This window comes from Oculatella sp. LEGE 06141 (assembly GCF_015207605.1).
Classification (GTDB): domain Bacteria; phylum Cyanobacteriota; class Cyanobacteriia; order Elainellales; family Elainellaceae; genus Oculatella.
On the sequence record NZ_JADEWO010000005.1, the window covers coordinates 115,343 to 172,708 of the forward strand.

Sequence of the window (57,366 nt, forward strand, 5' to 3'; positions counted from 1 at the left end):
AGCGTTGCAATCTACGGTGGCTGCAACCCCTTTAACGCTGGCTGTGGCCGTTGTGCCGTTCTCGGTTTCTTGGGGACGTAATCGAATCACTGCGGCATCTGCACCCCCCGGCAGCACAACGGTGTTGTTCTGCACTTGCTGGTCGTATTGGCGATAAACCCACTGCTTAGAGGCGATCGACGGTGTATCCAACAGCCGCAGCAGTACCTCCGTCCACGATAATGCGTCGCCTGCTACTGTAATACCGTCTGTTGTGCAGGGCGGCAACGATTCTTCCATCCAGGCCCAGGCATGTTGCGCGTATGCGGGCGGTTCGGCCAACAATTCTCGATGATAAATTGGCGTGTTGTCTGATAATGCGGTTGCCGGAATTTCAGCCGCTACGTCTCCCTGGAACAAGATCCGCACGATCGATTCTTCAATTACCGTTCCGGCGACGACAGCGTGCAAGCCCCACCGTTCAAAAATATCGATGAGTTCCTGCTCACGTCCTTTATGAGCCACAAACAGCATTCGTTCTTGCGATTCAGACAGCAGGTATTCGTAGGGCACCATTCCCGTTTCGCGGACTGGAATGCGATCGAGATCTAGCTCAATGCCCACGCCACCTTTTGCCGCCATTTCCGAGGTGGAGCAAGTGAGGCCAGCAGCCCCCATGTCCTGGGCAGCGGCAACGGCTCCAGTTTTGAAGGCTTCCAAACACGCCTCAATCAATGACTTTTCTAGAAACGGGTCGCCCACTTGCACCGCTGGACGGTCTGCCTCCGATTCATCGCTCAATTCCGCACTGGCAAAGCTGGCACCGCCCATGCCGTCTCGTCCGGTGGTGGAGCCAACGTACAGCACCGGATTCCCAATCCCGATCGCCCCCGATTTGACAATTTCTGGTGTTTCCATCAGCCCTAGCGCCATTGCATTCACTAAGGGATTACCCGAATAGGCTGGATCAAAGTACACCTCACCGCCTACGGTTGGCACACCCACACAGTTGCCGTAGTGGGCAATGCCTGCCACCACGCCACCAAACAGCCGTCGGGTGCGAGCGTCTTCTAGGGAACCAAACCGCAGAGAATTGAGTACGGCGATCGGACGAGCGCCCATGGTAAAAATGTCCCGTAGAATACCCCCCACCCCTGTGGCGGCACCTTGAAACGGCTCGACGGCTGAGGGATGGTTGTGGGATTCAATTTTGAAGGCAAGCTGGAGGCCATCGCCCATGTCTACCACGCCCGCGTTTTCGCCGGGGCCAACCAGAATGCGCGTTCCGGTGGTGGGAAACTGTTTGAGCAAGGGTCTTGAGTTTTTATAGCAGCAGTGTTCTGACCACATCACCCCAAACATGCCTAGTTCAGCTTTGTTGGGATGCCGCCCCAGCCGATGGACAATTTCTTCGTACTCGTTGGGCTTTAACCCTTCGGCGGCAATTTCTTCGGCAGAAAAAGGAGCAGATGAGGCGGACATAAACTTGTGTAGCGATCGATGGAACAGGTATCAATTGTATCGAGATTTTTACAATTATCTTTGGAAGATTTGTAGGATAGCAGGGAGGAACGATCGCCCCTTGCCCAGAGTCTCCACACCCGAAAGGATAGTTCGTTGGTGTGAACTGATCCGAAAGATGATTGAGCTGTGCTGAACTGGAGTTGCAGTGTGCAGCAGGAAACCAGAATGATGAGGCGATCTCGTCGCAGAAACCGATGGTCGGACTATTCCAACGGTCGCGTTCTAATGCTCGCGATCCTGGGTGTGCTACTTTTGGGGATTGCGCTTACTGGCTTAAATTGGGCGATCCAAGCCGTTGGCGGATCGGCATCGACGCTATTGACCGATCCATTTTTGCAGTTGCCAACGGCAAACTCGGTTCGTGTGGTCTGGTTTACGGAGTTTGAGGGCGATCGCCACACCGTTCGCTATGGCGACCTGGGGCAAACGGCAGCCGCCAATACAACGAAGCTCAGTCGCGTACGGGAAGACGAAAAATCACGCGTCGGAGCGCAAACGGAAGATGGTCAAGTGTACCAGGCTCCCGTGATGCGCGATGTTTGGCGGCATGAGGCAGAGGTGACCGGGTTGGAGCCGGGGGTACGGGTGCCCTATCAGGTGATGAGTGAGGTAAATGGGCAGCAGGTGCGGAGCGATCGCTTTACCCTGGCGGCGTTGCCAAACCCAGGACAGCCGTTGAAAATTTTGCTGACCTCAGACCACCAACAAATGCCGATGACGGCTGCCAACCTGCAAAAGGTGGTGGAGACGGTGGGACAGCCAGATGCGGTGTTTTTGGCTGGAGATTTAGTGAACATACCCGATCGCGCCTCTGAATGGTTTGATGACAACCGGGGCGCTGCTTTCTTTCCCAGTTTGCAGGGGCACGCCGAGCGAGAGCTAGACCGGGATGGTGTGGTGTCACGCTATAGCGGTGGAGCCATCATTCAATCGGCACCGTTGTTTCCGGCGATCGGCAACCATGAAGTAATGGGTCGCTTTTCGATGGACGTTGGTTTGGGGGAGCAGTTTGATGATCCGTACCCTCGGCAGGCGGCAGCCGAATATGCCGAGATGTCACAGCTTGACGCTAACACCAATTCCACCCAGACAGACTGGCTACAGGACCATTCATTCAACAGCGACACCTATGAAGAGGTGTTTACGCTACCAGAAAGCAGTTCAGGAGGTGAAAAATACTATGCGGTGAGCCTGGGTGATGTTCGGCTGGTGGTGCTGTATGCCGCAAATATCTGGCGCAAATCTAGTCTGGGGCCGGAGGTCAAAGGTAAGTATCGAGAGCGGGATGATGACCTGAAAAATCCCGAAAAATGGGGATATGGGCAGCACATCTTTGAATCGATTCAGCCGGGTAGTCTCCAATATGACTGGCTGCAAGCTGAACTCAATGGGGCAGATTTTCAGCGGGCTACCTATAAGGTGGTGATGTTTCATCATCCGCCCCACTCGCTAGGGGATAATGTGATGCCTGCTTACACTGATCCGGTGCAGGTGGTCGATCGCCTTCCAGATGGTCGCCTGAATGCGGTTCGCTACGAGTATCCGCTGGAGGCAGATTACCTGATTCGGGATGTGGTGCCGTTGTTGGAAGAGGCGGGTGTGCAGTTGGTATATTATGGGCACTCGCACATCTGGAACCGCTTTGTCAGCGATGCTGGAATGCACTTTTTAGAATCCTCGAATGTGGGAAATACCTATGGGGCATATGTCGAGAACAAGCGGCGATCGATTCCACTAGGGTTTGATGAAACCTATGTGGCAATGGGCGACCCGAATGGGCTGGAGCCAGTGATGCCGTCGATCGCACCGCTGTTGGATGAAGCTGGACAGCCGCAGCCTTATGTTTCCAGTGATCAGATGACGGCGTTCAGTATTTTGGATACGGGAACGGGAACGGTAAGCAGTTATCGGTTTGATACTAGAGATCCGGGGTCAGAGGTGATTCAGTTTGACCAGTTTCAGTTGCAGTGAAGTGGGTGGTGCGGGTAGTTAAGTGGGGCCATTCGAGACCTTAGGGGCTTACCTCAACCCCCACTGGGGGACGACCCGCTTCCCCCAGACCCCCTCCGATTGGGTTGATGAGAGGAGAGGTCGCATCGCTTCGCATCGGTTTGCAGTTCGGGCATTGTCTGAAAATGGACTTGAGGGGCTAGCTTTTTGTTACCGCTGTTGCCTATCGGTTGCTAGAGGAAGGGTGCATTGGATGCGAGTAATCTCAGCGTCGGCAGTGGCGATCGCGCTTGAGCTGGCTTTGGCGGCGGGTTGTTTGCAGGGTGTGGCTAACAGTTCCAGGCGACCCTGCATCATCTCCATAACCATTTGATTGAGCAACAGCCCTAATCCAGGGTTGAGTGAGGTGGAGTCTTCTGGCAATTCCGAGTAGGTGGCATCTGGCAAACGCTCCTTTTCTAGTAGCAGTGCCTCAATGGAGCGATCGCTCTGGTTGGGGGTGGAAGTCATTAAATCAATGGCCTCATGCCATGCGGTAGATGGTCGCTCATCTTCGATCCAAATGTGAATCTGGTTGGTGGCGGGTTCCGGGTGAAGGGTGAGTCGAATTGTACCTTCGTACATCAAGGCAATAGGGGTATCCAGCAAACTCACCAGTACTTGCCGCAGCCAACGCGGATCGGCCATCACGTGCAGGTCGGGTTCAGGAAACTCAATCTCAAGCCGCAAGCTGCGATTTTTGGCCTGAAGGTGGATGAGGCGATGGACATCTGCCAATAGCGCTTTAAGCTGTACGGGTTGAATTTCTAACCGACGGCTACCGTGAGCAGTTTTGGAAACGCTGATCAGTTCGTCTAGCAACGACAGCATTTTGAGGGCGGCGGCGTGAGCTTTTGCCACAAAGTCTCGCTCTTCGGCTGGGTTGTCACACAAATCGGACAAGATCAACTGGTGCAGGCTGATAACGCTGTTCAGGGGCGATCGCAGTTCATGGGAGGTACGGGCTAAAAAACCGGCCTTAAATTGCCCCATCTCGTCTGCCAGTTGACGTGTGACCTGAGCGTGTTGAAGCTGCGATCGCAGTGCTAGCATCTCTGAATCATCAGATAGCACGGTTGTAGCGCTGGCGGTGGCGGAACCATGAGGTTGAGGCGTTAATCCCAGGCGGAAGCGCCACAACCACCAACCGATGCTTAAACCAACCAGTAGCCCAATCCCTAAAAACGCGAAATTAGTCCAGCTCATAGTGATTAAAACGGTATTAGGCAAATTATAAAAAGACGCGAAATCCAGAGACTGGCACTCCTAGTCTGTCATTTTCTTAACCTCGAAAAACACTCGTTCATCCGGACAGTTATTCAACTCAACGGCTAAATTAAGCTGGCAACAGATCGATTCAAAGCGGACAGTTAAAGTCCTGCAAAACAGACATCGGTATGCAAATGGACAGGAGCCGATAGGCCGATATATTCGGTTGATCTTGAACGTTCACTGCACCTTCAAAGTTCAGCGAAATGCTTTTGCCACGCTAACTTTGCTGCACCCACAATGCCCGCCTGGTTGCCCAACTCGGCTGGTAGTAGCTGTAGACCTGCCCGCGAACTGAGCAACACCCGTCGTTCGATTTCTTCCCGCACGGCTGGAAAGAAGAATTCTGCACTGGCGCTGACCCCACCGCCAATGATGATGGCTTCTGGAGTCAAGATGTAAACTAAGCTGGCTAACCCTGCACCCAAATCTCGCCCATAATCGTGCCAGAAGGCGATCGCATCCGCATCACCTGCTCTGGCTCTGGTTCCCAACTCTTTGGGGTCTAGCCCCGTTCGTCGCTGAATGGCCTGCACCGACACATATTGCTCCAACGACCCCCGGTTGCCGCTCTTACAGCCCGGTCCCTCTGGGTTAAGGGTAATCAATCCCAATTCGCCACCGGCTCCCTGATGCCCCACAAACAGCTTTCCTTCTAGAATAACCGCGCCCCCTACTCCGGTTCCCAGGGTAAGCATCAGCAGGTGCCGAAACGATCGCCCAGCCCCTAGCCAGTATTCGCCAACGCCAGCGCAGTTGGCATCGTTTGCCAGAGTGGTTGGTTTGCCCGACTTGGCTTCTAACCAGTCGGCCAGTGGAATGTCGTACCAGCCTTCTAAATTAATCGCTACCCTGGCAATCCGCCCTGCCGCGTCTGTTGGGCCAGGTGTGCCAACACCAATAGCAACACACCGCTGCTGTGGATCGAGTTCTGCGATCGCTGCTAGCATTTCGGCCAACACCGCCTCAGGATAAGCGGGTTGCGGTGTTGGAACGGTTACAGCCTGCAAACACTGGCCTTGCCAGTTAAATCGTCCCAGTTTAATGGCGGTGCCGCCCAAATCAATGCCAATGACTTCTTCAGAATTCGGCGCATCGGCTTCTATACCCATATCAAACGGATCGCTAAAGGGCGTTGGTCAAATCTGCCGTTAATTATACGGGTGTCCGGACACCGATACGTAGAGCAGCCTGATTCAGGCCAACCAGGATTCCTGAGAAGATGGTTGAACAGTGCTGACTGTAATTCAATAGGCTCATGCTCCAGTAACACTTCATCTTTAATGAAGTTCATGCACGTCTTTACCGTTCTGCCCGAATCAAACCATGTGCTACAACTATTCCTCATAGGGCTGTAGACCGGAATCTCTGAATTCCGTTTTTACTAGAATGACAGTAAAATCCGCAATGGCGATCGCGTTTCTTTAAAATTTCAATGAAACTTGAAGAACAGCTAGCAGGTTATTAAGCGCGTGCATAGCAATTGGCACGTAAATGCATTTCGTTTTGAGCTGGGCATATCCCAGAACCACGCCAAACACAAAAATTCCGGCAATGTCGTACCAGGCGTATTGCAGGTGGATGATCGCCCAAACGATCGCAGGCAGGCCAATTGCGCCAAGGTTACCCAAGGCAGAATGCTTGATCCCCTGAAACATAAAGCCCCTAAAAAAGACCTCCTCAAAGACAGGAGCCATTACAATCAGCGCCAGGTACAGAGCAGGCAAAAACAAGGCTGATTCGTAAATTTCGGAGACATAGTTGGGCACCAACGGGCGATCGACCAATGACTTGAGCAGGTCAACAATGGTAATTACAAAGATGGTAATGAGGCACCAGGTAATTAGCTCTCGTCGGCTGGGAGGCCGTATCCCCAGGTAAGACTTTACCGATAGCCGCTTGCGAAGCTTAATAAACAGCACGATCAATGCTACGCAGAGCGGAGCCGATGCGATCGTCGAAATAGATAGCACAAACCCGTTGGTAGACAAATCTCTGATCAGCAGCATCAGGTCAGCAGACGGGTTTTGAGCCATTTGGTAGCTCAGAAAGGCCGTCAATACCAGCGTTTGAATTAATATAAACGCCACAAAAACAAGGACAGAAAATCCTAGAGTTGCCCAAAGACCCCAGGGCTTTGGTTTCGCTTCAGGTTTAGCGGGTAACGAATCATGCATGGTAATCGCTCCTGACTGCCGGATCGGCTAAAACCAGTGTGGTCATCTACTCGTTGTCGTTGGATTGCGATCGCCGAATCCGATCAATCTCTTGCTGCAACGCTTCTAGCTCTTGCTGCAACCGTTCAACCTCGTTGGACTGGGCCTCTGCATCCACATCGACGGCTCCTTCACCGGTGCGGCGGTAGTTGCCTGTTCGTATTTGATGATACTCGGATGACCCTGCCCATTCCTGCAAAAAGTGAACCCGCTCGACAGTAAAGGGGTGGGTCAGAAATACGCCCTGGGTCACGTTGTTGTATAACAAAAACTTGTATACCTGGTTAATTCCGTCTTGATCGAGCGCATGGTAGCGTTCCGACTGGCGAATAAATTCCGGTAGGCTCAGCTCGTTAATATGGCGGGCGCTTCCTCCGGCCATCAGCATCATATTTTTTAGTACGGGTGTGAGGCTGTCGGTTACCAGCAGCGCGGCACGGTCGGCAGACAGCTCTGCTTTTCGCAACCACTCGTAAAATGCCAAAATTAGCCCTGTACTGACCAGGCTGCTCAGGCCGAAGGTCATGCCCGATAGCCCAAACACCAGACCGATCGCCCAGGTTGCCATCTGCGTCAGCGTTGTGTGGCCGCATTTGATATGCCCTAGTTCGTGGGCAATCACCGATCGCAGTTCTGCCTCCTCCACCAGATCCAACAGCCCCGTATTTAGCACAATGCAGGGGCGATCTTGCCCCAAGGCGTAGGCGTTCACCGTGGGCGCTTGCGACACAAACATGACGGGTTCAGGGTGAATGTCTAAATCACGCACGCAGTCCCGAAACAGGTGATAAATCGAAGCATATTGGCGCGGCCCCACCTCAATGCTGTTTCCCATCAAATACACATGGCGTGGGCGTTCGTAGATAAACTCAACAAACTTCCGAGCCATTAAATCAAAGCCGGGAACGCTCCGTAGGGCTTGTTCCGCTTGATAATCCAACGGATGCCGAAAGGCTTCGCTGGAGATTCCCGTATATGTTGGCATAACCCATTCCTTAGACAACATCGGGCTGTGAAGCAAGCCTGACTTCTGAGAGGATGCTTTAAAAGTAGCAAATGTGCCACATTCGCTCCCTGAGTTCCTCAACCTGAGAGACTTCCGAGCCAGTTCTGTTTCAAATCCATCAGAACTGATAGATTTGCGCCTGCGGCAAGCCAGAAAAGGGGGCGGTTCGAGTAGACAATCAATCCTTTTTAACCATCCTCTAAGGCACACCCCACCGCAACCATAGATAGTAGAGACAGTAACTATAGATGGACGTTAACTGAGAAAAACGTTAGCCGCGATAGACCAATCGGGTGATTTGTCGCTCATAACAACCCACCAAGCGCGGGTAGCACGAGTTAACGCACAACTTCGGCTTTGGCCAACGGTGCAATTCCAGCTAACTCCAAAATATTGGGAATCAAATCTTCTCGTTTGACGGCCATCATGTGAACACCCTGGCAAAGCTGGCGAGCCAACTGAACCTGCTCTGCGGCGATTTGTATCCCCTCTTGCAGCGGATCGGTGGCGCGATCGAGCCGATCAATGATGTGCTGGGGAATCGTGACACCGGGCACATTGCGGTTAATGAACTGAGCATTTTTAGCTGACTTTAACAAAAAAATGCCGGCCAGGATGGGTTTTTGGCAATCTAATGCAATCTGGTTCATGAATTTTTCGAGCTGGTCAAAGTCTGAAATCAGTTGACTTTGGAAAAACTGCGCTCCCGCTTCTAGCTTACGTTCAAAGCGGCTTTGTAACCCCGACCAACTGGCGCACTGCGGATCGATCGCTGCTCCGACAAACAGATCGGTAGGGCCATCGCTCAGCGGTTGATGGTTCAGGTCAATTCCCCGGTTAAGAGAACCGATGAGCTTAAGCAACCGCACCGACTCCAGGTCAAACACGCCTTTGGCAGAGGGATGATCGCCAGCCTTCACCGGATCGCCCGTCAATGCCAAAATATTGCGAATGCCCAGCGCTTGTGCCCCCATCAAATCGGCCTGGAGAGCGATCGAGTTGCGATCGCGGCAGGCCACCTGACAAATTGGCTCAATGCCATGCTGCAACAAAACCACTGAAGCGGCAACGGACGACATCCGCAGAACCGCACGGCTGCCATCGGTAATATTAACGCCATGTACCCAGTCTTTGAGCTGCCGTGCCATTTGCACCATGCGCGACGGATCGCCTCCCTTCGGTGGCATCACTTCTGCTGTAATCAAAAACTCTCCCGACTGAGCGGCGACGCGAAAACGGCTAGACGGTGCCGGAAGCCAGGTATTAGAAGCGTGATGGTTGGTATCGAACATTGATGGTTAGAAAGCGTTATAGAGGTGAGGATGAATAAGCGGTTTAAGTAGAGGTCGCGTTCTGCATCGGGCAACGAAGCCCTCAGCATTCAAAATGGCATTTTTTAACACCCTACACCCTATCTCCATCCTCATAAAGGCATTGAATATCCTAACGCTGCTTTCACTTTGTGCAACGTTGGGTTGGCGATCGCTTCTGCCTGTTCGCGACCTTGACGCAGCACCGACTCCAGATAATCTTTGTTAGCCATAATTTCGTGATATCGGTCTTGAATGGGGCCGAGTGCAGCGATCGTTGCTTCGGTAAACAGCGGCTTAAACTGTCCCCAACCCATCTCCCGACACTCTTCAGCAACCGCATCTTTTGTCTTGTTGGCCAAAATGCTGTACAACGTCAACAAGTTGTTGCATTCGGGTCGCTCTGGGTTGTCAAACTCCAGCCCCCGCATCGGGTCGGTTTTACAGCGCTTGATCTTCTTAGCAATCACATCGGGCGGATCGAGTAAATTAATTCGGCTCAGGTCGGACGGGTCAGACTTCGACATCTTCTTGGTGCCATCGGTCAGGCTCATGACCCGCGCCCCTTCTTTGCGAATCATCGGTTCGGGCACCTTGAGGACAGGATTTCCTTCAGAACCAAACTGAAAATTGAGCCGATCGGCAATGTCACGGGTTAGTTCAAGATGCTGTTTTTGATCCTCACCCACGGGCACCTTATCCGGCTCGTATAGCAAAATGTCTGCCGCTTGTAGCACCGGATAGTTAAGCAAACCCGCCCCTACGTTTTCACCCTGACGAATGGCCTTTTCTTTGAACTGCACCATTGCCTCTAACCAGTTGAGCGGCGTTAGGCACATAAACAGCCACGTCAATTCAGAATGCGCCGACACATGGGATTGAACAAAAATCGTAGCGCAATTTAAGTCAATGCCGCAGGCCAGATATAAGGCTGCCACTTTGTACGTGTTGGCTGCTAGTGTTTTAGGGTCATGGGGTACTGTAATGGCATGTAAGTCTGCCATAAACAAAAAGCTGTCATACGCTTGCTGGATTTCGACCCAATTGCGAATGGCTCCTAGATAATTTCCTAAGTGAAGTTCGCCCGTTGGCTGAATTCCAGAAAGGACGCGCGGCTTGCCCATAGGCTGTGATTGTCTCCCCTGCGACGGAATAGTGAACACGCTGAAAACGCTATTCAACAATTGTGACTGACGACGACTCGTTCCAGCAAAACTCTTGCCGACTGCCTCGATAGAGTGTAACCTTGCGTCAGTATAATTTAAGGAATGTAACAGTATGCGAACAGCCGCTCGCACAATAGTTTACATTCTGCATTCACCAAATCCTTTAGAAGACGATTTAGATATGCCCCAATCTGCCACCGTGACTCCGCTCAGCCAGCTTCAGGCGTGCATTGCTCAGGCTCAAAATTTATCCCACCACTCAGACGCAAACGAAACCTTTGCAGAACTGCGCGATCGCCTCGCTAGCGAAAATCCGCAAGCGGCTGAGTTGCTCGAAACCTTGTGGAAAGAGCTGTTGTCTGCCCGCCGTTCGGCCTTGTTCTGGCAACAAATTTGCGATGTCGAGCGAGATTTGGCTGAGCAAATGGCGGCAAATCACGTTCAGCTTCAGCAGAATTACTTGCGCTTAATGCAAGAGCAATAACCGATCACTTCCACTCATCCGCAGAGCTGTACTTCGTTAAAGTGACGCATTCCAAGGCGTTGCTGAATCGCGGCACAAATTCGCCCCTCATCCCAATTTCAGGAAACGTCCAAACCTGCAGATTTCCCCACAGTTGGGGCAGGGGCGATCGCAGCCATGACCGCTTAACCATGCATCCGTCTTTTAGCAACGCCTTCTACCCATTTTTTCGGGTGCAAGAGCCTGGTTTAACCACAGCACATAAGCTGCATTCGTCCCCTGAATCCCTCAACCTTAGGCACCTTCCGAGCCAATTCTGTTAGTCGATTGGTCGGCTTGGCAGAAACAGAATTTGCTTTTTCGTATCTAATCGGCTAATTTCTTGCCCAACGGCGGCGGCTGAAGGGGTGATGGTTTGCAGCAAAAAGGGCAAGAGCTTGAAGGTTGGCGTATGGGTCAAAAAATAGCCCCCGTGAACGTCGATTTTGCCGAACAGATAGAACACAATATTGACCAAATCGATAACTAACGCCGTCGCAGGTTGCTGCGATAGCCCGATCGCATTGACCCCCACCATGCGGGAGCAATCTAAATAATTGAAACTTTCAAACAGGTCGTAGGCCGAGGTGGGCTGCACCGCCTGCCGCGATACGATCGCACTGCGAATGAGCAGCATTTCCTCGAGCTTCTGGCCTCGATGCAGGTACACATTCCCCAGCCGCAAGCCCGACATTTCAACGCTGGGTTCGCTAAACCAGTTCCCCACGGTCGAGAGGTAGCGCAGCACAACATCGCGATCGCTCGACAGCAAATAAATCTGTTCGCAGCGACGAATAGCAGACCGCACATAGTTGTTACGCCCTTCTCGCAGCAGCTCTAACGGAATGTCGGGCGAGGCCAGAACGAGCTTGCCCAGGTCTAAACATTCGCCCATCGCTCCACGTTCATGGGTGAGGCGATCGTCCTTGCCAAATCGATCTGAGATTACCCGCAGCATATTCACCAGCACCAGGCCACCCATGCTGTGCCCCACCAGGTTGACCCGTTTGCGGTTCGTCGGTGGAATGATGTCGCGTTCCGAGACTTGAAACGCCGCCGATTTGAAGGAAGCAACTTGCAGGTCTTTGAGCTGTTTGTCGAGCCGCCAAAAGAACTCGGCCAGATCGGGCGCACCATAATGGATAGCACGGTAGCGATCGCGCTGATACACCAAGGCTCGCAACAAGGCAAACGCCAACAGCCAGGTAATAAAGAAAACAAGCGGAATTACCCAATACCAGCGGACTTGCAGCGGCAAAATCAGGTCATACAGCCCGGTAAAAATCAGGCTTGGCACCAGACTCAACACAAACATGCTGCCCAAAAACTTGAGTACAATGCCCCAGTTACGAATCAGGTCTTTGACCAACCCGATGTTCAAAATAGGCTGTTCGCTAGGCCAGTGGTACCCAATATAGACATGGCGAGGAGGCAGAGTAGTAGGCGGTTGAGACTGGCTCTCGACTGCAACCTCCGGCGAGGCAACCGTTTCAACGTTTACCTGTCCAGAAAACAACTGAGTTGCTTCCCTGGCAAACGACGCAAAAAAGCTCTGCGCCGGACTGCCATATCCATGAGTGCGAACGGTAATGCTCTCGATGTCGTTATCGTGAATCACCTGAGCCAGTTCATCAACGTTAAACAACGGTTGAAACAGGTTGGGTGGCGGCAACTGGCGCTCAACACTTAACGAAACCGAAGCGGTGCTAACGATCAGGAAGGTTTTGCAATCGTTGCGGCTCACCCTGCTGCCATCGTAGGAATACACCTCAAAGTTGCGTCCGATCGCCTGCGTAAACTCCTTGTTTTTCCAGGAGTTGAGCGTGGTTACCACAAAACCAGCATCAACAGCAGCAAAAAAGCCTGGATAACAGCTCTGGCAATCGGATAGTTGCTGCGCCGAGCAGTAGGCTTCTAGCTCCTGATACAGCGTCGTTACAATGTCTGCTACCGTTGTTTTGCCTGCATACACCTCTGGATTCGCACCCAACATCGGCTCGTAGGCCAACTGGACAATCCGCGTTTTGGTCCACCAGTCCGAATAGGGAGCCGCACTGTGAATAATTCCACCCAACCATTGCTGGTCAGTGCGGCAAGTTTCTTCGTCTTTCCATGTAAACGGCAGCGATTCTTTAAGCTCTGATCCACCCATACATTGCACCAACTGAGGACTAAAGACTTCAGATGTTTGCTTTGACTTTGACTATAATCGCTAGAACTACCAGCGTCACGGGCTGTCATTCATTATTAATAGTCGGTCAGCTTCACCTGTCTGGTCTTTAGTCCATCTGGCCAGTCCTGGCTAATTCATCTGATCCAGAGCTTCTTCCACCTTGGCAACCCCTTCAGCATTGTTTTGCTGCTCATACAGCGTGCGGGCTTGTTCAAAGGAGGCGATCGCCTCAGCAATGCGATCGCGCCCCTGCAAGGCTAGACCTAGCTGATAGTGCGTTTGAGGCTCGTTGGGTTGCAGTTCGATCGCTTCTCGGTATTGAACGATCGCCAGCAGGTAATCTTCCTGCTCTAGCAGCACATTCCCCATCAACACATGCACATCAGCTAATCCTGGATTAGCCGAAGCAGCGCGACGGTAAAACGTAAGTGCCTGGTCTAAATTGCCCTGCGCTTGAAAGATTTCGCCAATTTGCAGGTGAGTTTGGGCATTGCGCGGCTCCAGTGAAGCGGCGCGTTCCAGAGCCGTTAACCCGTCTGGTGTGTTGCCTAAATTGATCAGCGCGACCCCTAGGTTAATTTGCACATCTGCTTCGCGTGGAGCCAGTTCTGCGGCACGGCGCAAGCTCTCAACGGCTTCTGAATACCGCTCTTGCTGGATGTATGCCGAGCCAATGAACTTGTAGGCTTGGGCACTGTTGGGCTGAAGCGCCGTCACCCGCCGATAGGCATCGATCGCCCCATTAAAATCTCCCTGCCGCGCCAGTACAACGCCCAGGCCGATAAAGGCTTCGACGTTATCTTGATCCAGTTCTGTTGCTCGTCGGTAAGAGGCAGCGGCACTGCTGTAGTCTTGCAGGTTAGCCTGACTAAATCCCAGAGCGTAATAGAAATCGCCGTTGTCGTTGTCGAGGGCGATCGCCCGTTGATACGCCTCAACAGCGGCTTGATAGTTATTTTGTCTGGCCTGTAAAAAACCAAGTGCCGAGTAAATGCGAGCGTTGTCTGATTCAATCGTGGCGGCTTCTTCGTATACGGGAATGGCCTCAGCCAGTTGTCCGGCATCGACCAGTTCTCGTCCCCGACGCAACAGATCGCGGAGCCGTTGGTTCTCAGGGTTAGCTTGAGCCAGGTCAACCGAGGGTGCCTGAACAGCCTGAACAGAGGGTACAGCGATCGTCCAGCCGCTCAACAGCAGTAGCGTAGCAATCAATACTTGTTTATTCACGGTCAACTGTCCTGAATGTCCTCATTACGTTCTCAAACGGTCTGCCATCTGATCCGGGGATCAGTCCTGTCATTTCAATCAATCTTTTGATCTTTATCTGACTTCAGCCCACTTGAAAACAGTAGAAGCAAAATTAAGATGTTCTGATAACGTGGCGAATCGTTTTCTCTCCATTTTGTTCCCGTCAAAATGTATGGTAGTAGGCAGCTGTGGGATGCAATCAATGATTCCTTAATTGGCTGGTTGAGCGATCGCACTCGCTGGGGCAAACGCCATCCCTGCGTGCTGCGGGGAGCGATTCCCTTCGGTATTTTCGTCTTTCTCCAATGGGTTTTCTCTAAATTTGGACTCGGGTTTTGGCTCTCGTCAGGGCAGTTTGTTCTGGTACTACGTCATCATTGCTTTACCTTAGAAGCAAAAAGGCTTTAAAGATCGCACAAAAGCGATTAATCGTCTGGGACGACAACACCTGGAAGTAAGTCGGCAACGTAACGACTGGGCTGTGAAACAAGCCCGGGCGTTGGTCATGTCTGGCGGCTTGATTGCCTGCAAAAACTGGCATGGTGTGGAACATGGCACGCAATCACCATCTGGTGAAGTCCATCAGTGTCGCCGCCTGGAGTTGGTTGGTTGATTGGGTGAAACACTATGCCCGAATCTTCAGCAACCTGTTCCAGCTCAGACCACCACGATTCAAAAAGATGCTTTGACTGCAAGCAGTCCGTTCAAAAGATTTTGAGTAACCGCCCTCATGTGTGTCCTCACTGCGGCTCTGTGCGATGCAGAGATGAAAATGCGGTGTGGAACATCCTTGACAAGGGGTGAGATTGGCTGGAATCAACGCAGGGCATACGGAAATCAGCACCTCCCGATAGAACGATCGCTATTCCGCTCAAGCCATTGGTTTGGACAAGTCGGCTGGATGAAGGAGGAACCCCACGCTGTCTTGTAGAGCGCGATGGGAGGATGTCAGATTGAGGCACAGAAACAGTTGCAGAGAAATAGCGTCCCCTTAAATCAGGTAGTTTTGCTCTGGCTGCTTGTTTACCGTCTAATGATTCCTGTCTAATGATTCTGGGTACTCTGAACTGAACTACACCAGAGAGGCGTTATAGGACATATGATTTAACCTGTAACGAGCTGATTCTTAATCGGGTTTTACGTCGCGAGCCTGGTCTAATGTGACAGACTTAAGATTCAGATCCTTTGGCACTCATAGCGGGAGTTGAGGAAATCCCAACATGCTTGTATGTCCTCAATGTCAGTTTGAAAACCCAGATACCCATAATTTTTGTCAACGGTGTGGTACTTCGCTCACCGATAGAGTTTGCCCTGCCTGCGAAGCATCCGTTGCCTTTGATGCTGAATACTGCCCTCAGTGTGGTGCTAAAACAGGAATAACCTGGCAAGTCATTTTGTCGGGTGTTACCGATGCCTCATCGGTTCAAGCGTTCGTTACATCTCAGATGCCTGATTCTGAACCCGGGGTGCAACCCTTACCCAGCCGCTTTTTAGACGAGCAGCAACGGTACCTGTTGTTGGAACTCACCGCAACCGGGGTTGATTCAGAGCTAGAAGGGCGAGTATTAGATTGCCAACCTCTTCAGCCGTCGTTACTGGAAGTGGTGCAAGATCCAGAACAAACCCATCCAGAGTGGTTCACGGCTGATGTGGCAACCACCCTGGAAAAAGCAACGATCGCCGATGCTTTAGCGGTGCCTGCGATCGCCCAAGTTTATCTCACGCTTCAGCCGCGTAATGTCTCTTTGCCGCAGATTCATGATGCCTGGGAGTCCAACGGGTACACGGTTGTGCTGCTTGCCGATCGGGCTGATCTGCCGCTCCTGCTCGACCTGTGGAGCAGCGAAACCGTTTTACCGCTGCAAATTTTGCACTGGCTCCACGAAATGATTGAGATGTGGGCGATGTTGGTTCCTCACCGTTGCAGCCAGAGTTTGCTAGAACTCGCCAATTTGCGAGTAGATGAAGATCAGCTATTGTGCCTACAACGGCTTTACTTTGAACCCCAAGACCAGCCTGCCGAGTTAAAAAATTTAGGTCGCCTGTGGCAAATTCTGTTTCAAAAATCTCAGCGCACTCAGTTTGGGGCGCTGGCTCACCTTTGCCATGATCTGGAAACGGGTGCCATTTTGACGATTGACGACCTCCGATTGCGTTTTGAGGCGATCGCGAACGAAATGCAGTCTCCTACTATTCCCATTGATATGCCGTCTGATTCTTCACAACCGCAACAGTTCCCCACTCTCGACTCCGAATCGACCAACTCACCTGAACCCGAAACAGCAGACCTGGTCAACGCCAACTTGTTGCTAGATACCGAAAGCGACAACACGCCGACCTCAGCGATGGCGACCCGACTAGAGTTGAGTGAATCGGAGGACGAATTGGGAAACGATGGGGACGATGCTCCTACTGTTGTACTGCCGATGCGGTTGGTTAGCCTGGAAGATGCTGGACGAACGGACATTGGTCGGCAACGCGACCACAACGAAGATAGTTTCAGCATTCAGACAGACATCAGTAAAAGTGAAGACCCCCAGGGACGAACCCTGAATGCTAAAGGGCTATACATTTTGTGTGACGGCATGGGCGGCCATGCCGGTGGAGAAGTAGCCAGTGCCCTGGCTGTTGAAACGCTGCAACGGTATTTTGAGACGCACTGGCACGACAGACTGCCCGACAGCGAGATTATTCGGGAGGCGGTTGTCCAGGCCAATCAGGCTATTTATGACATGAACCAGCAAAGCTCTCGCTCTGGCAGCGGGCGCATGGGAACGACAGTCGTGCTGGTGTTGGTTCAAGATACCGAAGCGGCGATCGCCCACGTGGGAGACAGCCGGCTCTACCGCTTTAGCCGTCGCCAGGGGTTAGAGCAAATTACCGTTGATCACGAAGTCGGTCAACGTGAAATTCAGCGTGGTGTCGAGCCAACGATCGCCTACGCCCGACCCGATGCCTATCAATTGACGCAAGCCCTTGGCCCGCGAGATCAAAACTTCATCAACCCAGATGTGCAGTTTGTCGAGCTAAACGAAGACTTGCTGCTGCTGCTATGCTCCGACGGCCTAACGGACAATGACCTGCTTGAAACTCATTGGCGCACCCATTTAGAGCCGCTTCTCAGTTCCCAGGTCAGCCTGGAGCAGGGTGTAAATCAACTGGTTGACCTGGCTAACCATTACAACGGCCATGACAACATCACCGCTATAGCGATTCGCATCAGGGTTCGACCCAATTTAGATGGCCTCAAATCGTGATACTTAAAGCAGCGAATGAAAGGCAAGACGGGTTAGTACCGCCTTGCCTTTAGAAATAGAAGTTTGTGCTTTTTGGGTAATACCAGGACAAATGCCCAAGCGGTTACGCCTCGTCGTCGTCCCAGGTTTCAACGTCGAGCAAATCCCCAATTGGGTCTTGCATGGAAAACTCGAAGTCTTCCAGCTCTTTTTTCCAGTAAGACCACTCGTCACCGTAAAGTAACGCGATTTTCCAAATACTGTCCGACGGCTTGATCAGCTTCGAATCAACAAGCGATCGCACCTGTCGTTGCAACTTCACCATCGGGTGAATAACCTGCTGGTCCATAACACTTTTTGTCATGATTGAATTTTGTGAATTCTGCAATTAAGAACTTCCTGACGTCGATTCAGCACTAGTTGCGTGGCTATCCGTGCTGCCAGGACCCCGTTTCTATTAGTAAATGTTAGCATACCCGATCGCAGATGTGTGATGGGCATTGGGTTTAACCATTGAATTTCCATATTGGTTGGAGAATTCAAATGAGTAAAACTTACCAGTACCAGCAGAAAAACCCGGATTTAGACTGGTCAACCCCTGGACTGAATTAGTTAGAACCATTACGTTTAGAAGGCGTTTAGCCAGCAGGAATAAAATCGATTGAGTTGGATCGAGCATCTTGCGATCGCCCTTCCCTCAACTGCAACTAGATCCAAGTTAAGGCTACAGGGTTAACCATTACTAAAGCGTCAAACTATTTCGTGAAATTAGAAGATTTTGAGGCTATCAAAAGGTGGAGATTGGCAAAAATGCGACTATAATTAAACTTTTGGGTAAGTCTTTACAGAGGAAACTAAATGTCGCGATATCGAGGTCCACGCCTCAGGGTTGTGCGTCGTTTGGGTGAGTTGCCGGGATTGTCGCGCAAAACTCCCAGACGGGCCTATCCTCCAGGACAACATGGTCAAGCGCGTAAAAAGCGCTCAGAATATGCAGTTCGCTTGGAAGAGAAGCAAAAGCTGCGCTTTAATTATGGCATCACGGAACGGCAACTGCTCCGCTATGTGCGGAAAGCTCGTCGGGCAACCGGTTCAACCGGACAAGTGTTGCTGCAATTGCTGGAAATGCGGTTAGACAATACCGTTTTCCGTTTGGGTATGGCTCCTACGGTTCCATCTGCCCGTCAGCTTGTGAATCACGGACATGTTACCGTTAATGGCCGCGTGGTTGATATTGCTAGCTATCAGTGCAAGCCCGGTGAAGTAATTGGAGTTCGAGACAGCGATCGCTCTCGTAAGCTAGTTGAAACCAACCTTCAATTTCCCGGTTTGGCTCACCTTCCTAGCCACTTGGAATTCGACAAGAACAAGATGGAAGGTAAGGTGAACAGCGTTGTAGAGCGTGAATGGGTTGCGCTTCAGGTCAACGAACTGCTGGTGGTTGAGTATTACTCTCGCCAAGCCTAACCTATACAGTATTTGCATTTATTACTGCTTCTAATGAGGCTGCTGAAGTGGCAGTAAAAATGATTCAAACAAACCCTCCGGCCCGTCAGTCGGAGGGTTTGTCTTTGGTTGGCGTTATACATCAGTCAGCAAAGCCTACCTCTTCTAGAGGGTGGGCTTAGACGTCATCAAACGGGTTGCATTCGCCCTCCAAATCCCCAATTTTGGTAAACATTCTGCGCCGATGCGGTTCAAAGTTCCTCGGAATTGGGAGCTTACACCTGCGGTCAGCCAGAAAAGAGAGCGGTTTGAGTAACAATCAGCGCTTTTCGCACAAGCTCTTAAGCGGGGGGGTAAGCGTGCGACGGGGGTGGGCATGTTGCTGCCGTAACGAATAGCTCGACTAAGCCCGATGAGCAGCAATTTGCTGCCGTAACCGCTCGGCCTGATCAGATAGATCGGTTTGAGCGATCGCTTCTTGCTCCCCTGATTTGAGCCATTTTAGTTGCGCCGTTTGGTTATCTGCTTCTGTCTCGCCTACCACCAGGCAGGCGATCGCTCCGCTACGGTCGGCTCGTTTGAACTGTTTACCAAAGGCGCTACCGCTAACGTCCAGTTCTACGGCAAAGCCAAGGTGCCGCAGTTGCTGCGCCAGTTGCAGCGATTGGGCTTCGGCGCGATCGCCCTTGGAAATCAGGTAAAAATCGAGTGCCGATGGCAATAGCGGTTGGAGCGTTTGCAGCAGCAGCGTTAGCCGTTCCAGGCCGCTAGCCCAACCCACTGCCGCTGTTGCTTCTCCGCCAAGTTCTTGCACCAATCCGTCATACCGACCACCGGCACAAACGGTCGCTTGCGCGCCTAACGCGTCGGATTGAATTTCAAAAACGGTGTGGGTGTAGTAGTCCAACCCTCTCACCAGGCGAGGATCGATGGTGTGAGCAATACCCAGATCGCTCAAAAGTTGTTGAACTCGATCGAAGCGGGTTTTGGACTCTGGACTGAGATACTGTAGCAAGTTTGGTGCATCGCACAGAATTTCTTGAGTTCGAGCCTCTTTACTGTCTAAAATTCGCAGCGGATTGCGCGTCAACCGATCTTGAGAATCGGCATCCAATTCTGGCTTGTAGGGGGTTAAGTAGGTGACCAGAGCCTCTCGATACTGGTTGCGATCGTCCAGGTTACCAATGGAGTTGACAGCAAACCGCAGGTCTGTCAAACCGAGCGTTTGCAATAAATCGGAGGCGATCGCAATCACTTCCGCATCGGCTCTGGGGTCAGCACTTCCCAGCACCTCAACACCTAATTGATGAAACTGACGTTGCCGCCCTTTTTGGGGACGTTCGTAGCGAAACATGGGGCCTAAGTACCAGAGGCGTTGAGGGGTACCCTGCGCCTGCAAGTGATGTTCGATAAAGGCGCGAACCACACCCGCTGTATTTTCCGGACGGAGCGTGAGTGAGCGATCGCCCCTATCCTTGAACGTATACATTTCCTTACCCACCACATCAGTGGCCTCGCCAATGCTGCGTTCAAACAGATCGGTTTGTTCAAAAATAGGGGTACGAATCTCTCGATACGCCGCTTTGCTGAAGATGTCCCTAGCCACCGTTTCTATTTGCTGCCAGTAGCTCACCTCATCTGGCAGAATATCCCGTGTTCCTCGTAGCGCCTGAATTCTGCTCATGCAATAGAGATGACTCACTCAACAAAATATCGACTGCTGTTGGAGATCCGTTGTTACGGTCTCTCTGTTTTCGTCTCAGTTGTCTGCGATCGCGGATTGACGGCATTCCACGCACCGTACCGATCGCTATAGTATTCCAGGATTTGCGCTACTCGTTGTTGAGCGGCGGCATTGGCTGTGGCTGTGTATTGAATCCACAGGCTGCCAACTTGACTTTGGTGATAGTCAAACTGGTGCGACGTTTGCGGCAACAACCCGGCATCAACTCCGGTTACCTGCCGCAAATGAGCGGCAACCTCTCGGTAGACGGCTAGCGGCAAACCAACGCAGTAAAGTTGATATCGGGACGGAGATGCTTCAGCCGTTTGGACGGCGCGATCGCTCATAACTGAAAACCTGCTCAGCAACAAAGGGATAGCAACACAGCTCGGCCTCTATCGTGATCATGCCACTAAGAGATGATGTCGTCGCTAGAAATGGGTAACGTACAGCAATTGACATCGTTCAGACACACTTTACCCCATTGCAGCGCCCAACGTACAAGCGCAACCCGGTTCCCCGTCGCCGTTTTAGTCAGAATGTTACTGATATGGTTATCAACCGTACGTTTGCTAATTTCTAATTTTTCTGCAATCTCCTGGTTGGTCAAGCCAGCCGCCACTAATTCTACAATTTGCAGTTCTCTATCTGAGAGAACGCCGGGGGTCTGAGACTCGCCGCCAGTCATAACGTTTTTTACCCATGTATATCTACCTATTCCTACCTTCAATTTTAAGGGCTGGTTCGCCAAAATGCCGCTCAATACCGCCATTTTCATTATTTCGAGGCATCGCCAGCCTGGTGGTATTGTTTGCGGGTGAAATGCTAAGTTGCTAATGTCAGGCTTTAAAGTCCAGATTCTTCAATGATCCCAGTGATCCCGCAGAGGGTTTGGGGCAACCACCTGGTCTGACGCTTTGATATTGATAATGAATATAGAGATGTTTTAATTCTTGCTCCTATGCCATTTATTCATGTTCCAAAACCTTGGCAGTTGCCAGAGCGAGACGTCACACCTGAGGCTTATTTTCTAAATCGCCGCCGGTTTGTTAAGGGATTAGTGGGTGCTGGAATGATAGGCTCTTTTGTGCCGCTGCTGGGGTGTCAACAGCAGCAAGCCTCGGCTGAGGCAGCGCTAGCCAACACCAACCAATTAAACGCCTCCAGCAACCCCAACTTTGTAGAGGTCGATCGCCCTCAAACCAATGAGCTATTGGCGGCTACCTACAATAATTTCTACGAGTTTGGTGGTTCCAAATCCATCTGGCAAAACGCTCAGGCATTACCAACAGACAACTGGCAAGTCGAGGTAACGGGGTTAGTCAACAAGCCTCGCCTGTTTACCCAAGACGATTTGCTAAGTACCTTTCCGCTGGAGGAACGGATCTATCGCTTCCGCTGTGTGGAAGCATGGGCGATGGTTGTTCCCTGGCTGGGTTTTCCCATGAGAGCGTTAGTAGAAGCCGTTGAACCAACCGCGCAAGCCAAGTTTGTGCAATTTACGTCCTACTACAACCCTGAGGTTACAAAAGGCCCCGACTTTCATCTGGGCGGTCTTCCCTGGCCGTATACCGAAGGACTGCGGCTGGATGAAATGACCAATGAGCTGGCCTTCTTTGCTGTTGGCATTTATGGTCATACGCTTCCAAAGCAGCACGGTGCGCCAATTCGTATGGTGGTGCCGTGGAAGTATGGTTTTAAGGGGGCAAAATCAATTGTCAAGATTGAGTTCACCAACACCCAACCCAGTACCTATTGGAACACTATTAGTCCCAATGAGTACAAATTTGAAGCCAATGTTGAACCCGATGTGCCCCATCCCCGCTGGTCACAGGCCAAAGAACGGTTGATTGGCGCAGGTTCAAAGTTTTCGTGGGAAGAGCGCCCGACTTTGCTATACAACGGTTACGGCGAATACGTTGCTCAACTGTATGATCGGCCTAATCAAGTCTGAGGGGCATAACGCGAGCAGCCAATATAGGATGCAGCCAATATAAGATGCCTATTTGGGTTGCAGAAGCGCTCTAACGTTGGATGTAACGTCATCCAACGCTAAGGGTTTGCTCATATAGGCATTCGCTCCAGCTTCGAAGCAACGCTCGCGATCGCCCGCCATTGCCATTGCCGTCACTGCAATTACGGGAACCCGCTGCCAAAGTGGATGAGCTTTGAGCTGTCGTATGAGTTCAAAACCATCAATGCCAGGTAATTGAATATCCATCAAGATCAGATCGGGTAACGTCTGGTTGGTGAGCAACGGGGAATCGATCGCGTCCTGCATACGGTTGCCGTCACTAATGAGTTCAACCCCGTATCCTTCTAGTTCCAGCAGTTCGGTCAAAAGCACCTGGTTGTAGGGCTGATCCTCAACAATCAAAATTCGCTGGGTTCCGGTTGCGGACACTGTCTCAGGTGCCCCTGTCACTGGCGGCGGGGTCAGGGAAGTGACGCTACTAGCAGAAAGTTCCCGCCGCTGCTCGGTGAGCGGTAGCCAGATGCGAAAAGCGCTACCCTGCCCCAGAAGAGACTGAAACGATGTCGTACCACCGTGCAGTTCAGCCAGTCGTTTCGTCAATGCCAACCCTAAACCGCTGCCCTCGTGGCGACGCGTCAGGGATGCATCCAGTTGCTGAAAGGGTTGAAATAACAGGTGCCATTTCTCTTCAGGAATACCAATGCCCGAATCCATAACTTCAAAGCATATGTAGGGCGTGCTGGAATGAATAGGGCTATGATCTGGGCGCTGTTCCTGCATCAACTGGTTGCCGTAGGCGAGTTTGCAGGTGAGCTTAATGCTGCCTGTTTCGGGCGTAAATTTGACCGCATTCGACAACAGATTGACGAGCATTTGGAGGACTCGCCGTTCGTCTAACATTGCTTCTTGAATGCGATAGTCTAGTTCCAGGGTTAGCCCCAACCGCTTTTTCTCGGCACGCGGTTGAATCATTCGCAGACATTCACGGCAGAGGTCTTGAACGGATACGGGCTGTAATTCTAGCTCGGCTTTCCCGGCTTCTACTTTAGATAGGTCGAGAATGTCGTTGATTAATGACAGCAGATGTTGACCGCTGCGTTCGATCGCTTGAATTTGAGTCATCTGGCGATCGCTCAATTGGTTATCTGTCTGTCGCTGCAACAAATCAGAAAAACCCAGAATGCTGTTAAGCGGCGTTCGCAATTCGTGCGACATGGAGGCCAGAAATTCAGATTTCATGCGAGAAGCGTGTTCCAGGTCGGTGTTAATTCGCTGAAGCCGTTCCTGGGACTGCACCCGTTCGATCGCCACGCCCAGGGTGCGGCAGGCGGCCAGTAGCATGTCTTGCTGGGGAGCCTCTTGCAGTTTACGCAGCGTCCGAGATTCTAGAGTTAAAACGCCAATAATTTTGCCATCTCCAGAGGGAATCGGAAAAATTCCGAGTTGCCCAATGTGGGGGTGACGAAAAGCAGGCACTCCATCAGGATTCATAGCATAGTGTTCCACAAACATGGGTTCACCCGTTTCCACCACTTTCCACAGCAACCCTTGCCCGTAGGGAATGCCCTGCTGCAAAGCAACGTGCATCTCAGCAGAAATTGGTTCACCATACGTGGCGATGAATTGGGCAGAGACATAGTTCGTTAGCAGGGTAGCGCGGCGATCGGAGCCGTCTCCTTTGATAACCTTGACATCGCCAAATGCAGAACTCATCGCTTGAACCAAATAGCTCAAAGCAAATTTGCAAATATCATACAAATCTGCCGAGGTTTGCAGGTGCTCTGTTAACCCTAATAGAAACGTCAGTCGCCGCATTTCCTCGTTCAGGTTTGCCTGCGCCTGCTGCTGAATGGTGACATCGCGAAAGTTGAATAGCTGCCCACCTTCCGACGTTAGCGTTGTATAAATTTGCAAGCAAACGCCGTTCTCTTGCGTCAACGAAAAGACAGTGTTGCCACCCTCGGCCTGGGTAACCGCTTGATGAAATTCTATGAGCTGCTGAGGCGACCAGTAACCCCGTGCCACCAGTTCCGCAAACACCTCCTGATCACAGGGTTGTTCTCGGAGCCATTGAGTAGATAGGCTCCACATTTGCGCCAATTTTTGGTTAAACAGGACTAACTGGCGATCGCGATTAAACAGAGCAATAGCATTATCAACTTGATCTAAAATCAAGGATTGCTCTGCTTGAAATTGTTGCAGGCGGATAGCAATCTGTTCGGCTGAATTCATGCTGTCAGACGTCAAGGCCGTAATAAGTTTAAATTCTGAGGACAAAATATAAAGAACTATAATCAGTAAGGAGATTATTGACCACCCTACCATCTAGTTTTGAGACGGAAAATAGACTTCACCGTTTTATTTAGAGACTTTCTAGAGACTTTAAAGTTGGATTGAGACTGAGAGAGTTTAGAGATGCAGAGGGTTAGGTTGCTCGGCTGTGTCGCGGTTACTTTAAAGCAGCGCACACTTTAAAGGCTTTTAATGGTAGGGTTCCCTACAGACTCAAAATGGTTTCGATTCAATCCACATTTTTTCCCATCGCTTCTGGCGCACTGTTAACCGTTGTTCTCACCAGTTGCACGACCGTAACCACAACCCAGTATGAAGCTACGGCGCTAACATCCTACGTTTGGCAGGTCGAGTATGCAACCGATCCGGCCAACTTTCGCCGCAGACGTACCGAAGAGTTTGCATCCACCTCCCTTGCCATAACCAATGGGCAACGGCCAGACGACGCGGTGACTGGGCCAGACGATCGCGGCTTGTGGTTTCCGGCGTTGCCACCCCGGCCAACGGTGGATGAGTTAGAAGCACGGCAACGCCCAATGGAAGAAATTGGTACCCCAGAACTGCTGACGCGAGTAGAGTACCAACTTACGTTTCAGGAGGGGGGCGACACCAAGACCCTCTCAACTGACTATTCTGTATATCGACAGGCCGTTAAAGCCTATGCCGACGGCGCGGCGTTAGAGCTAACGCTAGGGCCGGGTGAAACATCGGTAGAAACAGCAACGCCTAGATAACCCGCTAGAACCAAATTCACCTTTGAGCGCAGAACGCAGCACTAACGTTCATCGGTTGCGACCCGGAGTTCTGCCGCCATCATTACTGCCGCCGTGGGGACGCGAATTTCCTGGATCGTAGCCTTAGGCACCGTTGCCGATTCCCTGATTGCAGTGGCGTCAATTGACCCATTGCCCAGCGCAGCCAATTTTAGTGCCGTATAGTTTAACTGGTTTGCTGATTAGCGACAGCAACCACTTCTCTCAATCTAATTGTCTCTAGTCACCTGGGGTAGCACCTGCCTATCCATATCACCCCGACTGGGGCATGAGGTCAGTCCAAAATTCAAAATTGTTGATATTTCTACCGTTCAGCCATGTTTCTAGCCTCTCTTTCGGTTCCCAGCACGCTCCTGATCTGCATTGCGATCGCCGCTGTGTTAGTCTACGTTCCCTTCCTGTTGGTGGGTTATGCCCGGTTGCAAGTTGGGTATGACACGTCCGCACCACGAACCATGTTGGATAAACTGCCTGCCTATGCTCAACGAGCGACCTGGGCACACCAAAATTCATTTGAAGCATTTTCTCTGTTTGCAGCGGCAGCTCTGATGGCTTATGTCACCGGGCAAAATACAGTCTATGCAGTTATTGCAGCGATCGCCCATGTAACGGCGCGACTGTTCTATTCTGTGTTTTATATCCTCAACGTGCCCATTTTGCGATCGTTAATGTTTGCGATTGGTTCATTAGGAACGGCAACGCTGATGGCACTCAGCCTAGTCTTTGGCGGCAGGTAAGATCAAGTTTGGATTTTGAGCGGTTAGGGTTAGCATCAAGTCAGTTCTGCCAGCAAAACGCCAGCAAAACGATAGACTGGGAAATGGCTGTTTAAGCACTGATGTTTATAGTCCACTGGTTTAGTTAGCTCATGGCTTCCACCTATTCCTTTGATGTAGTCAGCGATTTTGATCGGCAAGAGTTAGTCAATGCGGTTGATCAAACCGTTCGGGAAATTAAATCCCGCTATGACCTCAAGGATACAAACACCACTCTGGATTTGGGCGAAGAGGCGATCGTTGTCAATACCAATAGTGAGTTTACGCTAGACGCAATTCATACCGTTTTGCAGACTAAGGCGGCCAAGCGCAATCTGTCGCTCAAGATTTTTGACTATGGGAAAATCGAGTCTGCTAGCGGTAACCGCGTCCGTCAAGAGATCAAACTGCGTAAAGGTATCAGTTCAGAGCTTGGCAAGCAGATTTCAAAGCTGATTCGAGATGAGTTTAAGAAAGTTCAAGCGTCCATTCAGGGAGATACGGTGCGAATTTCAGCGAAGTCTAAAGACGAATTGCAGGACATCATCCAGCGCTTGAAGCAGGAAGAATTGCCAGTGGCGCTTCAGTTTACGAACTATCGCTAAACCCAGGGTGCCAGGAACGAGTGCGCTAAAAGGGAAGGCGCTATTCTCGATTGCATCGTATCAATGATCGGCCAATGCGATCGCCTGTTTCAAGCAGACAGGCGAAAACAGCCTGTATCGTCCTGCAATTGGTATGAGGATAGGCGATCGCGATTGTTGCAAATCTTTGCTATCCCTTAAAAGAGCGATCGCGGTATGAATTTAACGATTTGTGCTGCAAACGAGTTGGAACAATTCACCCACCAATGCCAGGATTTCACTTGGGAAAGCGCTCAATCAGTGGCATGATATTCAATTAGAACAGCTCAATCCTAACCGTCAGCATGTAGCTATCAATGGGTTTACAAGTCTGACTTATCCAGTCTGATGATGAATCCAATCGATCGATTCACTCCAGACGGTCAAGTTGCGATCAGCGCCTTGTTTTAATGCAAATTTATCAAAAACCAGATGCCGATCGGCGACGAGAGTTTTAGCGATTGAGCCAAGCTGTGTTGAACTTCCGATCACCGAGCGACGTTAAGAAGGAGAACCATGTTTAAGAGATCCATCTGGCTTGTTGCGGTCACACTATTCCTTGCCTTTCAACTGTTTGCAGGAGGAGCGATCGCTGCTCAGCTTGATGAAGCAACCCGCACATTGCCGTTGACCGAGGAAGGAGAGACCGTTGTCATTTCTGAACAGCAGGTCGTCGAAGGTAAACGTTTATTTAACTATGCCTGTGCCCAGTGCCATGTGGGTGGCGGTACCAAAACTGACCCGAACGTTAGTCTAGGTCTGCAAACGTTGGCTTTGGCGAGTCCGCCACGCGACAACATTGAAGCATTAGTGGACTATATGCACAATCCAACCACCTATGACGGGTTGCAGGACATTGCAGAGTTGCACCCCAGCACTCAAAGTGCAGACATCTATCCCAAAATGCGAAATCTAACAGAAGACGACTTGTATGCGATCGCAGGTCACATCCTGTTGCAGCCTAAGGTTGCTAAAGGATGGGCTGGCGGTAAGGCGTTTTACTAAGGTTGGTTTAGTTAAATCAACTTTTAGTCAGCGCAACGTCGCAGGATAGCAAAGAAGAGGATCGGTACTATTGGAGATTAGGTGATCCAGGCTCAGGCCAATGAGTGCGCCGTCAGCTTTTGGTTTCGCTTAATCTCCAATGCATCAGTCCTGTATTACTTGAGGTCGCGCACTAGATGTTGCGTCAACTTTTATCCTTCGTTTTGTGGATTGCTATCGTCGGGGCTTGCTTCGTTGGATTGCGACCAGTCGCTCCCGTTTCTGCGGCAACGCTAGATTCGTATGTGACGAAGTACCTGGATGTGAGAGAGCCTGTACCGATGCCGCTCAATGCCCAAGGAGACACCCGTTTATTTAGCGTGGATGAAATTTCTGAAGGCAAAATGCTGTTTGAGGAAAACTGTAAGAATTGCCATGTGGGTGGGGCAACACTACCCGACCCAACGGTTTCTCTCTCGCTGGAAGCGTTGCGAGGTGCCACCCCACCCCGGGACACTATCGAGAGCCTGGTAACCTTTTTAAGGAAACCCATGCTGTATGACGGTAGCGAAGAAACGTTTTTCTGTCGTGAGGTGCCCGAAAGTTGGATGTCGCAGCCAGAAGCCGAAAAGTTGTCTGCTTTTGTGTTGAGAGCCGCGCAAAAAGCACCAGGATGGGGTACAAATACTTTCTAGTGCCTGAGTGAAAGCTCTAGAAGCGTTACATTCGGGCTAAAATTGTACACGAGAGTGAATTTCAACTTAAATCTCCAGAGGTAGCTCATGAAATTGATCGCTTTGGTCACGAGGAGTTTAAGTTTAACCCTATGCGCGATCGCACTGGTTGTCGGCAGCTTTTTCATTGCAGTTTCTCCTGCATCTGCTGAAACCTTTACCGTCAAGATGGGTGCTGATAACGGTATGTTGGCATTTGATCCGGCTAACGTAACGGTTCAACCCGGCGACACGGTTAAGTGGGTTAACAATAAACTTCCTCCCCACAATGTCATGTTTGATGACAAAAACATTCCCACCAAGAGCAAAGATCTTGCAACCAAGATCTCACATCAGCAATTGATGTTCTCTCCTGGTGAGTCCTTTGAAGTCACCTTTACAAGTGACATGCCCGCTGGCGATTACAGTTACTACTGTGCTCCTCACCGTGGTGCTGGCATGGTCGGTAAGGTTACCGTCCAGGGCTAGTTGTGACAGCTTGAACCGCTTCAAGTGTCATGGCAGTTAAAGAGCGTCGATAATAAGCGACTACAGCATATCAACCACATAGGTGGTGATCTAGGCAAAGTGTTCAGTCTTAAACGGAGAGGTTTACTCTCATCGTCGGACTGGGTGCTTTGCCTAAGTTGTTTGTGGGTGCTGTAGAAATCGGTGGAGTCAGGCTGGCTCCTGATGGGTCGCATAGGTTGATGCACATAGAGCCAGGACAGCAGCAGAATTGCATGGAGCCGAATGATATGGGATTAATCATCCACATCGCACACCCTGAGCATTGGCAGACGGCACAGACCCAGGGAGAGTATCGTCCTGAGGGCTTGGAGGTGGAGGGCTTTATTCATTGTTCAACGGTTGAACAGGTAATTCAGGTCGCCAATGCGTTTTATCGAGGGCAGCATGGTTTGGTGTTGTTGGTCATTGATATGGAACGGGTGCGATCGCCAATTAAGGTTGAACCGCCGATTCATCCCAACCCAGAGCAAGCGGACTCGGTTGCCGAAGAACAATATCCCCATATCTACGGTTCGCTTAACTTGGATGCGATCGTTCAAGTCGTCGATTTTTCACCCAACGCTAACGGAACGTTTACATTGCCTGCTGCTTTGAAGTCGGTTTAAAGAATTCATTCATCCGAATTTCGAGACGGAACGAATGCAAATCAAGCAATCGCATAACGATGCTATTTTTTCAAGTAAATCTTGGAAATTGTATCGCTAAAAACGATTATTCCCATTTGAATTAAGGCAACACTTTTTTATTGTAAAAAAGACGTAAAATCTGCCTTTTTTGTGTCACAGGTTGCGACATAAAGTCACTATTCTTTCAGCAGGAGCGTTAGCGCCTATGCTGCTGGCATGTGGCTTTCGCTTATTTATGTTGTTTAACAAAACCTGTGGGAGAGTCCAGGAAAATACCATGAGTCATATTAATCGGTCTCTGTCTACTACAGATGCCATGCTGCACTTCAGGCTCGACTGCTTGAGTATTGTTCACGAATATTGCAAGCTGGCATCGAAGAAAGAGCTTTCTCCCTGCGATGCCGATCGCCTGAACGACATTTTAGAGCTAGCAGAAACAGATGGGTGGTTGGATTTTTGGATCAACGAAGCAGATCACTTTATGGCCCATGAGCTAGGCAATACAGATCCTACTAGTATTTATCATTTTGAAAATCAGCAAGCCAAGCTGCGAGAACGTTTAAATTGCGAGACTATTAAAAATGACTACACTCTGCTTGAGGAATTGAAACAGCGCTTCAAACTTCCCTCCAAAGAACTCCAGCAGCATTTAAAGAATCGAGGCTTTGATCCGGGGCCAATTGATGGGGTTTGGGGACCTCAAACCCATTCAGCGTTAATTGCGTTTCAAACCGAGAACCAACTTGAACCAACAGGAATTCCTGATGTCTGGACGCGAGAAGCACTTGGATTGAGATAATTAAACTCTTCATTTCTTAACTATCACTTCAGAGGATGTCCGAGAATGGCTCAACATTCTAAATTAGCCCCCTAAATCCCCCAGAATTGGGGGACTTTGAACGAGAATCGGCTCGGAAGTCCCCCATCTTGGGGGGGTTAGGGGGCGGTTCGAGTGAGGTTCAGCACTTTTTAAACATCCTCTCAACAGGATTTGAATAATCCTGCTGTTTATGTATTTTCTTTTAATTAACGGCCATCGGCACCTTCAAGCCTTCTCTTCGATCCGTCTCTCAACTTCTACTATAAAGCATTTCAAATCACGAGTTCAATTGTCACAAGCTAGCTCTACTTTTCACTATATAGTGAACGGCAATACGGTAGGAGCAAATAATGCAAACCTTTCAAGCTGAGCCAATCATGGAATGCCCCGAGTGTGGCAGAAGATCATTGGTTAAACAGAACAACATGGTTTACCAGTGTTTGTGTTGTCAATTCAGGCGTGACTTATCTGATTCAAGCCAGGGTGATAACTCAGGGTGGCTGCTCATCATCATTCTGGCGATCGCAACCCTACTCGTTGTAGCCTTTGAAGAGTCCCAAACCCCTCCGTTAACGCCACCGCAACTATCTCCTCAATCGACTCAATCTCCAACTCAATTCTGAACAGGTTCGTTTGATCAGAGTGCCCCAATCCGCCCGGGAAAATGGTTCCTTGCCAACAGCATGTTTTTGTAAGTAACTATCTATTGAAACTCGGTCAACTTCAGAGCAATGTAATAGCTCAATCAAGACATAATGCATTACAAATAGTTGTAAGAAGTTACCTTAGACGTATCAAATGGGCTACATTTGCCCCTGAAATTCTCCAGTTCTGGGGAACTTGGAAACAGAATCAGCCTGAAAGTTCTCCCAGGATCAGGGGCTTAGCACCTGCGGCAACCTAGCAAAGGGAGCAGTTCGAGTGACCATCAGCACTGTTAAAGCATCGTCTAATTGCGATCGCGTCTATTCGCAAACGGCTTAATACAAACACACGACAGCAGTCTGCTTGCTTGCAGAATGCCGACCATTTCTGGATAGTGGCCTTCATTGAATGGATTGAGCGAATCTTAACGTGCTAGCGATTTAGACGGTCGATTTTTGTGATATTCCTCCCGTAAGCGCTGCATGGCTCGTTGTCCCCGTTTTCTTAAGGCAGCTTCGGTTTGCGGTTTTTCACCCATTGCGATTAGCCGCTCTTTCACTTCTTTCCACGAAAGACTTTCAATGGCTTTGAGCTTGATCACGCAGCGATCGCCCGGTTCTAACGCATGTAAGGCCAGCAAAACGGCTTGAATATCTAGCGCGATCGCGTCTTCTAACAGTGGCAGAATTTCTCCAGATTCACAGTGCTCATAATCTGTCGATTGGTAACGCCGACTTTGACGGCTAAGCTCTCGGATCACATTAAATGCTGTTTGCCTCATCCATGCTTTAGGACTGTTAATCACAGTTCCAGCGGAAGCAAGGGTTGCCCCACGAACATAAGCTTCATTAAAAATTTCAGCTTCTGAATGAATGCCTTCTAAATGAAACTGTCGCAGCGTCCGTTGAATAAAAGCAAAAAGTGAGCGTGCACGTGGATTCTGCTTTTTAAGCAAACTAGCAATTTCTTCATCAAACTGGTGTAGTTGTGGTGAGAACGGAATCCTGCTAGGCATTGGGGCAGTGCGTCGTGAGGGAGTCTATCTATTAGTGCTAGAAACCGCCTGATTGTGACATCTCTCACATGGTGATCTGAGGGTGTTTGAAACATAGCAAATGAGCTTGAAGCCCTTTACAGCAGTTCTCAATCGAGTCAGCCACAGTCTCGCCAAGATGGGTGTGGAGTGTAGGGGTTAAGGCATGGTGAATGCAAATGAAAATGGCTGTAAGTATGCCTAAGAGGATGTTGTAAACGTGCTGATTGCCACTCGAACCGCCCCCTTTTCTGGCTTGCCGCAGGTGCTAAGCCCCCACCAATTCTGGCTTCGACGTGAGCGCTCAGCCGAACGGGGACTTTGAAACAGAATCAACCCTACCTGGCTGCACCGGGATCAGGATGACCCGCCATTCAACTTCAGTATTGGTACGCAGTCATAATAAATTACGGAATTGCTATTTTAAGTGTAGTATTATTTTATACCACGCTTACTGGCCGCGCGGACGGATTGAATAACCATGACTCTTGATGAATTTGAAACTGAAGTACGTGACCTGCTTGAGCGCATCCTCAGCGGCCTCCAACTCGCTAATTTGATTACTGCTCAAGAATCTACCACCGCTCAAGCTGAAATTCTTGCAGTCGGTCAACTCGTTCAGGAACTTTCCCATACCGTCGAAGAGTTTGTTGAACAACAACGGCGCGATCGCAGTTAAATTAAATTAATGTATTGATTTATACTAAAGTGTAGAAAAGATGCTCGGCAATTACCTGGTGCAATACATTCAGATCGATCGGTTTCACTAAATAATGGCTTGCTCCCAGGTCAAAGGCACGTTGCTGATCTGCTTTAAAGGCATAAGCCGAGACAACAACGACCGGAATATGCTGCCATGCACTGTTCTGCCGGAGGTCTCGCAACAGGGTGTATCCATCAACTTTCGGCAACTTCAGGTCTAACAGCACCAGATGGGGGCAAAACTGGTTGAGTGTCGGAAAAAAATTATCACCACTCAGGATGCTGCAAACGACATATCCTAAATGCGATAGATAATCGTGGAGCAACAATCGGCTGGTGGGGTCATCTTCAACCAACAAAATGCGTATAGACGAGACCTGTGACGTTTGGAGGGGGAATGCTGCGGAAAATGACATTCAAAGAGTTGGGTGAAACGTTAACGAACTTGCTGTAAAAGGCTCTGCACTAACAACCCACCAATAGAATACAATTCCGTTTGCAGAGCTATTACCTTGTAGAGTACCTGAGACTATTACACGCAATTGGCTGATTGGTTCTATTCAGTCCTATGCGGCTTCTTGTTTTTGCAACTTAAGAGCGTTTGCAAAACAGTTAGCATGTTCACTCCGATGGTGCCCCGATCCATTGAGACTTATTGTACGACTACTTTTTTCTAAATTATGTAGGTTACTAAAATTTAGCGCCCGTTATTAAAACGATAGATTTAGCCGATCGCTTAAGCACAGAAGCTTGAGCAAACTGTTTTTTTACAACGCCGCCCCCAGCAGAACGTGCGGGGAAGCCGCTAATTAGCAGGTTACAAATGTGACTCATGCTGCGATCGCCTTGCCCTAATAGCCATAAATTATGCGAATAACAAAGGGGAAAGCCATCAGCCACTTAGCGGAAAAGGCTAGTCTCGGCAGCCATTCAGCCTGATGCCTGAGAAATGCGTCGTGCCCCTGGACAGAGAGTATGATTGTTCCGCAAACAGACTACCGAGCAAATTTGATACACCTGTCTATGAAGCAGCAAGCTGGGTTCGCGCAGTTGCAACGGTCTGCCGTTAAGTGCCCGATGGCACTGACCAGCGTTCTAAAAGCGCTCTTAAATCTTCGATCTTGATCGGCTTGCTCAGGTAATCATCCATGCCAGCTTCCAAGCACTTTTTGCGATCGCCCACCATTGCCCGAGCGGTCACACCAATCACCACCGTTCGGTGTTGCGACTTCTCGTATTGTCGAAATTGTTGCGTTGCCTCATAACCGTCCAAAGTAGGCATCTGGCAATCCATTAACACAATGTCATAAACATGTTCGGCCAGTTTCACCAGAGCTTCCCGACCATTACTTGCCACATCAGCCGTATAGCCCAAAAATTTCAGCATTTGAACGAGCAGTTGCTGATTTATCTCAACGTCTTCTACGACCAGGATACGGGTAGAGCGTGCCACCGGAGACGATTGAGCTGCCGACCTGGAATGGGTTGAAGCTGCACTAAATTGATGGGTGGTTGGACGGTTAGGCTGTTTTAGGGCAATCGTAAACCAAAAGGTAGAACCCTGACCGAAAGTACTCTCAACACCAATGTCACCGTCCATCAACTGAACAATTTTGCGACAAATAGTCAGCCCTAAACCTGTTCCTTCAAAGCGGCGAGTAGAGGATGTATCTGCTTGAGTGAATGGCTCAAAAATTCGAGCTTGATCCGCTGGGGCAATGCCAATTCCTGTATCTTGAATCCTAAAATGCAGCCTTGTCTTAGCGTCTTCTCCAGAGTGCGTTTGGTTCTCAACAGTCAGAGAAACGCGGCCAGAAACTGTAAACTTAATCGCATTGCTTAGCAGGTTCGTTAACACCTGGTGCAGACGATTCATTGGGCCAATCAGCCTTCGAGGAATGTCGGGGGCAACGACTGCGGTGAAGGTTAACCCTCTGGCTGTTGCTTTAGGCTGAAATATCCAGATTAGCCGTTGGATAACCTCTTTCAGGTCAAACTCACTTGCATCAAGCTCCAGCTTGCCGGCTTCCAGTTTTGACAGATCCAAAATGTCATTGATGATCGCCAGCAGCGTTTCTCCGCTTTGAGTAATGCGCTGCACATGCTCTCGTTGTGTGTCGTCCAGGTTGGTGATTTCCAACAGTTGGGTATAACCCAGGATGGAGGTCATCGGGGTACGAATTTCGTGGCTCATATTAGCAAGAAATTCGCTTTTGGCGCGGTTAGCAACCTCTGCGGCTTCTTTACTGGCAAGGAGTACCGCTGCTTGCTGCCGCAGTTCGGCTGTCCGTTGCTCGACTTGTTGTTCGAGGCTGTTGTTGAGAACGGCCAATTCTCGATTCGCTTGACAAAGGGCAGCATTTTGTTGAACTAGCTGCTGGTCTTGAAAATAGCTCCGAACCGCTTCTCGTACCGTCAGTTCCAGGTCGATTTCGTTCCAGGGCTTCGAAAGATAGCGATACAGATTGGCATGGTTGACGGCATGAACCACATTATCTAACTGCCCCAGCCCGGTTAGGAGAACCTTTCGAGTTTGCGGATAGAGCGCGTGGATCTGGCTTAGCAATCGATCGCCATTGATTTTGGGCATCATTTGGTCGCAAATGACGACCGGTATTGAAATCTGGTCTTTCGTCAGGTCTGCAAATAAACCGAGGGCTTCCTCGCCACTTTCCGCCAACGCAAAGATAAAGTCAGTCCCAAAAATTCGGCTCAACTGATCCCGCAGACTGAGTAATATCAGTCGATCATCATCCACACAGACAATCGCTACTTTCATCATCTAACTTTCCAAGACCTGATCTGATCACGTCGATAAGAGTTTCTTCACTCCAGGGTTTAGCAATGTAGGCGTGTAGATTGGCATATTGACGCGCCCGTTCAATCGCAGTTTCATCGGCATGTCCAGTGAGTAGAACCGTCACAATACTGGGAAACCGCTGATGGATCTGAATTAAAAACTCATCTCCTCGCGTACCGGGCATTAACCAGTCTGAAACGATAATCAGAATCCGCACGCCATCCTGGTCTAGTTCGTCGATTACCTCCCAGGCTTCATTTACACTTTCAGCGATTTCGTAACGGTAGCGATCGCCAAAATGCTTTGCGATCTGGTCTCGTAGCCCCAGCAATACAGTACGTTCGTCATCTACACATAAAATGGCTTTGTTAGATACGCCCATCAATCTGTTACCTATAATATTCGCTGTAAATTCAAAATAGTACTGACTCTATACCTGTATCAGGAAAACACTAAAACGTGGCAAAAAACATAAGGAATCTGCAAAGCCACGTTCAAAACTGGCTCAAAGGTTCGATACAGCCTTTTATTGTTTTCTAATTCTATTGCTCTCTAAGGCAGAAAAGTTGAGTGGTAGCCACACTCTGAAAACAGTATGCCCTGGAGTACTTTCTACTTCGATTCGGCCATGATGTTTGGCAATGATATCGTTAACAATACTTAATCCAAGACCTGTACCTTCTCCCATCGCTTTGGTTGTAAAGAACGGCTCAAAAATTCTGGCTTTGATCTCTGGGGAGATGCCGCTGCCTGTATCCGCAATTTGGACAACAATGTGTTCGTCTTGTTTGGAGGTGGCGATCGCCAGTTTCCCGCGATAGTTCATCGCCTGAATCGCATTGCTGATTAAATTGAACCAAACCTGAATCAGTTCTTCGGGATAGCACAGAAGCTGAGGCAGGGAGGCATAGCGTCTTTCAACCTCAATTCCGCATTTGATCTGGTTTTGATAAATGATTAGCACCGTATCGATGCCCTCGGCAACAGCCGCATGAACTGGCGCGCTTACCATATCCTGACGGACGTAATTTTTTAGCGCACAAACTACTTTAGTGGCTCGTTCTACGGCCAGTTGAATATTCCGACTATTGTTTTGTACGATCGAGAGTTGATAGGCGGTTTCGAGAATGGCAGGGGCATCCGCTGCCTGTAGTAACGGCAAGATTGGGTCAAGAGCTGCCGTAACACCCATTTTGCTGAGCGTATCTGCCAATCGATCGGGGTGTGGTAATTGATAGTCGGCCAGCTTTTGTTTAAGAGTGCATTTCAACTGACGTTCTTCTCGCGAAGAGAGCATGACTTTGGATTGCCGTACCCAGTCCAGTAAACCAAAGAAGCTCGCCTGTTGGGCTGGGGAAAGGGTTGGTAATAGAATTGGTAACTCTTTGAGCGTTTGCTCCAGAGAGCTTGTAATGTTGCTGATGGATGCCTGAATTGCACCCAGAGGGGTATTCACCTCATGGGCAATTCCCGCCACTAACTGCCCCAGAGCAGCCATTTTTTCTTCTTGAACCAGTCGCCGTTGTGCCTGACGTAGCGACAGGTGGACGTTGATTCGGGCGATCGCTTCAGCATGAACAATTGGCTTGGTAAGGTAGTCCACTCCTCCCATTTCTAGACCCTTTACCTTATCTACCACATCGGTCAGAGCCGACATAAAAATGATGGGGATATCTCTGGTTTCAGGATTAGCCTTGAGACGGCGACAGGTTTCAAAACCATCGATACCCGGCATCAAAATATCTAGCAAAATCAAACCGGGTGTCGCTTCTGGAATGCGTTCCAGCGCTTGTTCTCCACTGCGCGCAACCGCAACCTGAAAGCCCGACTGTGTTAGAAGTTCGACCAAAACCCGAATATTGTTGGGAGCATCATCAACAATGAGAATGGAGTCTTTGTAGGGTTTGGATTGCATTATTGTTTTGAAAAGTGGGTTTCCAATAGGGCAGCGATCGCGTCAATCTCAAACTCATCGGCAAGGGCAATAACCTGATGGGCGAAGGGTGCATACGCCGGGGCGAGTTGCTTTAAGCGAACGGCTTCGGTCTGGATGTCTACAATAAACCCCGCTTTTGCCGCCTTGTACAGAATTCCCAACTCGGTTGCTGGCGGGATAACCATCATGGGCTGGTTAAACCCCGACTGGTTTGTAGCGGTGGTGGCCGACGTGGGAGCCAGAACGGTTTTATGTTGATCGCAGTCATAGATCCAACGCAGGTTTAGATGCTGCTGGAGCTGGTTAAGCAGTTCAGGGAGTTGCACCGGTTTAGCGAGAAAATCATTGGCTCCTGCCGCCAGACTTTGCTGCCGACTAACGTTAAACACACTGGCACTCGAAGCCAGGATAGGAATGAGCTTCAGCGTTTCAGACTGCCGGATCTGGTGGGTCAGGGCAAAACCATCCATGATCGGCATCAGTAAATCGGTGATGATTAAATCAGGCTGAACGGACTGGACGATTTCGAGTCCTTCTTTGCCGTTGCTGGCTGTTATGATCTCAAATCCCAGGGGTTCCAACATGTTGACGAGAATGGAACGGTTTTCCCAGCGATCATCCACCACCAACAGGGTGCGGCGATCGCCCACATATCCCACTACAGAACGGCTAACTGGCGATAGAGTCATCGGTTGCCAATTTGTAGCGGCGGCAACATCAAGGTCAAACCAAAAGCGGCTGCCGACTCCATAGGTGCTTTCAACCGCCAGTGTGCCCCCCATCGTTTCTACAATCTGACGACTAATAGCGAGTCCTAACCCCGTTCCCTCCACCATTTTTTTCTGATCGCCCACCTGTTCAAACGGCAAAAAAATTCTCTCCAGTTGGTCAGGGGTCATGCCCACGCCCGTATCGTCCACCTGAAAACGAATGCGGTAGGTGCGGGACGGCTCTGTTGCACAGGAGGCAGGGCGATCGCTCGAATTCAGCACGCCCACCTTGAGAGTGACGCACCCTTGTGCGGTAAATTTGATGGCGTTGCCAATTAGATTCAGCAAGACTTGACGCAGACGGTTTTCATCCGCATGAATGGCAACGGGCAGGGTGTTCATCGCTTCATAGACAAACACAATGGCTTTGTCTTCAGCCCGAACACGAGCAATATCTTGAATCCCTTGCAAAAAGGTTTCCAGATGGAAGTCATGGGCACACAGTTCGAGTTTGCGCGCTTCAATTTTTGCTAAATCCAAAATGTCGTTGATCAGGGTCAAAAGGTGGGTGCCGCATTGCTGAATTACATCCAGACCGATCTTGTGGTTGCCTGCCAAAGTGCGATCGCGTAGCAAAATTTGGACATAGCCAAGAATGCCATTGAGAGGGGTTCGCAACTCATGGCTCATATTAGACAAAAAGTCACTTTTTGCCTGGTTGGCCTGGTCTGCGGACTCTTTAGCGGCTTGCAATTGGGCTGTGCGTTCAGCAACGCGATCCTCCAGTTCTTCGTTGGTTTGTTCCAAGGCGTTGAAGGTGGTTTTGAGTTGCCCCGCCATGCTGTTGAACGCTTGCGCCAGGATGTTTAGTTCCTCAACTTGATTCATCTCAACGGTTTGGTCTAACTGACCAGCAGCGATCGCCGTGCTGGCTTGGCTCAGGCGAGTAATGGGTTGCGTAATCCAACGCGCCGTGTAAATGCCGATGACTGATGCGCCCGACAACGCCAATAAACATAACAAAATGGTTGTACGCGTGTTGGCGTCGATCTGCGCCATTAAATCGCTTTCAGGAACGACCACCACCACCAACCAATTCAACCCATCTCGATCGTGCCAGGGAGTTACCTGAACGAAGTGGTTGGCCTGGTTGATGCGATAGTTAAACGTCAGCGGACCTTGAATCGCCTTTAATTCGCCCCATTCTGCTTGCAAATGCTCTGTAATGGCTTTAACAAAAACATCGTGGCTGTCCAGGGCGCTGAGGCGTTGGGCTTCACCCTGGATGATTTGAAACGGCTTTTCGGTACTGGAACTTGCCAGCAACAACCCATTGCGTTCAACAATAAAAATTTCACTGGAAGGACTTACTTGTATCGTACGCAGAAAATCGCCAATGTTCGATAGCAGCAGATCAACCCCAATGACCCCCAACAGGCGGTTGGCCTCGTCGTAAATAGGATAACTGGAGGAAATCGACAACACTTCTGGCTTGTCATCCCATTGGTATACGTCACTCCACACGGGCAACCCTGCGCGAGCGGCATCCGCATACCAGCCCTCTTCTTGAACGGGAGGGATCGTTTCCGATTCAACATCGGTACGATTACCCTGCTCGTCTGTGCCATAGATATAGAGCAAATCGGTGTCGGGCTGCCGCGTTTCATTAATCAACAGGGTGCCATCGTCCAACCGCTCTACGCCAATAAACTCCCCGACTTCATTGGCATAGTTGATATAACCCACATCAAATACCTTCATCTGTTTCCAGAAGTACTGCCCAACTACTGCAAAATCTTGCAAATTGAGCAATCCCAGGTTGATGGCATCAACGTTAATCTGGTTGATTTGCTGGGGAATGACTAAATAACTGTCTAAGTGCTGATCAACCCGTTCGCTGGCCTGTTGCATCAGTTGATTGGCGAGATCGGCGATCGCCTGCTGTCCATTTTTGAAGGAAAGATAACCGACTAAACCAACCGCCCCTCCAATTTGAAGGACAAAAGGAACCACTAGAAGTGTCCGGAGTTTAAGACGGTTGAGTGAGTTTGGCATGGGTCGTTGATCAGGGAGAGGTATAGGAGAAACTGTGTAGAGGCAACCACACCCTGAAAACAGTATGCCCTGGAGTACTTTCTACCTCTATTCGACCACGATGTTTGGCAACAATATTTTTGACAATACTCAATCCAAGACCTGTACCTTCTCCCATCGCTTTGGTTGTAAAGAACGGCTCAAAAATTCTGGCTTTGATCTCTGGGGAGATACCGCTGCCTGTATCCGCAATTTGCACAACAATGTGTTCGTCTTGTTTGGAGGTGGCGATCGCCAGTTTCCCGCGATAGTTCATCGCCTGAATCGCGTTGCTGATTAAATTAGACCAAACCTGAATCAGTTCTTCGGGATAGCACAGAAGCTGAGGCAGGGAGGCATAGCGTTTTTCAACCTCAATTCCGCATTTGATCTGGTTTTGATAAATGATTAGCACCGTATCGATGCCCTCGGCAACAGCCGCGTAAACGGGCATACCCACCACATCTTGACGGACGTAGTTTTTCAGGGCATACACCGTTCTGCTAGCCCGTTCTACAGCCAGTTGAATATTCCGACTGTTGTTTTGTACGATCGAGAGTTGATGAGCGGTTCCAAGAATGGCAGGGGCATCCGCCGCCTGTAGTAACGGCAAGATTGGGTCAAGAGCCGCCGTAACACCCATTTTGCTGAGCGTATCCGCCAGACGACTGGCATGGAGCAAGCCCTGCTCTGACAGCGTTTGTTTGATGTTCCGTTTGAGCTGGCGTTCTTCGCGGGAAGAGAGCATTTCCTGCGGCTGTTGCGCCCAATCTAGCAGCGTAAAGAAGTTGGAAAGTTGATCCGGCGGCAGGGTTTGCAGAAGAGGCGGCAATTCCTTTAAGGCTTGCTCCAGCGCACTGGTAATGTTGCCAATGGAAGACTGAATGGCACCCAGGGGAGTGTTGATTTCATGGGCAACGCCAGCTACCAGTTGCCCTAGCGACGACATTTTTTCCGCATGGATCAATTGCGTCTGGTTTTTCTCTAGATCGCCTAGCGTTTGCTGTAGTTGCTGGATGTGCTGGCTGAGCAAACCACGTTCTGCCAACTGTTCTGCCATCTGGTTAAAAGCATGGCTCAGTTGCCCAACCTCATCCTGGCTCCTGTCTAAAACGCGAACGCTGAGGTCGCCTTGAGCCAGTTGTTGGGTCATGCGTATGAGAATGCGAATGGGACGGGCGATCGCTCCGGCAATGCAAACACCAACACTGATGACCACCGTGCCACCCAACAGCAGCAATAGCCCCAACCGCAACCACAGTTCCGTTCTGGCTGCCTCTAAGGCGGTAATGGGATACAACACAAAAATTGAAAGGGAAACCCTGGAACCATCGAGCGTAAACGCCTTGGCAAGGTAGTGCTGGTTACCCACCTCAATTCGTGCTGCCGCCGCATCAACCGCCGGGTAAGCTGTCAACCCCTGCATGTCAGGCAGAGTCTTAGCGATAACCTGGTGGTTAGCCAGGGCAACCAATTGTTTGGAGGAGCCTGTCGCGATCTTTTGCAACATCTCATCATTGATGCACCGACCGATAATCAATCCTCCCAACAAGCGCTCTGATTTGATTGGATGATTACCAGCCAAAAGTACATGCGGCTGGTCGGTCTTATCTACCAATACCAGATCAGTTAAATTAGCTCCAGCACTAGCACTGTTGCTAATGGCCGTGTCCGACAATTCGGCCTGATTCAGAACGTCGCTACGGGCATCCAGCAAAACCGCTCCTTCAGTATTCACTACTTTGACCCAATCAAAGCGCAGTGAGGCTTTGAGGGGGACTAAAAGTTGGGAGAGCGCAATGTTATCCTGAGCGAGAGCGGCTTGTCGCAATGCGTCCTGAGTAGCGATCAGTGTCAACTGACTATTCAGCTCTTGCCACTCATGATGAAAATCTTGCTGAACCCGTTCGGTAAAACTTTCGACTTCTTCCTGTAAAGATTGCTCTAAACTCCCGGTAAACCAGTATCCCAACATCAGTACACCCACCACCAGGATGCTGAGAGAAACCGCCAGGAAAGGGAATACAATTTTTTGGTTGAGGTTGAGTCGCCTCCAAAAATTTTTGATCATCGCCCTGGCCGTTATTCTTGAGTGGGTTCACAAAACCGTAAATGGGCAAGGGGTCTTGCCCGTGCCCTCACCCCAATCACTTTGATGAGCACGCATGGCTTTGCCTATCCTACTTTGGTATTTTGGTTTTCGGAAATAATCCCAAACCATCAACGGTTTGAACGAGGTTTAGATGGAGAGTTTAAGAAATGGGCACAAAACCGTTTTTCTGGAGCACTTGAGAGCCTTCCGGGCTAAAAATGAAGTCGATAAATGCCTGGGTTGCATCAGATGGAGTTTTATTCCAGACAATTCCCATCTGACGCACCATCAAATAGTCACCCTGATTGAAATTGGCAAGAGTGGGGGCGACTCCATTCAGGCTCAGACGGTTCACAGGGAGTTGATTAATTACTGAATACGCCAGGGAAAACGCCCCGATCGCATAGGATGTGTCCTGTAATGTCTGAATCAGCTCCGTTTCTTTAGACAAGAGAATAGCGTCGGAAGTCGTTGGGTCTTGATCTAAATAGTATTGTCGCAACAGCCGCTTGGCCGACTCGTCTTCGGGTCTATCTAATACAACAATGGTGGCATCGGGACCTCCCAGTTCTTTCCAGTTGGTAATATCACCTTTGTAAATGGCTCTCAATTGAGCGGTGGTCAGGTTAGTTACACCTGTGACGCTGCTGTGGGTGGCAACGAGGAGGAGATCTTTGGCGAGTTCATGATATTGCAGTTGGCCATTGGCCTCTTCCGGAGTAACTTGATGGCTCGTTCCCGCCAGGTCGGCAAGGTTGTTCTTGACTGCAACGATTGATCCTTCAGACTGACTTGGAACGATGAACTCAAGCTTAGCGGCTGGGTTTTGCGCCTGATAAGCCTCCACCAGTAACTTCAAAACAGTTGAAGTAGAACTGGATGGGGCAATTTTAATGGTTGCTTGAGAGGTCGCCTCTACCTGCTCGTTTGCAGGGGTAGGATCTACGGAGTTGGATGGAGGAGCGGAGTTACAACTGGAAAGCCCCAGGAGCATCATGCCGATGGTCGTTAGAATTGCGATCGCCTTCATACCGTTCTGCCAATCGGTTAAGAGAATGAATATTGTGCGTGGAATAGAGGCAACTGCCACCAGGCAGTGCCCGAAACTGGAAAGACGTGCAAGCGAGGGTGTTGCTAAATGGATGTACGAATCCTGATCTCTTAAGGGATAAATGCAGCCCGGTTGCTACGGTTCAAACTTCCCCGCTTCTGGAAAGGCGGGAACCCTCGTTGGTACACTTTGGAATGTTTATTCAGGATGCCAACGCATCGTTACTTACACAAGTTGCTGCTGCCTTAAAATCTAACACTTTCTTCATTCTCTCCGAAAGACCCTTAGCAGTCACTATCTAAGCCTATAAACCTTTCGTGGCCAAGATCGAAGTTGAGAAATTAGATAACATTAGATCTTAGCAGTCACTTCTAAGCCTATAAACCTTTCGTGGGCTGAAAGCCTGGGTGCTACTGAATGCATACACTCAGCAACGTTTGTGCAGCAGTATGTTCTAACCCAGGTTGGGCGATCGCCCGGTCATCGTCAACCAGTAGTAAGGGAATGGGGCCGGCTGCCTGAAAATCTCGCAAGCATTGGTTTTGAGATGCCAGTCAATCAGGGAAGTACGGAGTGATATCTGCGGGAGTGAGTTGCATTGGCTCACGGCTTCGCTGGCGACTTCCAACCGTCAACGTAACGCTATCGGATGAGGTGAAATTGATCGCGTTCCCTGATGGATGGATGCAAGGTATGGTGAGCCGCACAGTATGTTACATGAGAACCGGGCTGGGTCATTGCTCCATTTTCCACCGGAAGCTGTTCCCAGGCAAAAGCAGCACTATCCAGCGCTGGCGGACGATCGCTACAGTCTGATACTTGTTTCTGCTCCGGGCTTGTAGAGGCTGAATGTTCATTGACCTGAGCATCATCGGCGGCCAGTTCTGCCTGCCGCACCCAGTTGATGATGGTGTTGTGGCTAATCCCCGTTACGCGTTCAATTTCGCGGAAGCCCATGCCGTTATGATACATCCTCAAACAAATTTGCTTCGTATCATTGGAGTATCCTCTGGGGGAAATTGCTTCAATGAACTGGCGATCGCAGGTCTTACACAGATAGTTTTGCTTGGCTTGCCGATGACCATTTTTGCGAACGTGAGTTGATCCACATCGGGGGCATTTCATGGTTCTTCAGGTCATGTACAGGTTAATCTAGCCATTCCAGTATCGGTGTTCAATGCCCGTGTTCAATACCATTTACAGACACAACCTATCAATCAATCCCAGGTTGTGTCTGATATTCCACGGGAAGCTACTGTTTGGGACACTAGGCATTGATGACGCTGGCCTTGTACGCAGCCCATCCCCCTAAATGCGAGATATCCAGCCAGTTGTATTGCTCGACCAGCTCACGAGGGTACAGCATTGCAGTCAAAACCTCACCCTCTTCTAAAACCACATCACCGGGATACATGTTAGGCGGTTCTGTAGAAAGTAAGTGGTCATACTGCTCCTGCGTCAGTTCATAAACTTCCCCCGGAATCGAAATGCCGTCTGCATCCACAGCATAGATCGCTGGATGCCATCCGTCTGCCGCCGCATGTAAGCGATACATTGGACGAGTATGGGCTTCTTTAATGAACGTAGCAGACTGTAAGTTGCCGTGGTCGGGTTGCCCTCTTAAGGCAGAACCACAAATGAAAACGCGTTTTGCGGCAGATTGGCTCATATTGTTTCTCCTGAGTGAACGGGCGAGACTAAAAAAAGCGTTGAGAAAAGCGTTGAGAAATAGTTTTTTTGGCTGACCTACGCTTATTTTGCATACAAAATCCTGTATACAATACCTTGTATTCAAATAAACTATTAGAGTTGTTTGAATTTGTCAACTCCGACTATTCTGTGGAGTGCCATTATCTGGAATACCCATGAAAATTAAAGTCATTAACCCCAATACAACGGCCAGTATGACCGCCAAAATTGGATTAGCGGCGGCGGCGATCGCCCACCCCAATACCGAGATTCTTGCCTGTCATCCGGATATGGGGCCAGTCTCGATTGAGAGCCATTATGATGAAGCCCTGAGTGTAGTTGGCATTCTAGATGAAATCCGCAAGGGCGAGGCGGATGGGGTGGATGGCTACGTCATCGCTTGCTTTGGCGATCCGGGCTTGCTGGCTGCTCGCGAGTTGGCTCAAGGCCCCGTGTTGGGAATCGCAGAGGCGGCAATGCACGCGGCTAGCTTTGTCGCTACTGGGTTTTCAGTGGTAACAACCCTGGGTCGCACCCGAGTGATTGCTCAACATTTGGTAGATGCTTACGGCATGACCCATTTTTGTCGCCGCATTCGAGCCATTGATCTGCCTGTGCTTAGCCTGGAGGAAAACAGCGACATCTGCAACGCCGCAATTTTGCAAGAGTGTCGCGCAGCACTGAACGAAGACCACTGTGGCGCTATTGTATTAGGCTGCGGCGGCATGGCAGACTTGGCCACTTCTATCAGCGATCAGCTTGGTGTTCCGGTGATTGATGGGGTAAGCGCAGCCGTCAAATTTGTGGAAGCGTTGGTTGGTTTAGGGTTAGGCACCAGCAAAACAGGTGATTTAGCGTACCCCATTGCTAAACCCTATTCAGGCATCCTTTCGGCGTTTCGCCACTCCTGAAAGCGCGGCTGTCAGGACACTCAGCATTACTATTTTTCGCCCAACAACAGGACATTTTTATGACAGTTCTTTCCAAACTGATGATCAATGGTGATCGCCTCAATGACAGCATTAATCGCTTAGCCAGAATTGGTAAACAGCCGTCTGGCAGCATTTGTCGGCTGGCGTTTACCCCCGAAGATTTGCAAGCCCGTTATTTAGTGCAGCAGTGGATGATAGAGGCTGGCATGACGGTGCGAATTGATGCGGCGGGAAACCTGATTGGCACCTACGCCGGACAAAATCAAGATGCCCCGGCTCTGGCTACTGGGTCGCACATTGACACCGTTCCATCGGGGGGAAAGTTTGATGGGGTGTTAGGGGTGCTGTCTGGTATTGAAGTCGTGCGAACGCTACGCGAAGCTAATCTGCACTTGCACCACCCGATTGAAGTGATTGTCTTCACCGATGAGGAAAGTACCATGATTGGCTGTCAGGCGATCGCAGGAACAGCGCTGTTAAACTCACCTGAACGGTATCAACCCAAAACGGGGGAATCGATTCAAACCTGTCTGGAAACCATTGGCGGCAACTGGGAGCAGTTAGCAACGGCTGCCCGAAGCCGCGCGGATCTGGCGGCTTTTGTTGAACTGCATGTGGAACAGGGAGCCGTTCTGGAGAACACGGCTAAGGATGTGGGCATTGTTGAAGGATTAGTGGGGATGCGGCGCAAAGCGATCGCCATCACCGGAGAGGCGAACCACGCTGGCACCACACCAATGGACATCCGCCAGGATGCTCTGGTGGCTGCCGCTCAGGTTGTTTTGGCGGTACGAAATATTGCCCGCGCCCAACCCAGTCAGCCTGTGGCAACGGTGGGATACCTTACTGTCTCCCCGAATGCAGTCAACATTGTTCCAGGTCGAGTTGAGTTGGCGGTAGATATCCGAGATTTATCCAAAGACTGCCTGGACGAGATGCTAAATCAACTCGAACATGAGGTGGAGGCGATCGCCAGCGATACCCAAACAGAGATTGAAGTCACCCCTTTGCTGTGTGTTGAACCCACCTTAGCCGCGCCCCCGGTACAGACGGCGATCGAACGAGTGTGTCGGCAGCTAGGGTTGAGCTTTTGCCATTTGCCGAGCCGCGCCGGACACGATTCTCTGGAAATGGGTCGAATCACGGATATGGGAATGATCTTCGTTCCCAGTCAGGCAGGGGTAAGCCATTCGGAAGGGGAATACACCTCGCCTCAGCAATGTACCCACGGAGCAAACGTATTGTTAAATACTCTGCTTGAGTTAGACCAGATCTACCAGGCTTAGGCAAAGGGATCAGGTGATGATTGTGACCTGTCCAGTGTCTAAGTCATACCGTCCACCTGCAATTTTGAGCTGACCCGACTGCAACCGCTCCATCAAGAGCGGCGATCGCTGCTTGAGCTGCTCAATTTGATAGTGAACGTTAGCACTCACTGCATTGTCAACCGTGTCTCCAGACTGACCCTTGACCCGCTCTACAGCAGGCAAAATGGCCTCGACAAAGGTGCCAATTTGACCGGGTAACGCCTCATTCTGAACAGCGGCGGTCACTGCACCACAGCGCTCATGCCCCAATACCAGTAGCAGTGGCGTGCCCAACAGAACCGCTGCATATTCAATGCTGCCGATCGCCTCTGGTGTGGCAATATTGCCAGCAATGCGAACATCAAACACGTCGCCAATGCCCTGGTCGAACACAATTTCGGCAGGCACGCGCGAGTCGGCGCAGCTCAAAATTGTGACAAAGGGATGCTGAGCCTGAGCCACTTCATGCACCCGCAACTCGGTCTGATCGGGATGTTGCAGTTGATGCTTCACAAACCGCTGATTGCCCTCCATCAGCTTTTGCAGTGCCGCATCAGGGCTAAGGGACTGAAAATCGTTTGAGGGCACTGCCGCTTGAGCCGCTTTGACCGACCCAAGCCACTGGCTAGCCGTTGTAGCTAACCCCAATGCCCCTACGGCTCCGAGTTTCAAAACCTCTCGACGTTCCAGCACGCGCTTTTTTAGGTTCATAGGTTTACAGCGACGCAACACATCTTACAGAGCGAATTTCCATTACATCAGAAATGTAACAGGTTCCGCCAAACTTATTGAGCAACGGTCTGATATGTTCCACAACCGGCTTAAGCTGGTCGGGCATACAGAAAGCAATGATGTAAACGTTGTCTCCCATCGTCGTGTCGAGATCTTCCGTCACGCCGTCTCGCAAGCTTTTTCCGGTAATGTTTCGAATCACTGCATGACCATGAACCCCTGCGTGGTCTAGACCATCCAGAATTTTGCTCAACTCAAATGAGTTGGCAATGATTTCAATCTTCTTAACAAGATGCATGTAATTACCTCCACAACAGGTTGATTCCGTATAGATATAGCGGAATTCCCACAATGATGTTGAACGGGAATGTTACGGCCAGAGCAGTAGAAACATATAAGCTGGGATTCGCTTCAGGAACAGTAAGACGCATCGCTGCGGGTACAGCAATATAAGAGGCACTGGCACACAGCACAGCAAACAACAGTGCATCTCCTTGCGGCATCATAATGAAGCGAGCGATCAGAATCCCAATTCCTGCATTCACTATTGGGATCAGTATGGCAAATAAGATGAGAAACAAACCAGTTTTTTGCAAGTCTTTAATTCTTCTGGCCGCAACCAATCCCATGTCTAGCAAAAAGAAGGTGAGGACACCGTAAAACAATCCTTGCGTAAAGGGTTCCAGCACCTCCCAGCCATGTTCTCCGGTTAAAACGCCAATGAACAGGCTGCCCACCAGCAGAAAGACAGAACTATTTAAAAACGCTTCTTGTAGGACATCTGGCCAGGAGAAGTCTCGCTTGCCATCGACGGTAAACAGATTCACCAGGATAAGACCCACAATGATCGCAGGCGATTCCATTAATGCCAGGGCTGCCACCATGTAGCCGTCAAAATCTATCCCCAGTTCGTTCAGGAAAGCGCTCGCTGTAATAAAGGTTACTGCACTGATGGAACCATAGGTGGCCGCGATCGCCGCCGCATCATAATGATCCAACTTGAGTTTGAGAATAAAAAAGGTATAGATTGGGACAAAACACGCCATTAACATGGCAGCCAGAAGCGTGAAGATCACTTCTTGAGTAATCCCACTTTTAATCAGTTCTACTCCTCCTTTGAAGCCGATCGCAAATAGCAAATAAAGCGACAGAAGCTTGGGGATAGGCGCGGGAATTTCCAGGTCAGACTTGACTAAAACAGCCGTCATTCCTAAGAAGAAAAACAGAATGGGCGGATTTAGAATGTTGGATAAGATTAAACTAGCATCCATGTCTATCCCTCCCAGGCTGATCAATGTGAGAGTTTAGAAAAACTTGCATTGTAAAGAAAATTTATGTAGCCATTGCATCATGATTTATCGCGTATTGTCACCCGGTGTCAATTGGGTGAGAAGTGAGCTCCTGCAACCACACAACAAGCTTTATTCAAGCTGATGCTGACATAAACTCTACCATTGACTAGCACCCAAAAACGGGTTTATCTGGGGGATCACTCCTGGACTGAGCGCTAACAAACCTCTCACCCCATTTATTCTTTGGCCGATAGAGGCATTGGCACGCCGAATTAAAGCATCAGTGAGGGATGGTGTCACGATCGCTGAACCCGGTTGGGGCGATCGCAGCTTTGCGCCGTCCCCAGGTCGCACCCCAGAATGCCGGGTTTAAACAAGGTAGACGGCGGTTGCAGCAGGTGAACCACCTCAAGATAGCTCTGGTAAAGCTCCGGGTCGGTGGCTCAGAGTTGAAACACGCGATTCACATAGTGCTGTAGTCCCAGTGCTGTAGTCCCAGTGTCAAGCGATCGGGCGGTTGTCCCTGTCATCGGCCAGCGAAAGTCTTCACTGGTAGACTTGGCCACGGAGTCTTCAAACGAGCATCCAGTTTTGCTTGAAACGGCAGGGTTAAACGGCCAGAGCGACGGTGCTGTTCAAGACAGCGATCGAGGAGAACAGCACCCAGTGCGGCGGTCGTCATACCCTGAGCATAGAAGGGGTTGAAGGCCACACAGCATTGGCGAATTGTCTATTCCGGCAGGCTGCGGCTACAACTGCATGTCACCCAATGGGACTGAAACCGAGGACTTCAACCGCCTGATCCGAGCCAGGAACAGTCTACCGTCCAGTTGAGCGTGGGGCACCCCCATCCGCAGAGCTGCTGAGCTGGAGAGGCGATCGCGTTCCACAGCCGTAACTGGGTCAAAATGATTAAGCAACGGCCTGGGAGGCAGTAACTCTGCCATACCACCTCCCATAACACCAGCCTGACTGCCATTATCTCCAGCCCGTCGTTCAGTGAGGCTTACCATCTTGCCCGTGCTTATTATATTCAGGGTGTCCTCATTTATGGTTGCCTGCAATTAAACGGATTGGGCTTGGCTAATTTGGTCTAGCTGTATGGTTTGCATGTGCTTCAACAGTCGTTTTAATTCAACGTCTTGCACCCGCTTAATTGCCTTGGAAAGGCTTAACCACTGGCGCTTTCTGCGACCCGCTTCAGGATAAGTTTCTAGCTCTTGCTCTACCAACATCAAGTGCATTTCTACCTGGCAAGGGCACCCCCATTTACGAGTTTTGTAGGAGCCAATTGCAGAATGGGTAACGGTTCCGGTTACGCCTGCTTCTTCCCAGGCTTCTTTGGCTGCGGATCGAACTGAGGTCATCCATAACGCAATCCATCCTTTAGGAACAATCCAACGCTTACCGCTAGAGGAGGTAATGAGTAAGATTTCAAGTTTTCCACGGTTGATTCGATAGGGAATCACTCCAGACTGATGAAGTACCGACATAGGTTTAGGTGAATCGCAAAGCGGTGAGCGACATTTTGCTGAAGGCTACTGTTGCTCAACAGTACAACTGCCATTTTTCAAACTAATCTGTCTTGAGAAAGGTAAGCCGTTGATGCGGGTTACTCGGGAATGCAGTTGATGGTGAATATTTGTTAAATATCGCTCTCGATCGCCTCTATCACGGTATTCCTCTACCACGGTGTTATGGACGGCTAACCCTGACCAGGCAAAATGGAGAGAACGCTTACGATGATGAACCAAATTTCTGTTTAGCTTGCTCGTACAGTTCGACTGTAATTTGAGTCGCGCCCGCTTCCTGCGCGAATTTCTCAATTTTCTTGCGAGCTGCCGGACGAACAAAGAAAGGAATTTCTTTAAGACGGGACTCAGCATCTGCTGTCCATTCAATAGAGCTGCTCATGTTGGTTCGATTCAGGCGGATATATACAACCTATCTACTCTAACCTTTCGCTACCACTATCTCTCATCCGCTCAGGCATTGCTGAATGGATGGATAAATTCATTGGCGGTCATGGCTCTGGTTGCCCCCTACTCCCCAACCTTGGGAGCCTTCCGATTCTCTAAACGTTTTGCTTTTACAAGTTCCTGAAAACTTACGTTGTTTGTTATTTGTTTAGCCAGAGGATTTGTTTAGCCAGAGGAATGGAGAGATTGCGCCTGCGGATGGAGTTGGCCATACTGTTTAGTCAAGGGCGTTGCGCTCAACCCCTGAACGATGATAGACGCGCAGATCGAGAGCGCACAAACCAGCCAAACTTCTTCGACTCCGGTTCGGCGCAAACAGAATCCGGCATAAAAAAGAGCCGCGACTCCAACAGGCCCAAACCAGCCAACAAAGTACGTTTCTGCCCGATTTTGGATCGGCTTAATCCACCGACCAAACAACAAAATTGCTGGAATTCGACGTAACAATAACACCATTACCGCCAGTAGCCCCAACCTCCACCATCCTATTGCTGCCCACTGCTGCCAGGGAAGCATTAAACCTAGCAGAATAAAAATGGGCAGCGTAAAAAAGCGATTAATGGCTTCCTGAACATTGTCTTCCCTGGCTCTTTGTGGTCCACCGACCACATTACCAAAGGCAAGCCCAGCGATGAACACTGCCAAAATGCCATCCGTTCCAATTAGTTTAGCGGCTCCTAATACTGTTAATGAGAGAGCAATACTGTAGGCAAGAAACGATGAATTTTCGATCGTTTTTCGTCGTTCTGCCCATTTCAGCAGGCGACCTGCAATGTATCCAAATACAGCACCAAACAGGACGGCTCCACCCACTTCCCACAGCACCACATGGGTCAACCAGTGAGGCAGCAAATTTCCGCTTAACGGTCTACCGTTAGAGGTTGTTTTCTCTACGATTAAAATGCAAAGCACTACAAAAGGATAAGCTAATCCATCATTGGCTCCTGATTCGGCTGAAACAATGTGTCGAATGCGATCGGGTAAATTCTCTTCAGCCACAACGCCTGTGACGATCGCGGTCGAGACAATGGGATCAGTCGGCGTAATTGCAGCACCTACCAGCATTGCCTCCCAGAAGGGAAGACCAAGAATCCAATAGACGAGCAACCCGCTGGCAACCCACATCATTGGCATGACTAGCCCGAACAGAATCGCCAACGATTTCCAGTGTCGGAAGAAGTACTGTTGAGGCAACCGTAATGCAACTCCCATCAGGCCGATCGCCATCGTAAAGCGAGCTGTCTGCTCTAATAAATGTGCTTTTGGGAGTCCCCAGCCATTAGGGTTCACGAGTCCCAATACAGCAGGGCCAAGAATAATGCCCAGCAGTAATGCGGTTAATGGATCAGAAGCCCACCAGTTGCGTCGGAAATAGTCAGAAACTAACCCTAGAAACAGTACGATCGCCCCAATTGCTGTAACGAGAATGTTCAGTTCATCCACTTGAGAACCAGTAACGCCACAGCATCAGTATTTGCTTTTTCCCTTCAAGCATCTTCTATCTCTCTGTAGACTTATTCGCAATCAAGCATTTCAAAGGATTGAGTGGGAGGTTGGAATCATTTCAAACTATATGATCAGGCGCTAAAGCACAGATGTGCAAAGAATCTCCTACTTCAATCTGAATCGTCGAATGATCAACACCAAAATGCCTGTGGAGTTGATCACAAAGCTGTTGTAAAAAATCATCCCCTGGATGACCTTCCGGCATGACGAGATGAACGGTCAGGGCTGTTTCTGTTGTACTCATTGCCCAAATGTGAAGGTCATGCACCTGGGTAACACCAGGGCGTTCCTCCAGGAAGGTGCGAACAGCTAAGGGTTCAATTCCCTCCGGAACTGCATTTAAGGCAAGATTGAGCGAGTCTTTCAACAACTGCCAGGTACCAATAACTACCACAACCACAACCACTAAACTAACCACTGGATCAACCCATTGCCAGCCTGTCAGGACGATCGCAATACCAGCCAGAACGACTCCCGCAGACACTCCCGCATCGGCTGCCATATGTAAAAAAGCGCCTCGAATGTTCAAGTCATGCTGTCGTCCTGACATAAAGAGTAATGCTGTAATCGTATTAACCAGGATGCCAACCACGGCTACCGTAATTACTGTTCTACCCGCGATCGGTTCAGGGTAACCAAAACGTTGAACCGACTCTAACCCGATCGCGCCCATCGCCAATAGCAACAAAATTGCATTGGTTAGCGATACCAGAATCGAGGAACCTCGTAATCCATAGGTGTAACGATGAGTTGGTTTTTGCTGGCTAAGTAAACTGGCTCCCCAGGCTAAGACTAAACTCAAGACATCGCTGGAGTTGTGACCAGCATCAGCTAGTAGGGCGATCGAGTGTGCCAGAAAACCATATACCGTCTCAACAATGACAAATCCGATATTGAGCACAATCCCGATTGCAAACGCGCGGTTATAGTGGCTGGAACTGTGATTATGATGGCTATGGTGGTGTGTCATTTTCGGGTCACATACGTATAGATTTCAACTATCTTTGACCTGACATTACTACAACTTGAGGGGCTTTTTGGTGAACTGTCTTCGCTCGATTTTATCCATTTGAAATTGAGGGCATTCTTGATTCAGTCTGGATCAAGCTCAGGTTCTAAACCGTTTCAAACATCACCGGATACCACCGACATTGAAAAACGTCAGGAACGTATTCTAAAGTGCCAGAACTGGCAGCAACAATCGGTTCTAGAATTTGTGTAGGGGCGAAGCATTCGAATTAGGATGGCTGGAACAACCGAGAAATTGTCTACCAAATGCTTCGCCCCTACCGAGACGTAAAAGATACTTTTCAAACACCTTCTTAAGGCAGTGGAATTCGATCGCGAGTTACGCTACGTCTATTGAATGGCAGAGATCATAGGCGGTAGGCGACATCTGTTCTAAGGAGTTGAATTCAGTCAATGCAAAGAGATCCCAGGGAAGATATACCATCCTCTAAACAGCACGAAAGCCTGTGGCAACGGTTGACTCATGGTGCTCCGCTCGCTGTCTTACTGGCAGCCGTTTTGTACATTCTTTATCAACTGCTACCGGTCTTAAAACTCGTTGCGGTTGCTGCCCTGGTTGCGGTCATTCTGAGAACTTTATTACGGTGGTTCCAGAGGATGGTTAATGAACGATGGTTGGCAGTGCTGCTTCTAATTGGATTGATCGGGGGGTTCGGCGCGTTTCTGATAGCCTTTGTGTTGCCCAGTTTAGTAGATGAAACTCAACAATTACTGGTTTCCCTACCGAGTTATCTTAATACATTGATCGATCTATCCGTGAGACTCCACAATAGTTCGAGCTTTGTACCTGATCTCTCCCAGAATTTAGCGCAGTTTCGGAATTATACGGCTCAGGTGTTATTGTCATTTCCCCTGCTGCTCAGGCAGACGTTTGGAGCCACAATTGAAGTCATAGCTATGCTTATTCTGGCACTTTACATGGCTTATGATCCATCGACTCTGATCGCTGGCATTTCCCGATTAATTCCTCGACGACATCATCAGCATTTCAATCACTTCCTGGTAGCTACTGGGGTCAGGCTGCGGGGCTGGATTTTTGGAACTGGTATTGCCATGCTCTTTTTGGGGTTGGGAACAACGATCGGGTTGTGGATATTGGGCATTCCGCTCGCCCTGTCGTTTGGAGTCATTGCGGGTTTGCTAGAAGTCATTCCTTACTTTGGTTCGATCGCCGGCACGTTTCTCCCTGCAATTGTGGCTTTAACGATTTCACCCTGGAAGTTGCTATTTGTTTTAATTTTATTTTTAGTTCTCAATCAAGTGGATGCTCATCTTGTACAACCCCTGGTGATGAGTCAACAGGTTAATCTTCATCCCGTCGTTGTGATTCTGACTTTTTTAGTCATGGGCAAACTATTGGGCTTTGTTGGTATTCTTCTAGCCGTTCCTATTGCAGCAGTTATTGTTACCTTGATTGATGAATTTCTTCCAAATGAATCATCAACCGTATAACGATATACCTTGAGTATTAAACCAGATCGCATAAAGTGAATGACCTGCCGCAACATTGAGCGATCGCCCTTCTGTCCAGCAAACGTCAAGTTAGCGACGGTTTCTGGAACTCGAATTTTGCCTAAACGAGTGCCATCAACTGCATACCCCTCAAGCCTGTCTTTGGAGCCAACCCAACCATTTCTCTGTTGATTGACCCGCAAGCCATATCTTCACTGTGGACTGCGACATCTGCTAATTTTTGCAGAAAAGTCTGTGGATGAATTAATTGATTCATCCATTATTTTGGGTCGAATTTGAATCTTGAGAAATATATTGAACTAAAAAGGTACAGTGCCAGAGTCACGCTTCCAGGGCTTGCGTCCATGCTTGCGAATGTAGCGCAAGTTCTCATCAGGCAGATGAATTTGTCCTACCTCGGGGTACACCCAAACCTTCACCCCCCCAGAATTGAGGGCTGAGCGCCTGCGGCCAGCCCGAGAAGGGAGCGGTTCAAGTCACATCAGCCCTGTTAAACCATTCTCTAACGCACTGCTAATAAAACCCGCTCATCCAACCGTTGCCAGATTGTGCTGACCTCACGAAAACCTGCATTGTGCAGGCCGGCTTCATGCACGTTAAGAATTGGCTCAAAGTCAGTATGCCGTTCTCCGAACCGCCGTTGACGCTCGGTAAGTAAATCGTTCAGTTCCGGTTCTTGCTCGATCGCCTGCCACCATTCCTGCCAATTTTCTTTGCCACGAGTCTCAAACGCTTCTTTTTCCTGACGAGTTTGTAGTGTTTTAGCAAGTTGACTACAAGCTGCTAAATGTGATGGAAAGGGCATACTATCGCCATTGAGAAACACACCACCCGATCGCACCAACTCGCCTAGCCGCCGATAGACCTGGAGTAACGCTCCGCCGGGTAGCCAGTGTAGCGCAGTTGTGCTCAGTACTGCGTCAAACTGAGATTCTCCAAGTTTTTCCACCCAATCATCCTGGGTTAAATCTGCTTCTACCCAACGCAGCCGACTGTTCATATGCCCCAACGTTCCCTGACCAATAGCGAGAAGAACCGGATCAAGGTCGATCGCTACACAACGAGCATGAGGAAACCGTTCGAGCAGTCTTTTGCTAATTGCACCCGGTCCGCAAGCAAGATCGAGGGCGACAAAATTCTCGGGTAGCAAAATCTCTAACACATCGAACATCGCCTGAAACCGCTCTTCCCGGTGAGGAATGTATCCGGTTTGTTGGTTATCCCATCGCTCTAGCCAGTGTTGCCAGTCAACCGCAGGTGAGTGATTGCTTGTCATGATAGTTATTTACCTGATGTTTAAGAAATAGAACGTTGAAACCCATTATCATCACCATGAAGGATAGGCAGCCGATAACGAGGATGGGCTGGCAGTTGAGAGGCCATTAAACGGATCGAATAAGGATGTTGCAACTCGCTCATACGATTAACATCCCCAAGGTGTTCAACGATCGCCCCTTCATACATAACCGCTAATGCATCTGAGATAAACGAGACGGCGGCTAAGTC

The 57,366-nt window shown here is 49.9% G+C and carries 57 protein-coding genes (2 of these 57 only partly in view); 21 read left to right on the forward strand and 36 right to left on the reverse strand.

Annotation, left to right across the window (positions count from 1 at the left end; genetic code table 11):
* Positions 1-1,461 carry the 5' portion of a phosphoribosylformylglycinamidine synthase subunit PurL gene (purL, locus tag IQ268_RS05735; RefSeq protein ID WP_193876446.1) on the reverse strand. Its footprint begins 915 nt before the window's first position, so the window shows 1,461 of its 2,376 coding nt (coding positions 1-1,461); its start codon is at positions 1,459-1,461; the stop codon falls past the left edge of the window.
* Positions 1,462-1,671: 210 nt separating this feature from the next.
* On the opposite strand from purL, the gene IQ268_RS05740 reads away from it, so the two are divergent.
* The gene (locus IQ268_RS05740) at positions 1,672-3,474 is read left to right on the forward strand and encodes a metallophosphoesterase (protein ID WP_370584650.1); all 1,803 of its coding nucleotides are present in this window, start codon (positions 1,672-1,674) and stop codon (positions 3,472-3,474) included.
* Between the two features lie 189 nt (positions 3,475-3,663).
* On the opposite strand, the gene IQ268_RS05745 is transcribed toward IQ268_RS05740, so the two are convergent.
* From IQ268_RS05745 to trpS, 6 genes are all read right to left on the reverse strand, one after another.
* A complete protein-coding gene (locus IQ268_RS05745) occupies positions 3,664-4,698 on the reverse strand; it encodes a sensor histidine kinase KdpD (protein WP_193876448.1) in 1,035 nt (344 codons plus the stop codon).
* A 254-nt stretch (positions 4,699-4,952) separates the two neighbouring features.
* On the reverse strand, positions 4,953-5,873 hold the full coding sequence (locus tag IQ268_RS05750) for an ROK family protein (protein WP_193876450.1): 921 nt from the start codon (positions 5,871-5,873) through the stop codon (positions 4,953-4,955).
* 312 nt (positions 5,874-6,185) lie between these two features.
* Positions 6,186-6,938, reverse strand: coding sequence for a CPBP family intramembrane glutamic endopeptidase (locus tag IQ268_RS05755; RefSeq protein ID WP_193876451.1), 753 nt, complete (start codon positions 6,936-6,938; stop codon positions 6,186-6,188).
* A gap of 46 nt (positions 6,939-6,984) precedes the next feature.
* Positions 6,985-7,962, reverse strand: coding sequence for a M48 family metallopeptidase (locus IQ268_RS05760; protein ID WP_193876453.1), 978 nt, complete (start codon positions 7,960-7,962; stop codon positions 6,985-6,987).
* 359 nt (positions 7,963-8,321) lie between these two features.
* A complete protein-coding gene (locus IQ268_RS05765) occupies positions 8,322-9,275 on the reverse strand; it encodes a methylenetetrahydrofolate reductase (protein WP_193876455.1) in 954 nt (317 codons plus the stop codon).
* A gap of 131 nt (positions 9,276-9,406) precedes the next feature.
* Positions 9,407-10,417, reverse strand: a complete 1,011-nt coding sequence (gene trpS / locus IQ268_RS05770; RefSeq protein ID WP_193876457.1) for a tryptophan--tRNA ligase — start codon at positions 10,415-10,417, stop codon at positions 9,407-9,409.
* Positions 10,418-10,571: 154 nt separating this feature from the next.
* Here trpS and IQ268_RS05775 point away from each other — a divergent pair, with 154 nt between their 5' ends.
* Entirely contained in the window at positions 10,572-10,943 is a 372-nt protein-coding gene (locus tag IQ268_RS05775; RefSeq protein WP_228035127.1) for a hypothetical protein, read from the forward strand.
* A 4-nt stretch (positions 10,944-10,947) separates the two neighbouring features.
* Here IQ268_RS05775 and IQ268_RS05780 read toward each other — a convergent pair whose 3' ends face one another.
* The 3 genes from IQ268_RS05780 to IQ268_RS05790 all read right to left on the reverse strand — a co-directional run bounded on the left by IQ268_RS05780 (position 10,948) and on the right by IQ268_RS05790 (position 14,361).
* Positions 10,948-11,115 carry a hypothetical protein gene (locus tag IQ268_RS05780; protein ID WP_193876459.1) on the reverse strand — a complete coding sequence of 56 codons (168 nt, stop codon included), beginning with the start codon at positions 11,113-11,115 and terminating at the stop codon, positions 10,948-10,950.
* Between the two features lie 126 nt (positions 11,116-11,241).
* Positions 11,242-13,113 carry an alpha/beta hydrolase gene (locus IQ268_RS05785; RefSeq protein WP_193876461.1) on the reverse strand — a complete coding sequence of 624 codons (1,872 nt, stop codon included), beginning with the start codon at positions 13,111-13,113 and terminating at the stop codon, positions 11,242-11,244.
* A 150-nt stretch (positions 13,114-13,263) separates the two neighbouring features.
* A complete protein-coding gene (locus tag IQ268_RS05790; protein WP_339383603.1) occupies positions 13,264-14,361 on the reverse strand; it encodes a tetratricopeptide repeat protein in 1,098 nt (365 codons plus the stop codon).
* Positions 14,362-14,550: 189 nt separating this feature from the next.
* Here IQ268_RS05790 and IQ268_RS05795 point away from each other — a divergent pair, with 189 nt between their 5' ends.
* The 4 genes from IQ268_RS05795 (at position 14,551) to IQ268_RS05805 (ending at position 17,639) form a co-directional block, all read left to right on the forward strand.
* A complete protein-coding gene (locus tag IQ268_RS05795) occupies positions 14,551-14,790 on the forward strand; it encodes an MFS transporter (protein ID WP_193876464.1) in 240 nt (79 codons plus the stop codon).
* 73 nt (positions 14,791-14,863) lie between these two features.
* Positions 14,864-14,995, forward strand: a complete 132-nt coding sequence (locus IQ268_RS32750; protein WP_255527146.1) for a hypothetical protein — start codon at positions 14,864-14,866, stop codon at positions 14,993-14,995.
* A 14-nt stretch (positions 14,996-15,009) separates the two neighbouring features.
* Entirely contained in the window at positions 15,010-15,186 is a 177-nt protein-coding gene (locus IQ268_RS33305) for a zinc ribbon domain-containing protein (RefSeq protein WP_193876466.1), read from the forward strand.
* A gap of 416 nt (positions 15,187-15,602) precedes the next feature.
* Entirely contained in the window at positions 15,603-17,639 is a 2,037-nt protein-coding gene (locus tag IQ268_RS05805) for a serine/threonine phosphatase (RefSeq protein WP_193876468.1), read from the forward strand.
* 103 nt (positions 17,640-17,742) lie between these two features.
* Here IQ268_RS05805 and IQ268_RS05810 read toward each other — a convergent pair whose 3' ends face one another.
* The gene (locus tag IQ268_RS05810) at positions 17,743-17,967 is read right to left on the reverse strand and encodes a DUF4327 family protein (protein ID WP_193876608.1); all 225 of its coding nucleotides are present in this window, start codon (positions 17,965-17,967) and stop codon (positions 17,743-17,745) included.
* A gap of 509 nt (positions 17,968-18,476) precedes the next feature.
* On the opposite strand from IQ268_RS05810, the gene rpsD reads away from it, so the two are divergent.
* Positions 18,477-19,085, forward strand: coding sequence for a 30S ribosomal protein S4 (gene rpsD, locus IQ268_RS05815; protein WP_193876470.1), 609 nt, complete (start codon positions 18,477-18,479; stop codon positions 19,083-19,085).
* Between the two features lie 382 nt (positions 19,086-19,467).
* On the opposite strand, the gene hisS is transcribed toward rpsD, so the two are convergent.
* The 3 genes from hisS to IQ268_RS05830 all read right to left on the reverse strand — a co-directional run bounded on the left by hisS (position 19,468) and on the right by IQ268_RS05830 (position 21,475).
* Positions 19,468-20,748 (reverse strand): histidine--tRNA ligase, encoded by a 1,281-nt coding sequence (gene hisS / locus IQ268_RS05820; RefSeq protein WP_193876472.1) that lies wholly within the window; start codon positions 20,746-20,748, stop codon positions 19,468-19,470.
* A 53-nt stretch (positions 20,749-20,801) separates the two neighbouring features.
* Positions 20,802-21,134, reverse strand: coding sequence for a hypothetical protein (locus IQ268_RS05825; RefSeq protein ID WP_193876474.1), 333 nt, complete (start codon positions 21,132-21,134; stop codon positions 20,802-20,804).
* Between the two features lie 65 nt (positions 21,135-21,199).
* Positions 21,200-21,475, reverse strand: coding sequence for a LuxR C-terminal-related transcriptional regulator (locus tag IQ268_RS05830; RefSeq protein ID WP_193876610.1), 276 nt, complete (start codon positions 21,473-21,475; stop codon positions 21,200-21,202).
* 273 nt (positions 21,476-21,748) lie between these two features.
* Between IQ268_RS05830 and msrP the strand changes: the two genes are divergently transcribed.
* Positions 21,749-22,741, forward strand: a complete 993-nt coding sequence (gene msrP, locus IQ268_RS05835; RefSeq protein ID WP_193876476.1) for a protein-methionine-sulfoxide reductase catalytic subunit MsrP — start codon at positions 21,749-21,751, stop codon at positions 22,739-22,741.
* Between the two features lie 48 nt (positions 22,742-22,789).
* Here msrP and IQ268_RS05840 read toward each other — a convergent pair whose 3' ends face one another.
* Complete coding sequence (locus tag IQ268_RS05840; protein ID WP_193876478.1) at positions 22,790-24,994, reverse strand: ATP-binding protein; 2,205 nt, start codon at positions 24,992-24,994, stop codon at positions 22,790-22,792.
* A gap of 278 nt (positions 24,995-25,272) precedes the next feature.
* Here IQ268_RS05840 and IQ268_RS05845 point away from each other — a divergent pair, with 278 nt between their 5' ends.
* The 9 genes from IQ268_RS05845 (at position 25,273) to IQ268_RS05885 (ending at position 31,502) form a co-directional block, all read left to right on the forward strand.
* On the forward strand, positions 25,273-25,788 hold the full coding sequence (locus IQ268_RS05845; protein WP_193876480.1) for a hypothetical protein: 516 nt from the start codon (positions 25,273-25,275) through the stop codon (positions 25,786-25,788).
* A gap of 356 nt (positions 25,789-26,144) precedes the next feature.
* The gene (locus IQ268_RS05850) at positions 26,145-26,564 is read left to right on the forward strand and encodes an MAPEG family protein (protein ID WP_193876482.1); all 420 of its coding nucleotides are present in this window, start codon (positions 26,145-26,147) and stop codon (positions 26,562-26,564) included.
* A 131-nt stretch (positions 26,565-26,695) separates the two neighbouring features.
* Positions 26,696-27,187: a YajQ family cyclic di-GMP-binding protein gene (locus IQ268_RS05855; RefSeq protein ID WP_193876484.1), complete on the forward strand. Its 492-nt coding sequence runs from the start codon at positions 26,696-26,698 to the stop codon at positions 27,185-27,187.
* Between the two features lie 534 nt (positions 27,188-27,721).
* Positions 27,722-28,210: a photosystem II cytochrome c-550 gene (gene psbV, locus IQ268_RS05860; protein WP_193876486.1), complete on the forward strand. Its 489-nt coding sequence runs from the start codon at positions 27,722-27,724 to the stop codon at positions 28,208-28,210.
* A gap of 176 nt (positions 28,211-28,386) precedes the next feature.
* A complete protein-coding gene (gene psbV2 / locus IQ268_RS05865; protein WP_193876489.1) occupies positions 28,387-28,884 on the forward strand; it encodes a photosystem II cytochrome PsbV2 in 498 nt (165 codons plus the stop codon).
* 87 nt (positions 28,885-28,971) lie between these two features.
* Complete coding sequence (gene petE, locus IQ268_RS05870; RefSeq protein WP_193876491.1) at positions 28,972-29,391, forward strand: plastocyanin; 420 nt, start codon at positions 28,972-28,974, stop codon at positions 29,389-29,391.
* Positions 29,392-29,540: 149 nt separating this feature from the next.
* Positions 29,541-30,038 (forward strand): DUF952 domain-containing protein, encoded by a 498-nt coding sequence (locus IQ268_RS05875; protein WP_228035128.1) that lies wholly within the window; start codon positions 29,541-29,543, stop codon positions 30,036-30,038.
* Between the two features lie 298 nt (positions 30,039-30,336).
* Positions 30,337-30,858 carry a peptidoglycan-binding protein gene (locus tag IQ268_RS05880; RefSeq protein ID WP_193876493.1) on the forward strand — a complete coding sequence of 174 codons (522 nt, stop codon included), beginning with the start codon at positions 30,337-30,339 and terminating at the stop codon, positions 30,856-30,858.
* Between the two features lie 446 nt (positions 30,859-31,304).
* Complete coding sequence (locus IQ268_RS05885; protein WP_193876495.1) at positions 31,305-31,502, forward strand: hypothetical protein; 198 nt, start codon at positions 31,305-31,307, stop codon at positions 31,500-31,502.
* A gap of 446 nt (positions 31,503-31,948) precedes the next feature.
* Here the strand turns inward: IQ268_RS05885 and IQ268_RS05890 are convergent, their stop codons facing one another.
* On the reverse strand, positions 31,949-32,539 hold the full coding sequence (locus IQ268_RS05890) for an RNA polymerase sigma factor (protein ID WP_193876497.1): 591 nt from the start codon (positions 32,537-32,539) through the stop codon (positions 31,949-31,951).
* 499 nt (positions 32,540-33,038) lie between these two features.
* Here IQ268_RS05890 and IQ268_RS05895 point away from each other — a divergent pair, with 499 nt between their 5' ends.
* Positions 33,039-33,236, forward strand: coding sequence for a hypothetical protein (locus IQ268_RS05895; RefSeq protein WP_193876499.1), 198 nt, complete (start codon positions 33,039-33,041; stop codon positions 33,234-33,236).
* A gap of 19 nt (positions 33,237-33,255) precedes the next feature.
* On the opposite strand, the gene IQ268_RS05900 is transcribed toward IQ268_RS05895, so the two are convergent.
* The 9 genes from IQ268_RS05900 to IQ268_RS05940 form a co-directional block, all read right to left on the reverse strand.
* Positions 33,256-33,675 carry a response regulator gene (locus IQ268_RS05900; protein WP_193876501.1) on the reverse strand — a complete coding sequence of 140 codons (420 nt, stop codon included), beginning with the start codon at positions 33,673-33,675 and terminating at the stop codon, positions 33,256-33,258.
* Between the two features lie 650 nt (positions 33,676-34,325).
* Positions 34,326-36,041: a response regulator gene (locus IQ268_RS05905; RefSeq protein WP_193876503.1), complete on the reverse strand. Its 1,716-nt coding sequence runs from the start codon at positions 36,039-36,041 to the stop codon at positions 34,326-34,328.
* Positions 36,010-36,441, reverse strand: coding sequence for a response regulator (locus tag IQ268_RS05910; RefSeq protein ID WP_193876505.1), 432 nt, complete (start codon positions 36,439-36,441; stop codon positions 36,010-36,012). The genes IQ268_RS05905 and IQ268_RS05910 overlap by 32 nt, the downstream gene beginning before the upstream one ends.
* Before the next feature lie 144 nt (positions 36,442-36,585).
* A complete protein-coding gene (locus tag IQ268_RS05915) occupies positions 36,586-37,974 on the reverse strand; it encodes a sensor histidine kinase (protein ID WP_193876507.1) in 1,389 nt (462 codons plus the stop codon).
* A complete protein-coding gene (locus IQ268_RS05920) occupies positions 37,974-40,760 on the reverse strand; it encodes a hybrid sensor histidine kinase/response regulator (RefSeq protein WP_193876508.1) in 2,787 nt (928 codons plus the stop codon). Before IQ268_RS05920 ends, IQ268_RS05915 begins: the two co-directional genes overlap by 1 nt.
* Positions 40,761-40,770: 10 nt before the next feature.
* Entirely contained in the window at positions 40,771-42,849 is a 2,079-nt protein-coding gene (locus IQ268_RS05925) for an ATP-binding protein (RefSeq protein WP_193876510.1), read from the reverse strand.
* 181 nt (positions 42,850-43,030) lie between these two features.
* Positions 43,031-43,960 (reverse strand): substrate-binding domain-containing protein, encoded by a 930-nt coding sequence (locus IQ268_RS05930; RefSeq protein ID WP_339383609.1) that lies wholly within the window; start codon positions 43,958-43,960, stop codon positions 43,031-43,033.
* Positions 43,961-44,563: 603 nt separating this feature from the next.
* On the reverse strand, positions 44,564-45,046 hold the full coding sequence (locus IQ268_RS32755; protein WP_193876512.1) for an IS1 family transposase: 483 nt from the start codon (positions 45,044-45,046) through the stop codon (positions 44,564-44,566).
* A 142-nt stretch (positions 45,047-45,188) separates the two neighbouring features.
* Positions 45,189-45,590: a gamma-glutamylcyclotransferase gene (locus IQ268_RS05940; protein WP_193876514.1), complete on the reverse strand. Its 402-nt coding sequence runs from the start codon at positions 45,588-45,590 to the stop codon at positions 45,189-45,191.
* Positions 45,591-45,786: 196 nt separating this feature from the next.
* On the opposite strand from IQ268_RS05940, the gene IQ268_RS05945 reads away from it, so the two are divergent.
* Positions 45,787-46,521 (forward strand): aspartate/glutamate racemase family protein, encoded by a 735-nt coding sequence (locus IQ268_RS05945; RefSeq protein ID WP_193876516.1) that lies wholly within the window; start codon positions 45,787-45,789, stop codon positions 46,519-46,521.
* A gap of 59 nt (positions 46,522-46,580) precedes the next feature.
* Positions 46,581-47,828 carry a Zn-dependent hydrolase gene (locus IQ268_RS05950; RefSeq protein WP_193876518.1) on the forward strand — a complete coding sequence of 416 codons (1,248 nt, stop codon included), beginning with the start codon at positions 46,581-46,583 and terminating at the stop codon, positions 47,826-47,828.
* 9 nt (positions 47,829-47,837) lie between these two features.
* Here IQ268_RS05950 and IQ268_RS05955 read toward each other — a convergent pair whose 3' ends face one another.
* From IQ268_RS05955 to IQ268_RS05990, 9 genes are all read right to left on the reverse strand, one after another.
* Positions 47,838-48,560 carry a carbonic anhydrase gene (locus tag IQ268_RS05955; RefSeq protein WP_193876520.1) on the reverse strand — a complete coding sequence of 241 codons (723 nt, stop codon included), beginning with the start codon at positions 48,558-48,560 and terminating at the stop codon, positions 47,838-47,840.
* A gap of 4 nt (positions 48,561-48,564) precedes the next feature.
* Entirely contained in the window at positions 48,565-48,879 is a 315-nt protein-coding gene (locus IQ268_RS05960; protein ID WP_193876522.1) for a P-II family nitrogen regulator, read from the reverse strand.
* Positions 48,880-48,883: 4 nt separating this feature from the next.
* Positions 48,884-49,852, reverse strand: coding sequence for a sodium-dependent bicarbonate transport family permease (locus IQ268_RS05965; protein ID WP_193876524.1), 969 nt, complete (start codon positions 49,850-49,852; stop codon positions 48,884-48,886).
* A gap of 464 nt (positions 49,853-50,316) precedes the next feature.
* Positions 50,317-50,439, reverse strand: a complete 123-nt coding sequence (locus IQ268_RS32760; RefSeq protein WP_255527147.1) for a hypothetical protein — start codon at positions 50,437-50,439, stop codon at positions 50,317-50,319.
* Positions 50,440-50,622: 183 nt separating this feature from the next.
* Entirely contained in the window at positions 50,623-50,886 is a 264-nt protein-coding gene (locus tag IQ268_RS05970; protein WP_193876526.1) for a hypothetical protein, read from the reverse strand.
* A gap of 51 nt (positions 50,887-50,937) precedes the next feature.
* Positions 50,938-51,366, reverse strand: coding sequence for an NUDIX hydrolase (locus IQ268_RS05975; RefSeq protein ID WP_193876528.1), 429 nt, complete (start codon positions 51,364-51,366; stop codon positions 50,938-50,940).
* A 244-nt stretch (positions 51,367-51,610) separates the two neighbouring features.
* Positions 51,611-51,787: a PCP reductase family protein gene (locus IQ268_RS05980; protein WP_193876530.1), complete on the reverse strand. Its 177-nt coding sequence runs from the start codon at positions 51,785-51,787 to the stop codon at positions 51,611-51,613.
* A 230-nt stretch (positions 51,788-52,017) separates the two neighbouring features.
* Positions 52,018-53,295 carry a cation:proton antiporter gene (locus IQ268_RS05985; RefSeq protein WP_193876532.1) on the reverse strand — a complete coding sequence of 426 codons (1,278 nt, stop codon included), beginning with the start codon at positions 53,293-53,295 and terminating at the stop codon, positions 52,018-52,020.
* 121 nt (positions 53,296-53,416) lie between these two features.
* On the reverse strand, positions 53,417-54,328 hold the full coding sequence (locus IQ268_RS05990) for a cation diffusion facilitator family transporter (protein WP_193876534.1): 912 nt from the start codon (positions 54,326-54,328) through the stop codon (positions 53,417-53,419).
* Between the two features lie 452 nt (positions 54,329-54,780).
* On the opposite strand from IQ268_RS05990, the gene IQ268_RS05995 reads away from it, so the two are divergent.
* On the forward strand, positions 54,781-55,839 hold the full coding sequence (locus IQ268_RS05995; protein ID WP_193876536.1) for an AI-2E family transporter: 1,059 nt from the start codon (positions 54,781-54,783) through the stop codon (positions 55,837-55,839).
* Between the two features lie 523 nt (positions 55,840-56,362).
* On the opposite strand, the gene IQ268_RS06000 is transcribed toward IQ268_RS05995, so the two are convergent.
* A complete protein-coding gene (locus IQ268_RS06000; protein WP_193876537.1) occupies positions 56,363-57,136 on the reverse strand; it encodes a trans-aconitate 2-methyltransferase in 774 nt (257 codons plus the stop codon).
* Positions 57,137-57,156: 20 nt separating this feature from the next.
* A protein-coding gene (locus IQ268_RS06005; RefSeq protein ID WP_193876539.1) for a dipeptide/oligopeptide/nickel ABC transporter ATP-binding protein crosses the window boundary here: on the reverse strand, positions 57,157-57,366 show its 3' portion. The gene runs 630 nt beyond the window's last position; only the last 210 of its 840 coding nucleotides appear in the window; its start codon lies off the right edge, out of view; its stop codon occupies positions 57,157-57,159.

Bases quoted from the DNA above. Each gene is read 5' to 3' on its own strand.
- IQ268_RS05740 (WP_370584650.1), top strand. From the start codon at position 1,672: ATGAGGCGATCTCGTCGCAGAAACCGATGGTCGGACTATTCCAACGGT.
- IQ268_RS05745 (WP_193876448.1), bottom strand. From the start codon at position 4,698: ATGAGCTGGACTAATTTCGCGTTTTTAGGGATTGGGCTACTGGTTGGT.
- IQ268_RS05750 (WP_193876450.1), bottom strand. From the start codon at position 5,873: ATGGGTATAGAAGCCGATGCGCCGAATTCTGAAGAAGTCATTGGCATT.
- IQ268_RS05755 (WP_193876451.1), bottom strand. From the start codon at position 6,938: ATGCATGATTCGTTACCCGCTAAACCTGAAGCGAAACCAAAGCCCTGG.
- IQ268_RS05760 (WP_193876453.1), bottom strand. From the start codon at position 7,962: ATGCCAACATATACGGGAATCTCCAGCGAAGCCTTTCGGCATCCGTTG.
- IQ268_RS05765 (WP_193876455.1), bottom strand. From the start codon at position 9,275: ATGTTCGATACCAACCATCACGCTTCTAATACCTGGCTTCCGGCACCG.
- trpS (WP_193876457.1), bottom strand. From the start codon at position 10,417: ATGGGCAAGCCGCGCGTCCTTTCTGGAATTCAGCCAACGGGCGAACTT.
- IQ268_RS05775 (WP_228035127.1), top strand. From the start codon at position 10,572: ATGCGAACAGCCGCTCGCACAATAGTTTACATTCTGCATTCACCAAAT.
- IQ268_RS05780 (WP_193876459.1), bottom strand. From the start codon at position 11,115: ATGGTTAAGCGGTCATGGCTGCGATCGCCCCTGCCCCAACTGTGGGGA.
- IQ268_RS05785 (WP_193876461.1), bottom strand. From the start codon at position 13,113: ATGGGTGGATCAGAGCTTAAAGAATCGCTGCCGTTTACATGGAAAGAC.
- IQ268_RS05795 (WP_193876464.1), top strand. From the start codon at position 14,551: ATGTATGGTAGTAGGCAGCTGTGGGATGCAATCAATGATTCCTTAATT.
- IQ268_RS33305 (WP_193876466.1), top strand. From the start codon at position 15,010: ATGCCCGAATCTTCAGCAACCTGTTCCAGCTCAGACCACCACGATTCA.
- IQ268_RS05805 (WP_193876468.1), top strand. From the start codon at position 15,603: ATGCTTGTATGTCCTCAATGTCAGTTTGAAAACCCAGATACCCATAAT.
- IQ268_RS05810 (WP_193876608.1), bottom strand. From the start codon at position 17,967: ATGGACCAGCAGGTTATTCACCCGATGGTGAAGTTGCAACGACAGGTG.
- rpsD (WP_193876470.1), top strand. From the start codon at position 18,477: ATGTCGCGATATCGAGGTCCACGCCTCAGGGTTGTGCGTCGTTTGGGT.
- hisS (WP_193876472.1), bottom strand. From the start codon at position 20,748: ATGAGCAGAATTCAGGCGCTACGAGGAACACGGGATATTCTGCCAGAT.
- IQ268_RS05825 (WP_193876474.1), bottom strand. From the start codon at position 21,134: ATGAGCGATCGCGCCGTCCAAACGGCTGAAGCATCTCCGTCCCGATAT.
- IQ268_RS05830 (WP_193876610.1), bottom strand. From the start codon at position 21,475: ATGACTGGCGGCGAGTCTCAGACCCCCGGCGTTCTCTCAGATAGAGAA.
- msrP (WP_193876476.1), top strand. From the start codon at position 21,749: ATGCCATTTATTCATGTTCCAAAACCTTGGCAGTTGCCAGAGCGAGAC.
- IQ268_RS05840 (WP_193876478.1), bottom strand. From the start codon at position 24,994: ATGAATTCAGCCGAACAGATTGCTATCCGCCTGCAACAATTTCAAGCA.
- IQ268_RS05845 (WP_193876480.1), top strand. From the start codon at position 25,273: ATGGTTTCGATTCAATCCACATTTTTTCCCATCGCTTCTGGCGCACTG.
- IQ268_RS05850 (WP_193876482.1), top strand. From the start codon at position 26,145: ATGTTTCTAGCCTCTCTTTCGGTTCCCAGCACGCTCCTGATCTGCATT.
- IQ268_RS05855 (WP_193876484.1), top strand. From the start codon at position 26,696: ATGGCTTCCACCTATTCCTTTGATGTAGTCAGCGATTTTGATCGGCAA.
- psbV (WP_193876486.1), top strand. From the start codon at position 27,722: ATGTTTAAGAGATCCATCTGGCTTGTTGCGGTCACACTATTCCTTGCC.
- psbV2 (WP_193876489.1), top strand. From the start codon at position 28,387: ATGTTGCGTCAACTTTTATCCTTCGTTTTGTGGATTGCTATCGTCGGG.
- petE (WP_193876491.1), top strand. From the start codon at position 28,972: ATGAAATTGATCGCTTTGGTCACGAGGAGTTTAAGTTTAACCCTATGC.
- IQ268_RS05880 (WP_193876493.1), top strand. From the start codon at position 30,337: ATGAGTCATATTAATCGGTCTCTGTCTACTACAGATGCCATGCTGCAC.
- IQ268_RS05885 (WP_193876495.1), top strand. From the start codon at position 31,305: ATGGTTTACCAGTGTTTGTGTTGTCAATTCAGGCGTGACTTATCTGAT.
- IQ268_RS05890 (WP_193876497.1), bottom strand. From the start codon at position 32,539: ATGCCTAGCAGGATTCCGTTCTCACCACAACTACACCAGTTTGATGAA.
- IQ268_RS05895 (WP_193876499.1), top strand. From the start codon at position 33,039: ATGACTCTTGATGAATTTGAAACTGAAGTACGTGACCTGCTTGAGCGC.
- IQ268_RS05900 (WP_193876501.1), bottom strand. From the start codon at position 33,675: ATGTCATTTTCCGCAGCATTCCCCCTCCAAACGTCACAGGTCTCGTCT.
- IQ268_RS05905 (WP_193876503.1), bottom strand. From the start codon at position 36,041: ATGATGAAAGTAGCGATTGTCTGTGTGGATGATGATCGACTGATATTA.
- IQ268_RS05910 (WP_193876505.1), bottom strand. From the start codon at position 36,441: ATGGGCGTATCTAACAAAGCCATTTTATGTGTAGATGACGAACGTACT.
- IQ268_RS05915 (WP_193876507.1), bottom strand. From the start codon at position 37,974: ATGCAATCCAAACCCTACAAAGACTCCATTCTCATTGTTGATGATGCT.
- IQ268_RS05920 (WP_193876508.1), bottom strand. From the start codon at position 40,760: ATGCCAAACTCACTCAACCGTCTTAAACTCCGGACACTTCTAGTGGTT.
- IQ268_RS05925 (WP_193876510.1), bottom strand. From the start codon at position 42,849: ATGATCAAAAATTTTTGGAGGCGACTCAACCTCAACCAAAAAATTGTA.
- IQ268_RS32755 (WP_193876512.1), bottom strand. From the start codon at position 45,046: ATGAAATGCCCCCGATGTGGATCAACTCACGTTCGCAAAAATGGTCAT.
- IQ268_RS05940 (WP_193876514.1), bottom strand. From the start codon at position 45,590: ATGAGCCAATCTGCCGCAAAACGCGTTTTCATTTGTGGTTCTGCCTTA.
- IQ268_RS05945 (WP_193876516.1), top strand. From the start codon at position 45,787: ATGAAAATTAAAGTCATTAACCCCAATACAACGGCCAGTATGACCGCC.
- IQ268_RS05950 (WP_193876518.1), top strand. From the start codon at position 46,581: ATGACAGTTCTTTCCAAACTGATGATCAATGGTGATCGCCTCAATGAC.
- IQ268_RS05955 (WP_193876520.1), bottom strand. From the start codon at position 48,560: ATGAACCTAAAAAAGCGCGTGCTGGAACGTCGAGAGGTTTTGAAACTC.
- IQ268_RS05960 (WP_193876522.1), bottom strand. From the start codon at position 48,879: ATGCATCTTGTTAAGAAGATTGAAATCATTGCCAACTCATTTGAGTTG.
- IQ268_RS05965 (WP_193876524.1), bottom strand. From the start codon at position 49,852: ATGGATGCTAGTTTAATCTTATCCAACATTCTAAATCCGCCCATTCTG.
- IQ268_RS05970 (WP_193876526.1), bottom strand. From the start codon at position 50,886: ATGGTAAGCCTCACTGAACGACGGGCTGGAGATAATGGCAGTCAGGCT.
- IQ268_RS05975 (WP_193876528.1), bottom strand. From the start codon at position 51,366: ATGTCGGTACTTCATCAGTCTGGAGTGATTCCCTATCGAATCAACCGT.
- IQ268_RS05980 (WP_193876530.1), bottom strand. From the start codon at position 51,787: ATGAGCAGCTCTATTGAATGGACAGCAGATGCTGAGTCCCGTCTTAAA.
- IQ268_RS05990 (WP_193876534.1), bottom strand. From the start codon at position 54,328: ATGACACACCACCATAGCCATCATAATCACAGTTCCAGCCACTATAAC.
- IQ268_RS05995 (WP_193876536.1), top strand. From the start codon at position 54,781: ATGCAAAGAGATCCCAGGGAAGATATACCATCCTCTAAACAGCACGAA.
- IQ268_RS06000 (WP_193876537.1), bottom strand. From the start codon at position 57,136: ATGACAAGCAATCACTCACCTGCGGTTGACTGGCAACACTGGCTAGAG.